The sequence below is a fragment of the Microbacterium sp. sgz311019 genome, assembly GCF_056135325.1.
In genome coordinates this window covers 115,344-158,819 of record NZ_JBWAXO010000010.1, presented here as the reverse complement: position 1 = coordinate 158,819, position 43,476 = coordinate 115,344, and the positions used below count along the sequence as shown (strand labels likewise).

The following is a 43,476-nucleotide window of genomic DNA, read 5'->3' as shown; positions in this document are numbered from 1 at the left end:
GTGTTATCAAGTCATCGGCTTATTAGTACCGGTCAGCTGCACGCATTGCTGCGCTTCCACATCCGGCCTATCAACCCAGTAGTCTGGCTGGGAGCCTCTCACCCGAAGGTATGGAAGTCTCATCTTGAGGCCGGCTTCCCGCTTAGATGCTTTCAGCGGTTATCCATCCCGAACGTAGCTAACCAGCGGTGCTCCTGGCGGAACAACTGGCACACCAGAGGTTCGTCCAACCCGGTCCTCTCGTACTAGGGTCAGATCCTCTCAAACTTCCTACGCGCGCAGCGGATAGGGACCGAACTGTCTCACGACGTTCTAAACCCAGCTCGCGTACCGCTTTAATGGGCGAACAGCCCAACCCTTGGGACCTACTCCAGCCCCAGGATGCGACGAGCCGACATCGAGGTGCCAAACCATGCCGTCGATATGGACTCTTGGGCAAGATCAGCCTGTTATCCCCGAGGTACCTTTTATCCGTTGAGCGACAGCGCTTCCACAAGCCACTGCCGGATCACTAGTCCCGACTTTCGTCCCTGCTCGACCTGTCAGTCTCACAGTCAAGCTCCCTTGTGCACTTACACTCGCCACCTGATTGCCAACCAGGTTGAGGGAACCTTTGGGCGCCTCCGTTACTTTTTGGGAGGCAACCGCCCCAGTTAAACTACCCACCAGGCACTGTCCCTGAACCGGATTACGGTTCGAAGTTAGATATCCAGAGTGACCAGAGTGGTATTTCAACAATGACTCCACGTGAACTGGCGTCCACGCTTCAAAGTCTCCCACCTATCCTACACAAGCCACACCGAACACCAATACCAAGCTGTAGTAAAGGTCACGGGGTCTTTCCGTCCTGCTGCGCGTAACGAGCATCTTTACTCGTAATGCAATTTCGCCGAGTTCGCGGTTGAGACAGTTGGGAAGTCGTTACGCCATTCGTGCAGGTCGGAACTTACCCGACAAGGAATTTCGCTACCTTAGGATGGTTATAGTTACCACCGCCGTTTACTGGGGCTTAAATTCGCAGCTTCGCCTTGCGGCTGACCGCTCCTCTTAACCTTCCAGCACCGGGCAGGCGTCAGTCCGTATACATCGTCTTGCGACTTGGCACGGACCTGTGTTTTTAGTAAACAGTCGCTACCCACTAGTCTCTGCGGCCCCCACACGCTTTCGGAGCAAGTCCTAGTACGCGGAGGGCCCCCCTTCTCCCGAGNATAGTTACCACCGCCGTTTACTGGGGCTTAAATTCGCAGCTTCGCCTTGCGGCTGACCGCTCCTCTTAACCTTCCAGCACCGGGCAGGCGTCAGTCCGTATACATCGTCTTGCGACTTGGCACGGACCTGTGTTTTTAGTAAACAGTCGCTACCCACTAGTCTCTGCGGCCCCCACACGCTTTCGGAGCAAGTCCTAGTACGCGGAGGGCCCCCCTTCTCCCGAGGTTACGGGGGCATTTTGCCGAGTTCCTTAACCACGATTCTCTCGATCTCCTTGGTATTCTCTACCTGACCACCTGAGTCGGTTTGGGGTACGGGCGGCTGGAACCTCGCGTCGATGCTTTTCTTGGCAGCATAGGATCACCCACTTTTTATCCGCATCGTGTCTCAGCCTGTATGACTCCCGGATTTGCCTAGGAGTCGGCCTACGCACTTGCACCAGGACTACCATCGCCTGGCTTGGGCTACCTTCCTGCGTCACACCTGTTAATACGCTAACCGCCTCAGCATAGGGTCGTGTGCTAGGCCCAACGCTTCACCCCGAAGGGATCCGTCACTGGGATTCAGACACTTAGCATTACTGGATTGGTTTGGGCGGTTCTTCGCCGGTACGGGAATATCAACCCGTTGTCCATCGACTACGCCTGTCGGCCTCGCCTTAGGTCCCGACTTACCCAGGGCAGATTAGCTTGACCCTGGAACCCTTGGTCTTTCGGAGGACGTGTTTCTCACACGTCTTTCGCTACTCATGCCTGCATTCTCACTCGTGTGCCGTCCACGGCTGGGTCACCCCGCCGCTTCACCCGGCACACGACGCTCTCCTACCCATCAACACGGCTGGACCACGAAGGCCTACCACTAATGTCAATGCCACAACTTCGGTGGCGTGCTTGAGCCCCGTTACATTGTCGGCGCGGAATCACTTGACCAGTGAGCTATTACGCACTCTTTCAAGGGTGGCTGCTTCTAAGCCAACCTCCTGGTTGTCAGAGCAACTCCACATCCTTTCCCACTTAGCACGCGCTTAGGGACCTTAGTTGGTGGTCTGGGTTGTTTCCCTCTCGACTATGAAGCTTATCCCCCACAGTCTCACTGCTGCGCTCTCACTTACCGGCATTCGGAGTTTGGCTGACGTCAGTAACCTTGTAGGGCCCATCGGCCATCCAGTAGCTCTACCTCCGGCAAGAAACACGCAACGCTGCACCTAAATGCATTTCGGAGAGAACCAGCTATCACGAAGTTTGATTGGCCTTTCACCCCTATCCACAGCTCATCCCCTCAGTTTTCAACCTAAGTGGGTTCGGCCCTCCACGACGTCTTACCGTCGCTTCAGCCTGGCCATGGATAGATCACTTCGCTTCGGGTCTAGGACACGCGACTGAATCGCCCTATTCAGACTCGCTTTCGCTACGGCTCCCCCACACGGGTTAACCTCGCCACGTATCGCTAACTCGCAGGCTCATTCTTCAAAAGGCACGCTGTCACACCTACCAGGGGTGCTCCAACGGTTTGTAAGCAAACGGTTTCAGGTACTATTTCACTCCCCTCCCGGGGTACTTTTCACCTTTCCCTCACGGTACTTGTCCGCTATCGGTCATCTGGGAGTATTTAGGCTTATCAGGTGGTCCTGACAGATTCACACGGGATTTCTCGGGCCCCGTGCTACTTGGGATACTCTCCACGCCGGTCACGCATTTCGGCTACGGGGCTGGCACCCGCTATGGCCGGCCTTTCAAGACCGTTCGCCTATACGCTCGCGTCACGTCGACCACTCGGCAGAATGATCAAGAAAGTCCCACAACCCCCACCATGCAACTCCTGCCGGATATCACACACAATAGGTTTAGCCTCTTCCGGTTTCGCTCGCCACTACTCACGGAATCACGGTTGTTTTCTCTTCCTGCGGGTACTGAGATGTTTCACTTCCCCGCGTTCCCTCTACCCGCCCTATATATTCAGGCGGGAGTCACCAGGTCGCATAAACGCCTGGCGGGGTTTCCCCATTCGGACATCCTCGGATCAAAGCTCGCTTATCAACTCCCCGAGGCTTATCGCAGATTGCTACGTCCTTCTTCGGCTCCAGATGCCAAGGCATCCACCGTTTGCTCTTAAAGACTTGAAATCACATGAGCTGATCTATTCGATCAAAAAAAATGATGACGAACCCCCGAAGGGATCCGCATCTTTAAGATGCTCGCGTCCACTGTGTAGTTCTCAAAGTACGAACAGCACCCCACCACCAGACCGCAACAGCAGCCAGCCAGCAGGGCCTGTACAAGGCACCGCAACCCCCACCCCGAAGAGCAGAAGCCGTCCGGTCCCTCAGGACCCAACAACGTGCACGCGCCCACCCCACCCCCCGAACCCGTTCCCACCGCCGAAGCAGTGTACTAAGACCCGAAGGACACGATGAGCGCCCTGTCATATGTTCCACCCATGAGCTCCCCGCAGAGACATCCGCTCTGATCGGGGGCCTGGACAGCCGAAGCTGCCAGATGCTCCTTAGAAAGGAGGTGATCCAGCCGCACCTTCCGGTACGGCTACCTTGTTACGACTTAGTCCTAATTACCGATCCCACCTTCGACGGCTCCCTCCACAAGGGTTGGGCCACCGGCTTCAGGTGTTACCGACTTTCATGACTTGACGGGCGGTGTGTACAAGACCCGGGAACGTATTCACCGCAGCGTTGCTGATCTGCGATTACTAGCGACTCCGACTTCATGAGGTCGAGTTGCAGACCTCAATCCGAACTGGGACCGGCTTTTTGGGATTCGCTCCACCTCGCGGTATCGCAGCCCTTTGTACCGGCCATTGTAGCATGCGTGAAGCCCAAGACATAAGGGGCATGATGATTTGACGTCATCCCCACCTTCCTCCGAGTTGACCCCGGCAGTATCCCATGAGTTCCCACCATTACGTGCTGGCAACATAGAACGAGGGTTGCGCTCGTTGCGGGACTTAACCCAACATCTCACGACACGAGCTGACGACAACCATGCACCACCTGTACACCGACCTTGCGGGGCGACCATCTCTGGCCGTTTCCGGTGTATGTCAAGCCTTGGTAAGGTTCTTCGCGTTGCATCGAATTAATCCGCATGCTCCGCCGCTTGTGCGGGTCCCCGTCAATTCCTTTGAGTTTTAGCCTTGCGGCCGTACTCCCCAGGCGGGGAACTTAATGCGTTAGCTGCGTCACGGAATCCGTGGAAAGGACCCCACAACTAGTTCCCAACGTTTACGGGGTGGACTACCAGGGTATCTAAGCCTGTTTGCTCCCCACCCTTTCGCTCCTCAGCGTCAGTTACGGCCCAGAGATCTGCCTTCGCCATCGGTGTTCCTCCTGATATCTGCGCATTCCACCGCTACACCAGGAATTCCAATCTCCCCTACCGCACTCTAGTCTGCCCGTACCCACTGCAGACCCGAGGTTGAGCCTCGGGATTTCACAGCAGACGCGACAAACCGCCTACGAGCTCTTTACGCCCAATAATTCCGGATAACGCTTGCGCCCTACGTATTACCGCGGCTGCTGGCACGTAGTTAGCCGGCGCTTTTTCTGCAGGTACCGTCACTCACGCTTCTTCCCTGCTAAAAGAGGTTTACAACCCGAAGGCCGTCATCCCCCACGCGGCGTTGCTGCATCAGGCTTCCGCCCATTGTGCAATATTCCCCACTGCTGCCTCCCGTAGGAGTCTGGGCCGTGTCTCAGTCCCAGTGTGGCCGGTCACCCTCTCAGGCCGGCTACCCGTCGACGCCTTGGTGAGCCATTACCTCACCAACAAGCTGATAGGCCGCGAGCCCATCCCGAACCAAAAAATCTTTCCAACCACAGACCATGCGGTCATGGCTCATATCCAGTATTAGACACCGTTTCCAGCGCTTATCCCAGAGTCCGGGGCAGGTTGCTCACGTGTTACTCACCCGTTCGCCACTAATCCAGGAAGCAAGCTCCCCTTCATCGTTCGACTTGCATGTGTTAAGCACGCCGCCAGCGTTCATCCTGAGCCAGGATCAAACTCTCCGTAAAAAACATGTGCAACCACCAACCGGAATAAGGCCAGCAGAAGCGAGTTTGACCTGACCAAAACGAATATCAAACTGACATTCAAAATTGATCCAAAGGAATTCTCAACCAACCCAAAAAGGATTGGACGAGGATAATTTGGCATATGACAAGTGCACGCTGTTGAGTTCTCAAGGATCGGACGCACCCACAAACCCGACCTCTCAGCCAGACCCGCAGGGCAACTTCTCTATCTTAGCCGATCCGCACCGGAAGTCAAATCGAGCACCGCGGCCGAAGCCGTGGCGATCAATCCGACATATGGACGAACCGACAGACCCGTTCGCCCTCCACAGACCTGCGTCTGTGGGGATGCGTTCGGGTTTGTGTTCACTGCTTGAGGGGAGCCAGGCCTTCCGGCCCTTCGCTCTACCCTTTGGGGCGAACAACAAGAACATTACGTGACCGTCGCGCACCCCACAAATCGCGGCCGCATCCCGGGCGTGTCACGCTCCGCGGCCCTCACGGGAGAGGAGCGACCGCCAGAGCGCGACGGCGCATCTGGACCGCGATGCACAGCCCGATCGACAACAGCGCCCACACCGCCACGGCCGGCGGCAGCACCCGATACGCCAGGTGGTGCGCGGTGAATGTCGCGGTCAGGGGTCCGAGCGCGGCGAGTCCGGCGCCCCATGCGACCGCGAGCAGCACGGGCAGCGACAGCCACCATGCGACCCGGACGACATCGGGCATGGTCCGTGCCAGATGAGACGGCACGCGCCGGCGGAGCCACACTCCGGCGGCGATCGCGAGGACGGCGAGTCCGACGACCGAGGATCCGTACTGCAGCCACTTGTAGGCGGGCAGCAGACCCCACTCCACATCGAGCCCCAGAGCCACGACTCCCGAGCGACCCTCATGAGTGAACCCGTCCCACACGATGTGGGTCGCCACGCCGATGGCGAGACCGAACACGGTGAACGGAAGCGCCACCAGCGGCCGCGTGAACCGGAAACTCCTGTCCCACTCCCCCGGCAGCCGTTCGGCGAGCGGTCTGGGCGACAGCTCGCGCACCGCCGGGCGAAGCACGATCCACCACAGTGCGAGCAGGGCGGCCGCCATCAGCGTCGTCAGCGGGATCCACGACCACGCGTGCGTCATCGCGTACGTCACGGGAAGCCCGCGGACGAACAGCGGAAGGTCCGGGGTCATCGCGCCGACCGCCACGGCGGTCGCGAGATGGGGCACCGAGCGCGCGAACGGAAGGGCCACCACGGCATGGCTGGGTGTGAACGGCATGCCCAGACGCTAACCGACACCCGACGCGAACCGGAGACGGAGATCACCACAGGCGCATCTTCATAACCCTCGGCGGCGACGCCCAGGGCAACGGGCCGCAGGTCGGTCTCCGCGCACTGCAGAACGTCGCCTATCGCGACGTCGCCGCTCACCCCCTCGACATCCTCGGCGCCGAGACGCGGGGCGTGATCGGCTTCGTCGTGCAGCAGGAGCTGTCAAGCGCGCTGGACGGCGAGCGCCAGCTCGCAGGCGTCGCCCGCGCGGGCGGCTGGGTGCGCATCGGACCGCTGGACCGACTCGACGAGCTCATGGCGCGCACGATCGGCGCGGAGATCCGTCCCGAGCTCGAGCAGGGCATCATCGACATGTGATGGCAGCCATGAAGAACTCCCTGCTCATTCGCGATGTGCGGCCGTGGGGCGGCGCGCGCTCGGATCTCGTGCTCGAGGGCGGGCTCATCGCATCCATCCGTCCGCACGATCCGACCGCCACGGGTGGAGTCGACGGGCGCGGCCGCCTCGCGCTGCCGTCGTTCAGCGATGTGCACGTGCACCTCGACTCCACGCGCATCGGCCTGCCGTTCCGACCGCACACAGGTGCGCCGGGCGTCTGGGCGATGATGATGAACGACCGCGAGAACTGGCGCGACACCGACGTGCCGCATGCAGAGATCGTCGCCGGGACGCTCGAGCGGATGATCGCCCGCGGCACGACCCGGGTGCGCTCGTTCGCGCAGGTGGACGTCGACTGCCGGCTGGAGAAGTTCGAATCGGTCGTCGCGGCGAAGGACAGGTTCCGCGATCACGCCGATGTGCAGATCATGGTGTTCCCGCAAGCCGGGATCCTGCTCGAGGAGGGCACGCCGGCTGTACTCGAGGACGCACTGCGCGAGGGCGCGGACGCGATGGGCGGCATCGATCCGTGCCAGCTCGACCGCGACCCGGTGCGGCACCTCGACGTCGTGTTCGGCCTCGCCGAGAGATACCACGTCGATGTCGACATCCACCTGCACGAACCGAGCCACCTGGCCGTGTTCAGCACCGAGCTGATCATGGAGCGGGTCCGCGCGCTCGGCATGCAGGGGCGGGTGAACCTGTCGCACGCGTACGAGCTGGGCGGAGTGTCGGATGCGGCGAGCCGCCGTCTGATCGATCAGCTCGCCGAGCTCGACATCTCGCTCACGACCGTCGCGCCGCCCGCGCCCCGCCAGCTGCCCCTCGCCGCGCTCACCGAGGCCGGCGTGCGCGTGGGGCTCGGCGAGGACGGCCAGCGCGACTACTGGAGCCCGTACGGCAACTGCGACCTGCTCGATCGCACGTGGCAGCTCGCGTTCACCGACGGCTACCGCCGCGACGACCTCATCGAACTCGCCCTGGCGGTCGCGACGATGGGCGGCGCCTCGATCATGGATCGCTCGGTGCCGCACGTCGCCGGCGTCGGCGACCGGCCCGGCGTGGGTGTGGGCGACCGCGCGGACCTCGTGCTCGTCGAGGGTGAGACGCCGACGAGCGCCGTGATGGACCGGAGCAGCGATCGCACGGTCATCCACGACGGCCGGATCGTCGCCGACGCCCTCCAGCTCGTCTGAGGGGCCTGAGGCCGTCTGAGGGGCACGACGAAGCGTGCGGGGACGAGGGGTTCCCGCCCACTTCGTCGTGCCGAGGGTGCAGTCGGCTCAGCGGCCGACGAACACTCCTGCGAGGGTCCTCTTGCCGCGACGCAGCACCGAGACACCGCCCGGGAGCGCGCCCGTGACGAAGGCGCCTTCGTCGGTCACGCGCTCGCCGTCCAGCGTCACGCCGCCCTGGGCGACCGCGCGGCGGCCTTCGCTGAGACTCGAGACGAGACCCGTCTCGACGAGGGCCTGCACGACCGACGTTTCGAGGGACACCTCCGCGTGCGGCAGCTCGCGCAGGGCGGAGCGCAGCACATCCGGATCGAGCGCGGTCAGGTCGCCCTGGCCGAACAGCGCCTCGGATGCGGCGATGACGGCCGCCGTGGCATCCATCCCGTGCACGAGCGTCGTGACTTCCAGAGCCAGGCGCTTCTGCGCGGCGCGCCGGAACGGCTCCACCTCGACGAGACGCTCGTACTCCTCGATCTCCTCGCGCGTGAGGAACGTGAAGATCTTCAGGCGATCGACGACGTCGGCGTCATCCGTGTTGAGCCAGAACTGGTAGAAGACGTACGGGCTGCACATCCCGGCATCCAGCCAGATCGCGTTGCCCTCGCTCTTGCCGAACTTGGTCCCGTCGCTGTTGGTGATCAGCGGCGTGCCGATCGCATGCACGTGCGTGCCCTCGACACGGTGGATGAGGTCTGTACCGCTCGTCAGGTTCCCCCACTGGTCGGACCCACCCGTCTGCAGCACGCAGTCGTACTGCCGGTACAGCTCGAGGTAGTCGAAGCCCTGCAGGATCTGGTAGCTGAACTCGGTGTAGCTGATACCCGCGTCAGAGTTCAGGCGGGCGGCGACCGCATCCTTCTTCAGCATCGTCCCGACCCGGTAGTGCTTGCCGATGTCGCGCAGGAAGTCGATGGCCGACAGCGGGGCCGTCCAGTCGAGGTTGTTGACGATCCGCGCGGCGTTGTCGCCGTCGAAGCTCAGGAACCGCTCGACCTGCACCCGCAGCTTGCCGATCCACTCGGCGACCGTCTCCTTGGTGTTGAGCGTGCGCTCCGCGCTCGGACGCGGGTCGCCGATGAGGCCGGTCGATCCGCCCACGAGGCCGAGCGGCCTGTGCCCGGCGAGCTGGATGCGGCGCAGCATCAGGAGCTGCACGAGGTTGCCCAGGTGCAGGCTCGGAGCGGTCGGGTCGAAGCCGCAGTAATACGTGATCGGGTCCCCGGCGAGCAGGGCGCGCAGCGCCTCCTGGTCGGTGTACACCTGCACGAGCCCACGCCACACCAGTTCGTCCCAGACGTTCTCGAACGTCGGGTCGTTGGCGGGAGCGGTCGCGCTCACGACGGTTTCGGACATCGGCCCAGATTATCAGCGACGGATGCCGCGCCCCGCCCGGGCGGCGACTTCCGGACACACGCCGGCCGCGGCGGGGAAGGGTCGGGGACCGGTGGAAGACTGAGCCGCATGCCGGCCTTCCCACCCCAGCTCATCGCGGCGATCCTTTCGATCTTCCTGTTCCTCGTCCTGTGCGCGGCGCTGGTGCTGATCGTCGTGAGTCTGCGGCGGCCGACGACCCTCCCCCTCGTCATCGCGGGGATCATGGTCGTGTTCGGCCTCGTGGTCGTCGCGATCTCGCCGGTGAAGATCCCGGTGCTCTTCGGCATGATTCTGGGACTCCTCGGGATCGCGGTCGCCGTGCTCGGCGGCAACCCGGTGACACGGCGTGTGCTGGAGGTCGCCACGGGCGGCCGGGTGCGCGAGACGGAGGACGGCGGCATCGTCGTGTCGGTCGACGCATCCGGGACCACGGTCGGCGACGAGGAGTCCGTGCGGACCCTCATGCGCGGAGGAACGGTCATCGGCTACCTCGAGCGCGTCGCGGTGGTCGTGTCGATCATCGCCGGCTTCCCGGAGGCCATCGCCGTGGTCGTGGCGGTCAAGGGCATCGGCCGGTTCCCGGAGTTCGCAGCCTCCGAGGCGCGCGAGCGGTTCATCATCGGCACCCTCGCGAGCCTGCTGTGGGCCGCCGCCGTCGGCGGGCTTGTCCGCCTCTCGATCTGGTGAGATCTACGGCTCGAGCAGCCGGAAGCCCTCGACGATGGATGCGGCGCCCGCCGCGGCGAGCAGCTGCGACACGGCCGACTGCGTGATGCCCTCCTGCTCCGCGAGGCTCCGCTGCGTCGCGCCGAAGCAGCGGCCGTAGGTGAGCCGGCGGGCGCGCTCCGACATGGCGCCGACGAGCTCGTCGCGCACCAGCAGATACGCATTGGCGGAGCGGGCCGCGCTGCGCATGGCATCGGGTTCGCTCTCGTCGGCCGCCACCCAGGTGCGCGCGCGCGGGACCGCCCGCTGCTCCAGCGCATGGACCCGGTCGATGGCGGCACGCGCCGCCCACCAGCCGGGGCCGTCCGGGATGTCGCCGGATGCCGAGGGGACGAGGCCGATGGCGCCGACCCCGAGTCCGAACCGGCATTCGACGATGTCGGGCAGGGCGAGCTGCAGAAGCAGCGTGGTCGCGAGGGCCGCGTCGAGCGTCGGATAGACGCCCTGCAGCTCATCGCCGACGGTGGGATGCAGCGCCACCTCCGCCACGGGGAGGTCGTCGGCGACGCGCGCGATGACGTCGTCGAGAGCTCGTTGCGCCGCATCCCGATCGAGGATGCGGCGCGAGCCGACGATGTCGACGGTCACAGCGACAGTCATGCGATAAGCATAACACTGATTTCACACGAGAATCAGTGAAATGCTTATTGTTCCGAATCGATAAGACCGGAGATCAGAGGCCGAGCGCGTGCGCCGCACCCTGCGAGCGCGCGATCAGCTCGGCGCGCTGCTCCTCGACACGGGCGGGTGCGGTTCCTCCGACGCCGGACCGGGAGGCGACCGACCCCTCGATGGTGAGCACCTCGCGCACCGAGGGGTGGAGCAGCGGGGAGACCTCCGCCAAGAGGGAGTCCGAGGCATCCTCGAGCCCGATCCCCCGCTCCTCGCACGCGCGCACCAGTGCGCCCGAGATCTCGTGCGCGTCGCGGAACGGCACGCCTCGGCGAACGAGCCAATCGGCGACATCGGTCGCGAGAGAGAAGCCCTCCGGCGCGAGGGACGCCATCCGTTCGGTGTCGAAGCGCAGTGTCGCGACCATCCCGGCGAACGCGGGAAGCAGCACCTCGAGCGTCGCGACGGCGTCGAAGACGGGCTCCTTGTCCTCCTGCAGGTCGCGGTTGTACGCGAGCGGCAGGCCCTTGAGCGTGGCGAGCAGCCCGGACAGATCGCCGATGAGACGCCCCGCCTTGCCGCGCGCGAGCTCGGCGATGTCGGGGTTCTTCTTCTGCGGCATGATGCTCGACCCGGTCGAGTACCCGTCGTCGAGGGTGACGAAGCCGAACTCGCGCGTGTTCCACAGGATGACGTCCCCGGCGAAGCGGGAGACATCCACCCCGATCATCGCGGAGATGAACGCGAACTCGGCGACGACGTCGCGCGCCGCCGTGCCGTCGATCGAGTTCTCCGCGGGTCGCGAGAGTCCAAGCTCCCGGGCGACGAGCGCCGGGTCGAGGCCGAGGCTGGATCCGGCGAGCGCTCCTCCGCCGTAAGGGGAGACGGATGCTCGGGCCGACCAGTCGCGCAGTCGCTCGAGGTCGCGCACGAGCGGCCACGCGTGCGCCTGCAGGTGATGGGACAGCAGGATGGGCTGCGCGTGCTGCAGGTGGGTGCGGCCCGGCATGATCGCCTGGGGATGCGCCTCGGCCTGCGCGACGATCGCATCGATCAGACGCAGGATGTCGCGCGCGATCGTCCGTGAGTGATCCAGCAGGTACATGCGGGTCAGGGTCGCGATCTGGTCGTTGCGGCTGCGGCCGGCGCGCAGCTTGCCGCCGAGCTCGGTGCCGACCTCGGCGATGAGGGCCTGCTCGAGGGCGCCGTGCACGTCCTCGTCGGACGGCTGCGCGACGAGGGTGCCGTCGACGACGGCCTCCGCCAGCCGATCGAGACCCGCGTGCATCGCCTCAGCCTCGTCAGCGCTCAGATAGCCGGCCGCCTCGAGCGCCTTGGCATGCGCGTGGGAGCCGGCGATGTCGTACAGCGCGAGCGTCCAGTCGAAGTGCGTGGAGCGACTGAGCTCCTGCAGCTCGGGCGACGGCCCCGACGCGAACCGTCCGCCCCAGAGCGACCCTTCGTTCGTGCCGTGCTGCCCGCCGTGGGTGCCGTGGCCCGCGCTCACGCGGCGGCCCCCGCCCCCGACGAGGCCTCCGCGGCGCTCGCGCGCAGCAGCCAGACGAGCAGCGCCTTCTGCGCGTGCAGGCGGTTCTCGGCCTCGTCCCACACGACGGACTGCGGCCCGTCGATGACCTCCGCGTCGACCTCGTAGCCGCGGTCGGCGGGCAGGCAGTGGATGAAGATCGCGTCGTCGTGGGCGAGGACCATGAGCTCGCTCGTGACCTTGTACCCCCCGAGGTCGCGCAGGCGCGCGAGCTTCTCCTCCTCCTTGCCCATCGACACCCACGTGTCCGTGACGACGACGTCGGCACCGGCCGCGGCCTCGTTGGGATCGGTGTAGAGGGTCACCGAGCCTCCGGTCTCCGCCGCGCGCCGATCCGCATCCGCGATGACGTCCTCCCGCGGCGCGTAGTCGACCGGCGAGGCCACGCGGACGTGCATCCCCGCGGTCACGCAGGCCAGCACGTACGAGTGCGCCATGTTCGAGCGGCCGTCCCCGAAGAACGCCAGGGTCAGGCCCTTCAACTCCCCCTTGTGCTCGCGAATCGTCAGGAGGTCGGCGAGCAGCTGGCACGGGTGGAAATCGTCGCTCAGGGCGTTGATCACCGGCACGCGGGTCCCGCGCGCCATCTCTTCGATCCCGGCCTGCGCATACGTGCGCCACACGATGGCGGCCACCTGGCGTTCGAGCACGCGCGCCGTGTCGGCGGGCGTCTCCTTGCCGCCGAGCTGGCTGTTGGCGGTGGAGATCACGAGGGGGGACCCGCCGAGGTCGGCGATGCCGACCGCGAAGGAGACGCGCGTGCGGGTCGACGACTTGTCGAAGATGACCGCGACCGTCTGGGGGCCGGCGAGCTCCTTGTTGGCCCAGCGATCCTTCTTCAGCTCGACGGCGAGATCGAGGATCTCGGCCTGCTCGGCCGCCGTCAGGTCGTCGTCGCGGAGCAGATGGCGGGTCATGCGGGGACCTCCAGAGAAGAGACGGATGCGAGGGCATCGGCGAACAGGCGCGTGAACTCGTCGATCTCGACGTCGCCGATGATGAGCGGCGGTGCGATGCGGACCGTCTCGTCGTTGGCGGCGTTGACGATGAGCCCGCGCTCCTGGGCGGCGGCGACGACCTTGCCCGCGACGGGAGCCGCAAGGCGCACGCCGATGAGGAGGCCGCGGCCGCTGCATCCCGTGACGAGCGGCGAGCCGATCGCGGCCACCGCATCGCGGATCTGCTGCCCGCGCTCGGTCGCGTTCTCGAGCAGCCCGGCGCGCTCGATCTCGCCCAGCACGGCGACCGCCACGGCCGCACCGAGCGCATTGCCGCCGAACGTCGAGCCGTGGGTGCCCGGGTAGAAGAGGTCGCTGGCGTCGCCGAAGGTGACGAGTGCGCCGATCGGGAAGCCGCCGCCGATGCCCTTGGCCACCGTGATGGCGTCCGGGACGATGCCCGCGTGCTGGAACCCGAACCAGTCGCCGGTGCGACCGGCGCCGGTCTGGATCTCGTCGACGATGAGGAGGGCTCCGTGCCGCGACGTGAGCTCGCGTGCCGCCTTCAGGTAGCCGTCGGGCAGGTCGATGACTCCGGCCTCGCCCTTGATCGGCTCGACGAAGAACGCGGCCACCCTGTCGTCCATGGCCGCCTCGAGGGCCTCGATCGTCGAGTCGATGTGCTCGACCCCCGGCGTCATCGGTGCGAACGGCTCCTGCATGGCCGGCTTGCCGGTGAGCGCCAGAGTGCCCATCGTGCGTCCATGGAAGGCACCGGCGAGGGCGAGGATGCGGGGCCGCACCACCGCGCCGCCGGCACCGAGCCCGTGCAGACGGGCGAGCTTGAACGCCGCCTCGTTGGCCTCGGCGCCCGAGTTGCCGAAGTACACCCTGCCGTGCTCGCCGGTGCCGGCGAGGCGCTTGAGGGTGGCGGCGAGCTCGAGCTGGGGCGGAGTCGCGAAGTAGTTCGACACGTGCGACAGGGTCGCCGCCTGGCGCGAGATCGCCTCGACGAACACCGGATGCGCGTGTCCCAGCGACACGACCGCGATGCCTGCGAGGAAATCGAGGTAACGGCGGCCGTCACCGTCCCACAGGTACGCGCCCTCCCCGCGCACGAACAGCTCCATGCGCGGACCGCTGTTCCTGATGAGATCCCGTTCGACGTCTTCACGCCACGTCATGCCACCACCTCCGTGCCGATTCCCTTCTCGGTGAACATCTCGACGAGCACCGAATGCGGGACGCGCCCGTCGATGATCGCCGCGGTCTCGACGCCGCCCTCCACGGCGTCGAGGCAGGCCTGCATCTTCGGGATCATCCCCGATTCGAGGCCCGGCAGCAGCTCGCGCAGCTCGGCTGTCGTCAGATGCGACACGAGCGAATCGCGGTTCGGCCAGTCGGCGTACAGCCCCGGCACATCCGTCAGGATGACGAGCTTCGACGCGCCCAGCGCCGCCGCGAGGGCACCGGCCGCCGCATCCGCATTCACGTTCAGCGAGTGACCGGGATTGTCGCGGTCCGGCGCGATGCTCGAGACGACGGGGATGCGTCCGGCCGAGAGCTGGTCGAGCACCGGCTGCGGATCGACCTCGACGACGTCGCCGACACGGCCGAGGTCGTGCTCGACGCCGTCGATGACGACGCCGCGCCGGCGGCCGGTGAACAGCCCCGCATCCTCGCCGGAGAGACCCGCTGCGAGCGGGCCGTGCGCGTTGATCCTGGCGACCAGCTGCGGGTTGATCTGGCCGGTCAGCACCATGCGGACCACGGTGATCGCCTCGGTGCTCGTGACCCGGTACCCGCCCTTGAACTCGCTCGGGATGGCGAGTCGATCGAGCATGTGGGAGATCTGCGGACCCCCGCCGTGCACGACGACCGGCTTGACGCCGACGTAGCGGAGGTAGGCGATGTCCTCGGCGAACGCGTCCTGCAGCTCGTCGGAGATCATGGCGTTGCCGCCGTACTTGATGACGACGATCTGGTCGCGGTAGCGGCGCAGCCACGGCAGCGACTCGATGAGGGTCGCGGCCTTGGCGGATGCCTCGGCGGGATTCGTCTGCTGCAGCTCGGTCATGAGGCGTACGCGCTGTTCTCGTGGACGTAGTCGTGGGTGAGGTCGTTGGTGAGGATCGTCGCCGCCGCAGCGCCCGACTTGAGGTCGATCAGGAGGTCGGTGGCGCGCGGCGTCAGGTCGACCTCCTCGCGTGGCCGGTCGGGGCCGCCGGCCGTGCAGACACGGACGCCGTTCATCCATACGTCCACGTCGTAGGGATCGAACTCCGCGGTCGTCGTCCCGATGGCGGCGAGCACGCGCCCCCAGTTGGGATCGTTGCCGAAGATCGCTGCTTTGAAGAGGTTGTTGCGGGCGACCGAGCGTCCCACCTCGACCGCGTCGGACTCGGACGCCGCATGCTCGACGCGGATGGTGATGTCGTGGCTCGCCCCCTCGGCATCGCCCTGGAGCTTCGCCGCAAGCTCCTGGCAGAGATCGGCGAGCGCGGCGCCGAACTCAGCCTCGTCGGGCGTCACGCGGCTCGCCCCGCTCACGAGCAGCGACACCTGGTCGTTGGTCGACATGCAGCCGTCGGAGTCCAGTCGATCGAACGTCGTCCGCGTCGCGGCCCGCAAGTGCGCGTCGGCCTGCGCCGCATCCAGCACCGCGTCGGTCGTGATGACGACGAGCATCGTCGCAAGTCCGGGCGCCAGCATCCCGGCGCCCTTCGCCATCGCGCCGATCGTCCAGCCGTCGCCCTGCCGCACCGCGGTCTTGGCGACGGTGTCCGTCGTCATGATCGCGTGCGCCGCGGACTCCCCCCCGTCGGCGGAGAGCTCTGCGATGCCACGGGTCGTGCCGTCGAGGACCTTCGCCCGGAACACCTCGTCGCCCGTGCCGATGAGGCCGGTGGAGCAGACGAGGACGTCACCGGCGCTCGCGCCGAGGAGCTCGGCCGCCTTCTCGGCGGTCTGATGCGACGTCTGGAAGCCGAACGGGCCGGTGAAGCAGTTCGCCCCGCCGGAGTTCAGCACGATGGCCTCCACGACGCCGTCCGCGATCGCCTGCTTCGACCAGATGATCGGGTTCGCCTGCGCGCGATTGCCCGTGAAGACGGCGGCACCGACCTTCAGCGGACCGCGGTTCACGACGACGGCGACGTCCGGCTTGCCGGTGGATTTGAGGCCGGCGACGACACCGGCCGCCTCGAATCCTGCGGGGGCGGTGACGGTCACGAGGCGACGCTCCTTGGGCTCTGGGTGAGGGCGGCGCTCACGGCGCCACTCCGTTGACGGTGAGGGCCCGGCCCTCCGGGAGGCCGAGCGCGATGTTCATGGACTGCACAGCGGCACCCGCGGTGCCCTTGACGAGGTTGTCGACCGCCGTGACGACCGTCACCCGGTTCGCCTCCCGATCGATGTGGAGGCCCATGAGCGCCGTGTTGGCGCCCAGGACGTCCGCCGTACGCGGGTAGCTCCCCGCGGGGAGCACGTGCACGAAGGTCTCGCCGCCGTACGCCTGCTCCCACGCATCCCGGATCTGCTCGTCGGTCACGCCCGGTGCGATCGGCGCGGAGCTCGTGGCGAGGATGCCGCGCGCCATCGGCACGATGACCGGGGTGAACGAGATCCGCACAGCGCCGGCAGCGCCGGCGGCGACGAGCGCCTGCCGGATCTCGGGGATGTGCCGGTGCACGCCGCCAACCGCGTAGGGGTTCGCCGTGCCGAGAATCTCGCTGCCGAGCAGATGCGTCTTCAGACTCCTGCCCGCGCCGCTGGGGCCGACCGCCAGGACGCTGACGATGTCGCCCGGGTCGATGACCCCCGCCGCGACGCCCGGCGCGAGGCTGAGGCTCACGGTCGAGGCGTTGCATCCGGGCGCGGCGATGCGCGACGCCGACACCAGCTGCGCGCGCTGCGTTCCCCCGCCGACCGGCAGCTCGGGGACGCCGTACGCCCAGGGCTCGTGGAAGTCGCCGCCGTAGAACCGGTCCCAGGCCGCCGACGAGGTCAGTCGGTGGTCGGCACCCGCGTCGATGACGAGCGGGGTGTCGCCGAGCGCATCCGTGTACTGGCCGGACTGGCCGTGCGGCAGCGCGAGGAAGACGATGTCGTGACCGGCGAGGATCTCCGGCGTCGTCTGCTGCAGCGTGAGGTGCGCGAGCGAGCGCAGGTGCGGCTGGTGGTCGATGAGCTGCTGGCCCGCATTGGAATGCGCGGTGACGGTGCTGATCTCGACATCGGGGTGAGCGGCCAGGATGCGGAGGATCTCGCCGCCCGCGTAGCCGGAGGCGCCGGAGACGGCAACCGAGTAGGGCATGAATCAACCTTAGAGTCTGGGTACGGGCCCTTCGACGGGCTCAGGAGGCGACGGCGACGCCCACCCATGACCCCGACGGGCCGCGCGCAGGGTCGCCTAGAGTCGGCGCCCGCCCAGACGTCGGCGCGCGGGAGCGACGCTCGTGACGAGCGTCGAGAGTCCCTGGGTTGCCGAGGCCATGCCGCGACCATACCGGCAGGTCTGCGGCATCCGCAAATCCGGTGTCACACGGTGTCGGACTCGAGCCGATCCGCCAGGAAGACGAGCGTGCGCTGCCATGCGTCGGCGGCTTCGCCCGCACGGTAGCGGGATCCGGTGTCGTTGAAGAACGCGTGCCCGGCCTCCGGATAGACGACCGTCTCGAAGTCGACGCCGGCCGCCGTCATCCGCTCCCGCACGTCGGGCAGGGCGTCGATGAGCGCCGGATCGTGCTGCCCGTACAGCGCGAGGACGGCGGCGGAGATGTCGGGGATGCGGTTCGGGCTCGGCGCGGTCCCATAGAACGGGACGGCGGCGCCGATGCGGTCGTCCGACGCCGCGAGCAGATACGCATACGTGCCGCCGAAGCAGAAGCCGACGGCGCCGATGCGCCCGGTCACTCCGGGCTGGGTCTCGAGCCAGTCGACCACCGCGCGCAGGGCGCCGACGGCCCAACCCGCGTAGTCGGGTGAGCGCATCTCGCTCATCGCCTCGCGCATGCGCGGCTGCGCCTCCAGGCGCACGTTCTCATCCGGGTCGTTCATGAGAGCGAACAGCTCGGCGCCGAGCGCGGGCCCGACACCGGCGTGGCTGAGGATGTCGGGAGCTGCGACGAGGTAGCCCTGGGCGGCGAAACGATCGGCGACATCCCGGATGTGATCGACCAGTCCCCAGATCTCGTGGATGAGCACGAGGCCCGCCCTCGGGACGCCCTCGGGGCGGGCGACGTACACGTCGAACTCACTGCCGTCGGGCGCGCGCAGCGCCATCGTCTCGCTCATGTCATCACGCTACGCCCGCCGGAGGGCGTCGACACCCGTCGTCAGTCGCGGAGCTTCGCGTGGAAGCGACTCTCGGCCTCGGCCACACCGGAGAGCTTCGCATCCGTCGCCTCGGCCGCCGTGAGAGTGCGGTCGGCGGCGCGGAAGCGGAGCGCGAACGTCAGGCTCTTGGCGTCGTCGGGGATGCCGGCGCCGCGGTAGTCGTCGACGACATGAAGCGACTCGAGCAGCGCACCGGCACCCTTGACGAGTGCGGCGGCGACATCCGCCGCGGGCACGTCGGCCGGCACGACGAGCGACACGTCCTGCGTCGCCGCGGGGAAGCCCGACAGGGAGGCTGCGACGACCCGCTCGCCCGCGAGCGACAGCACGAGGTCGAGGTTCAGCTCGGCGACGACCACGCGTCCGTGGAGATCGGCGGCCTCGGAGACGGCAGGCAGCAGCTCCCCGACGTAGCCGACCTCAGTGGCGCCGACGCTCAGCACGCCGGTGCGACCCGGGTGCAGGGCGGCACGCCGGGACTGGGCGACCTCGATCGTGACGCCCGCCGCCGACGCGATCGTGCGCACGGCGTCGAGGGCATCGGAGAGGTCGGCGGCGATCGGCGCCTGTCCGGGCTGCTTGGCGACGCGGTTGCCCGCGAACAGGACGGCGACGTGCCGCGGCTGCGGCGGCAGCGAGGCGTCGAGCTGCGCGAGGGTCTCGTCATCCGGCCGCACCGCGAGAGGCGGGACGGTCTCGGTGCCGTACTCGACGCCCGGCTCCGGCAGGAAGACGGTGCCGGTCTCGAACAGGGCGACGTCGGTGAAGCCGCGCGACACATTGCGGTGGGCGACCTGGAGGAGACCGGGCAGGAGGGAGCGGCGGAGGTACGGGGCCTGGGCGTCCAGCGCGTTCGCGAGCTTGACGCTCGGCACGTGCTCGCCGGAGGCGGAGCCGTGCAGGTCGTTCTGCTCCTGGGTCGTGAACGGGAACGAGGGCGTCTCGACCAGCCCCGCTGCCGCGAGGGCGTTGGCGACACGACGGCGGCCCTTCTGCGCCGCCGTGAGGCCGCGGCCCGAGGGCGGGGTCGGCAGGATCGACGGGATGCGGTCGTACCCCTCGATGCGGCCGACCTCCTCGGCGAGGGTCCACTTGTCGGTGAGGTCGGGGCGCCACGTGGGCGGGATGACGTGCCAGCCCTGCGCGTCGGCGGCGGCGACTTCGCATCCGATCAGCCGCAGCGCGGCCTCGATCTCGCCGGCGGTGTAGTCGACGCCGATGAGCCCCTGGACGAAGTCCGGAGGCAGCACGATGCCCGGGACGAGCACCTCGGCGAACAACGCCCCGCCGAACTCCTCGTCGCTCGTGCCGCCGGCGTACTCGACCATGAGGTCGGCCACGCGGCGCGCGGCGACGAACGGCATGAGCGGGTCGACGCCGCGCTCGAACCGGCGGGACGCCTCGCTGGGCAGCTTGTGCCGGCGCGCGGTCCGGGCGATCGAGACGGTGTCGAAGGCCGCGGCCTCCACGAGCACGTTGCGCGTCGTGTCGCTCATCTCGGTGGTGCCGCCGCCCATGACACCGGCGAGTCCGATCGGGCCGGAGTCATCGGTGATGAGGAGGTCCTCGGGATCGAGGGTGCGGACCTTCCCGTCGAGCGTCTCGATCGTCTCCCCGGGCGCAGCGCGGCGGACCGTGATGCCACCCTGCAGCTTGTCGAGGTCGTAGCCGTGGATCGGCTGGCCGAGCTCGATCATCACGTAGTTGGTGATGTCGATCAGGATGCCGAGCGAGCGGATTCCGGCGAGCGTCAGGCGCGCCACCATCCACGCCGGCGTGGGCTTGGCGGGGTCGACGTCGCGCACCACACGCGCCACGAACTCGGATGCGCCGACCCGGCCGCGGATGGGCGCGTCGTCGACGACGGCGATCGGGAAGCCGGCGCCCGGGACGAGCTCCTCCCACAGGCGCTCGGCCGGATCGCGGAAGGCCGCGCCGGTGGAGTGCGAGTACTCGCGGGCGACGCCGCGGATCGACAGCGCGTAGCCCCGGTCGGGCGTCACGTTGATGTCGACGGCGACGTCGTCGAGGCCGAGGAGGGCGATCGCGTCGGTGCCGACGGGTGCGTCGATGCCGAGCTGCGCGAGCCGCAGGATGCCGTCGTGCTCCTCGCCGAGGCCGAGCTCGCGCGCCGAGGCGATCATGCCGTCGGACACGTGGCCGTACGTCTTGCGTGCGGCGATGGGGAACGGCCCGGGCAGCACGGCGCCCGGGAGCGACACCACGACCTTGTCGCCCTCGAAGAAGTTGCGCGCACCGCACACGATGCCGCGGGGCTCCGACTCCCCGACGTCCACCTGGCACCAGCGGATGGTCTTGCCGTTGGACTGCGGCTCCTCAACGAACTCGAGCACCTGTCCGACGACGATCGGACCGGACAGCTCGAAGCGGTGGACGTCCTCCTCCTCGAATCCGACGCGCACGAGCGCCGCGAGGACGTCCTCGGGGGTCGTCTCCGCCGGGACCTCGACGAACTCACGCAGCCACGAAAGCGGGACGCGCATCACACCACCATCCCGAACTGCTCGCTGAATCGGACATCGCCCTCGGCCATGTCGCGCATGTCCTGCACATCCGAGCGGAACATGACCGCCCGCTCGACGCCCATCCCGAACGCGAACCCGGAGTACACTTCGGGGTCGATCCCCGCGGCGCGCAGCACGTTGGGGTTGATCATCCCGCAGCCGCCCCACTCGATCCAGCGCGCGCCGCCCTTGAAGGTCGGGTGCCACAGATCGAGCTCGGCGGAGGGCTCGGTGAAGGGGAAGAAGTTCGTGCGGAAGCGCGTCTTCGCCTCCGCGCCGAAAAGCTGGCGGGCGACGTGGTCGAGCGTCCCCTTGAGGTTCGCCATCGTGATCCCCTTGTCCACGACGAGACCCTCGAACTGGGTGAAGACGGGCAGGTGCGTGGCGTCGAACTCGTCGGTGCGGTACACGCGACCGGGGCACAGGACGTACACCGGCAGCTCGCGCTCGAGCATCGAGCGCACCTGCACGGGGCTCGTGTGCGTGCGCAGCACGAGGTGGCGCGTGACGGGGTCGACGTAGAACGTGTCCTGCTCCTGGCGAGCGGGGTGGTCGGCGTCGAAGTTCAGGGCGTCGAAGTTGAACCACTCGTGCTCGAGCTCGGGTCCTTCGGCGATCTCCCATCCCATGCCGACGAAGATGTCGGAGATCTCCTCCTGGAGGAGCGACACGGGATGCCGCGCCCCGACCCGCGCGTGCTGGGCCAGCGCCGTGATGTCCACGCGCTCGGCCTCGAGCCGCGCGGCCGTCTCGGCCTCGGCGAGCTCGACCTCGCGAGCCGCGAGCGCCTGGCTCACCCGGCCGCGGGCCTGGCCGACGAGCTTGCCGAACTCGGCCTTGTGCTCGGGGGCGACGTCGCGCAGGCTCGCGTTCAGTCGCGCGAGCGGCGAGCCCTCCGCGGAGTGCGCGCTGCGGGCGGCCTTCAGCTCGGCGGTGTCGGATGCCGCGGCGATCGCCGCGAGCGCGGCATCGACGGCTTCGGCGACCGTTTCTGGGGTGATCTGAGGTGCGTCGGACACGAGAACCGAGTCTACCGGGGGCGGTGCGACTGCCTCGGCGGGCCCCACTCCTGAGGAAGGCCACAGGAGCCCCTCAGGAGCGGCCCTCAGGAGCGCAGCGAGTAGCGGTGCTCCGGGCGTCCGGTCGACCCGTAGCGGAGGTCCAGTCGGACGAGCCCGGACTGCTCCAGCTGGGCGAGATACCGCTGGGCGGTGGCCCGGCTGATACCGACGGCCGAGGCGACTTCGACCGCCGACATCGGCCCGGTCGTGGCGACGACTTCGTAGACGAGGCGCAGGGTGGGCGCGAGACGGGAGGTGTCGACCGAGACGGGCGCAGGAGTGGATGCGCCGCCCCTCAGCAGCCCGAAGATCCGGTTCACGTCGGCCTGCGTCGCCTCGTCCGGCATCCGGCCCCACTGGGCGTGCGCCTCACGGAACCCGTTCAGTCGCTCGGCGAGGTCGGCGAAGCCGAACGGCTTCATGAGGTAGTGGACGGCCCCGAGCTGCACCGCGGTGCGGAGGGACGCCGCATCCCTCGCCGCCGACACGACGATCACGGCCGGCGCATCCGCGCGCGCGAGCAGGGTGCGCGTGACGTCGAGGCCGTCCCCGTCGGGCAGATAGATGTCCATGAGGACGAGATCCGGATGCAGTCGCGCCGACTCGGCGAGCGCCTCGGCGGCGGTGTGCGCCTCGCCGACCACACGGAAGCCCGGGACCCGCCCGACGAACCCAGCGTGGACGCTCGCGACGTGGTAGTCGTCGTCGACGACGAGGACCGTGATGTCGTCGCTCACGTCGTCACCGCAGCCGACTCGTCCGCGCGCGGGATGACCACGCGGAAGACGGCGCCCTCGTCGTTGTCGACGCTGACGGTGCCCCCCGCCTTGACCACGGCGTCGTGGACGAGCGCGAGCCCGAGACCGCTGTGCCGCACGAGCGAGCCCCGCTTGGTCGTGTAGCCGTTGCGGAAGATATGCGCGATCTCTCCCGGCGGAACTCCCGGGCCGTTGTCCGAGACGGTCACGACGACGTCCTCCGCCGTCTCCACGGCCGACACCGTCACGCGCCTCGGCGCGGGAGCCCCGGCGAGGGCGTCGAAGGCGTTGTCGACGAGGTTGCCGATGACGGTGGTGAGCAGCCGCAGGCGCTCGGGCGCCTCGCTGATCGAGGTCTCCGGCGCGATCACGAGCTCGATCCCCCGCTCGCTCGCCTCCGCGGCCTTGCCCAGGAGGAGTCCCACGATGTGCGGGGCGCGGATGCGGGTGCGCAGCGTCTGGTCGAGGTCGGCCGAGAGCCCGCGCAGCTCGGTGAGGTACTCGAGCGCCTCGTCCGGGCGATCGAGCTCGAGCAGCCCCGCGAGCGCGTGCATGCGGTTGGAGAACTCGTGCTGCTGCGCCCGGAGGGAGTCGGTGAGGCTGCGCTCTCCGTCGAGCTCGCGCGTGAGGCCCTCGATGTCGGTACGGTCGCGCAGGGTCACCACGACCCCGTGCGAGGCGCCGGCAAGGGTGACCGGCATCCGGTTCACGACCAGCCAGCGGTCGTCCGTCAGCACGATCTCGTCCTTCCCGCTGCGCTGATCGGTGAGCGCGTCCCGGAGCGGACCGGGAGGGATGACCTCCTCCAGCCGTTTTCCGGTGCCCGGCGCGACGCCGAGCAGTCGCTGGGCCTCGTCGTTCATGACGGTGATGCGCCCGTCCGGCCCGATGCCGACGACGCCCTCGCGGATGCCGTGCAGCGTCGCCTCGCGCTCCTGCAGCAGCTGCGCGATCTCGTCGAGCTCGAGGCCGAACGTCCGGCGCTTCATCCGACGTGCCAGCAGCCACGACGCGAGGGCGCCTATACCCAGCGCCAGGAGGAACCAGGCCGCGTAGGACGGCAACTCGGCGAGCAGTTCGCTGGACACCGTGTCTTCGAGAATCCCGACCGACACCTCGCCGGCCATCGTCGTGCCGTCCGGCGCGTACAGCGGAACACGCGCGTTCGCGGTGTCGCCCGTCGAGCCGTGGTCGACACGCAGATGCACCAGGCCGTCCGTCGTGACGATCGGCTCACTCACCTTGTGTCCGATCAGGGCGGGGTTGGGGTGGGAATGCCGGACGCGATCCATGTCGATCACGACGACATAGCGGGCGCCGGTGGACCTCGTCGTCGCGGTGGCGAAGTCCTGGATCGCGCGATCGCAGCCGGGTGCGGGATGTGCCATGCATGCCTGGATCTCGGGAACCACGGCGACCGTCTGCCCGATGACGGCGGCGCGTGCTTGGAAGTCCTCGTCGATCTGCGCCCGGGCAGTCGCCGTGAACAGCACGAATCCGAGCGCGAGCGACGCGGTCAGGATGACCAGCTGGGCCAGGAAGATCTGCGTCGAGATCTTCCGCATGCTTCGTCGCATGGACACCGATTCTCCCACCCGTCGCCGACCGGACCGAACCCCGGAGCCATCTCAACGCTGAGCAGAACGCGCAGAAGGCATGCAAAAGGGCACAACGCACGGATGGCGCACAAGCGCGACACCCAGGGGGCGGCCCGCGCACGATGAGATCGCTCCACCACACGGACAGAGAGGTCTGAACATCATGGGCGACGCGCTCACCGCCGACGCGCCCCCGTCTCCCGCCGCGGACACCTCCGCGCGGATCGAGATCGTGGGACTCACCAAACGCTTCCTCACGCCGAACGGCGAGCCGTTCACGGCCATTAAGGACGTGACGCTGACTGTCGAACCCGGGCAGTTCTGCGCGATCGTCGGCCCGACCGGCTGCGGCAAGTCGACGACGCTGGGGCAGGTCTCCGGCTTGGAGCGGCCGAGCGCCGGCACCGTGCGTGTCGGCGGGCAGACGGTGGAGGGGATCACCGCGGGCGTCAGCTACATGTTCCAGGCCGACTCGCTCTTCCCCTGGAAGACCGTGCTCGCCAACGTGATGATGGGCCCGCTGCTCACCGGAACCCCCAAGCGCGAGGCGATCGACCTCGCCCGGGACTGGCTGCGCCGGGTCGGCCTCAACGGATTCGAGGACCGCTACCCCCACCAGCTCTCGGGCGGCATGCGCAAGCGCGTCGCGATGGCGGCCGCACTCATCAACAACCCGCGCATCCTGCTCATGGACGAGCCGTTCGGCGCCCTCGACGTGCAGACGAAGTCGATCATGCAGGGCGAGCTGCTGCAGCTGTGGGAGCAGCTGCGCCCCTCGGTGCTGTTCATCACGCACGACCTCGACGAGGCCGTCGCGCTCTCCGACCGGGTGGCCGTCATGACCTCCAGCCCCGGTTCGATCAAGAAGGTCTTCGACATCGACCTGCCGCGGCCGCGCGGCAACGTGCAGGACATCCGTCACGAGCGGCGTTTCCTCGAACTGCAGGGCGAGATCTGGCAGTCGCTGCGTGACGAAGTCACGCGCGCCTACGAAAGGACGGTCGCGGCATGACCAGCTATCTCTCGACCACGCCACAGGCGGATGTCTACGGCGGGCAGCTCTACAGCTCCAGCGAGGCGCAGGCGGTCCTGCCGCCCGAGTCCGAGCACGAACTCCAGGCGAAGGGGCGGCGTCAGCGTGCGCGACACATCGCGCTGGTCTGGGTCGGACGCATCATGCTCCTGGTCGTCGTCCTCGGCGGCTGGCAGCTGCTGACCTCGCTCCCCGACAAGAAGCACGCGATCGTCGACTCGTTCTTCTTCGGACAGCCGACGGCCATCTGGGACAGCCTGGTGCACCTGTTCACGGTCGGCACCGCGTTCGGATCCATCTGGGAGAACCTGTGGGTCACCATCCAGGAGGCTCTCCTCGGATTCGCGCTGGGAACCGCCCTGGGCGTGGTCTTCGGCATCCTCCTGGGGAGCAACCGCTACCTCGCGGAGGTCGGCGGACCGTACATCAAGATCCTCAACGCGATCCCGCGCATCGTCCTCGGCTCGATCTTCATCGTGGCGTTCGGCCTCGGGATGCCGGCGAAGATCTACCTCGCCGCCGTGCTGGTCTTCTTCGCGGTCTTCTTCAACGCCTTCCAGGGCGTGCGGGAGGTCGACCCGAACCTCGTCGCCAACGTGCGGGTGCTCGGCGCCTCGCCGCTGCAGATCGCGCGGCACGTCACCATCCCGTCCGCGATGACCTGGATCGTGGCGAGCCTGCACACCGCGTTCGGCTTCGCGATCATCGGCGCCCTCGTCGCCGAGGTCCTCGGCGCCCAGAAAGGCATCGGACTGATCATCAGCCAGGCGCAGGGCAGCTTCGACCCCAACACGGTCTTCGCGTGCATGGTCATCATCGCCGTGTTCACCCTCGTGGCCGAGTACCTCATCTCGCTGTTCGAAGGCGCGGTGCTCAAGTGGCGGCCGCCGAACCGCAGCGAAGCCGCATCCATCTGACCCTCCCCTCACCCGAGCAACGTCTCACCCCCAAGAAACGCCGAGTGTCCTCGGCACAGCGAAAGGAAACCCATGAACAAGCGCATCGCGAGCGTCGCGGTGGTCGGAGCACTGGCGCTCGGCCTCGCCGCCTGCAGCAGCGGCACCACGACCGGCGCAGCCGCCGGCGGATCGTCGACGCCGATGCCGACCGTGAGGATCATGGTCGGCGGCATCGACAAGCAGATCTACCTGCCGTACAAGCTGGCCGACCAGCTCGGCTTCTACAAGAAGTACGGCGTCAACGTCGAGCTCTCGACCGAACAGAACGGCGGCGTCGGAGCCGAGGACGCCATGGTCTCCGGCACCGTCGATTTCGCCGGCGCGTGGTACAACCACACGATCGACCTCCAGTCGAAGGGCAAGGACATCACCAACGTCGTCCAGCTCTCCGGCGCCCCCGGCGAGCGGCTGATGTGCACGCCGAGCAGCGGCGTGAAGACCGCGGCCGACATCAAGGGCAAGAAGATGGGCGTCACGGATCTCGGCTCGGGCACCGACACCCTCACCCAGTTCGTCGCGCACCAGGCCGGGCTCACCCAGAAGGACTACACGACAGTCGCCGTGCACGCCGGTGCGACCGCGATCGCTGCGATCAAGCAGGGGGCCGTCGACTGCGTCATGACGACCCAGCCCACCGTCACGGCTCTGACCAGCCAGAACCTGGCGACAACGGCGTTCGACTTCGCGTCGACCGCAGGCGCGCAGAAGGCCGTCGGCGGCGCGTGGCCCGCAGCGGGCCTCATCGGCCACGCCGAGTGGATCAATGCCCACAAGGACGCGACACAGCGGGTCGTCGACGCGCTCGTGGCGACGATGCACTGGATCCACGACCACTCGGCCGCGGAGATCGCCGACAAGCTGCCCAGCGAGTACGTCCAGAACGCGACGATCTCGAAGGCCGACTACATCTCCGGCCTGACGACCGACAAGGGCCAGTTCCTCCCCGACGGCATCATGCCGGCCGGTGGCCCCGCCACCATCGCGGCCATGTACAAGGCGCTCGGCAAGGACGTGTCGATGGTGAAGCTGTCCGACACCTTCTCGCAGAAGTGGGCTGAGAACGCCAACAAGCTCGAGGGCACGTCGATCACGACGAAGGAAGCGGGAGCGAACGGCTGACCCGAACAGCCGTCCGAGGGCCGCGCATCTTCGGATGCGCGGCCTTTCCGTGCGTCACGAACGCTGCGCGAAAGCCGACTCGTACAGGCAGACGCTGGCCGCCGTGGCGAGATTGAGCGACTCGGCGCGGCCGAAGATCGGCAGCCGCAGCGCGGTGTCGGCGAGAGCCAGAGCCTCGTCGGTCAGGCCCCGCGCCTCATTGCCGAACAGCCACGCGGTGGGCTCGGCCAGCAGGCCCTTCGCCCGTGCCTCGAGCAGGTCGTCGCCCTTCACGTCCGCCGCGATCACCCGCAGCCCGGCGCCGCGGGCGCGGCCGGCGATATCGGCGAGGTCGCCGCCCACCGTGATGGGGATGTGGAACAGCGAGCCCGTGGTCGAGCGGACCACCTTCGGGTTGTACGGGTCGACCGTGCGGCCGGTCAGCACGACGGCGTCGGCGCCCGCCGCATCCGCAGCACGGATGATGGTGCCGAGATTGCCCGGGTCGCGCACCTCCTCGCAGATGGCGATGAGGCGCGGGCGTTCGGCGAAGACATCACGGACAGATGCCGGGAACTGCCGCGCGACCGCGACGACGCCCTGGGGTGTGACCGTATCGGCCATCGCGTCGAGCACCGCCTCAGTGGCGTAGACGACCTCGTGTCCGACTCCGGCGGCGCCGCTGCGCAGATCGGGATGCCGCTCCATCGCGGTCGGCGTCGCGAACAGGTCGACGATCGCCTCGGGCCTGGTTGCGAGCGCCTCACGGACCGCCTGCGGACCCTCGAGGAGGAACATCCCGGTCTCGTCGCGCGCACTGCGCTTCGTCAGCTTGGCGACGGCGCGCACACGCGGCGACCGCGGATTCTCCAGCACGCCTCAAGTCTAGGGTCGCGGCATCCTCCGACGTGCTCTGCGCGTTCCTGCGGCAACCGGGACCGGGATCAGCCGGCGAGGCCGTGCTCGTACGCGTAGATGACGGCCTGCACGCGGTCGCGCAGACCCAGCTTCGTGAGCACGCGCCCGACGTGCGTCTTCACGGTGGTCTCCGAGACCACCAGCTCGTCGGCGATCTCCGCGTTCGTCAAGCCCCGGGCGAGGAGCGGGAGGATATCGCGCTCGCGGTTGGTGAGGAGGCTGTAGCCGGCGTCACCAGGACCGCTTTCGGCGCGCGGACGCCGCAGGAAGGAGGTGATCATCCGTCGTGTGACGCTCGGCGCGAGAAGCGATTCGCCGGCGTGGACCGACCGGATCCCCGCCACGAGCACCTCGGGCTGCACATCCTTGAGGAGGAATCCGCTGGCGCCGGCCTGCAGCGCGTCGAACACGTACTCGTCCATGTCGAACGTCGTCAGCATGAGAACCTTGGTGCTCTCCCCCACCGCCGGATCGGCGACGATGTCCCGAGTGGCGTCGATCCCGTCCATCCCCGGCATCCGCACGTCCATGAGCACGATGTCCGGCCGGAGTTCACGTGCGACCGCGACGGCTTCGCGACCGTCGGCAGCCTCGCCGACCACCTCCAGATCCGGCTCGATCTCGAGGATCATTCGGAAGCCGCGGCGCACCAGCGTCTGGTCATCCGCGATCAGGACGCCGATCGTCATGTCGCTCCGTCCACGGGTGTCAGGCCTGCACGCGGCGGGAAGCGCGCGACGAGTTCGAAGCCGCCACCCTCCGCGGCCCCGGCGAAGAGTCGTCCGCCATACAGCGTGACGCGCTCGCGCATCCCCAGAAGTCCGTGCCCCGGCTCGGCGTCGCCCTCGACGGCCTGCCCGTCGTCGCGGACCGTGATGGCGAGGCCGTCGGCATCCGAGACCTCGACGCGCACATGGTGCGGGTCCACCGAATGCCGCAGAGCGTTCGTCAGCCCCTCCTGGATCACCCGGTACGCGGTGAGGTCGAGGCCCGCCGGCAGCTCCCCGTTCAGACCGGTCGTGCGGTACTCGACCGGGAGCCCGGCATCGCGGAACTTGGCGATCAGCGTGTCGACCTGCTCGAGGCCGGGCGTCGGCTGGCGCCCGACGTGGTCATCGTCCTGACGCAGCATGCCCACCATGCGCCGCATCTCGCCGAGCGCCTCGCGGCCGACAGCCTCGACTGTCTCGAGCGCCTGCCGCTCGGCCTCCTGGTCGACGCGAAGGCGGCGACGCACGGCCGACGCCTGCACGGTCATGACGCTGACGCTGTGCCCGATGACGTCGTGAAGCTCGCGCGCAATGCGGTTGCGCTCCTCGGCGACAGCCCGCGCCTCCGATTCGCTGCGCGCCGCACGTCGCTGCGCCGCGGCCAGCACCTGGCTGCGTACAAGCGCTCCCACGAGCCACGCGACGACCCAGGGCGACGCCCACACGAGGTGCGCAAGCCGCATCAGAGGTGTCGTGACCACCGGATCGAACAGATCCCACGCCAACCAGATCACCCCGACCATGACAAGTCCCCACCACGACCGGCGGCGGTCGACGTAGCGCGCCGCGGAGTACGCGGCGATGGCGGTCGGGGCCGCGATGCCGAGCCCTTCGGGCGCGCCGTAGATCGCGAACTCCAGGGCGCTGACACCGGCGATCACCGCCATGCAGGTGATCGGGGCGATGCGACGGATGACGAGGACGAGGCCCGTGACGACGTACAGCGCCGCCTCGGCCCACGCGGGTCCCTGACGATGGGTCGCGTTCACGCCCCAGACGGCCTCGGCGACGCCCAGCGCCGCGACGCCGACCGCGATCGCGATGTCGAAGATCCAGCTGCGGCGTGTCACGGCCCCCACAGTAGATCCGGCCGAGGCGCCCGCGCATCCTCCGTGGGGAGGACTCGCGATCGTCTCCCGGGACGACGCCCATAGCGCGTCCGGATGCCGCCGGACGTTCCGTGGTGATACAGGAGGGGAGAAGAAGATCGTTCCCCGTCACGACGACTGGGATGGGGCGTCGCTCCTAGCGTTCCGATGAGAGGCCCACAGGGGGCTGGGAACGAAGGAGAAGTCATGTCGAACACATCCATCTCGCACGCCGCGCCGGCGGCGCGCGCCGCATCCATCCCCCGATATGCGGGGGTGGGCGTCCTCGTCTACGCCGTCACCACCGCCGCCGGACTCATGTTCACCGGATCGCCCGGGGGCGACTACCGGATCGGCGACGTCACGTCGTACGTCGCACCGGGCCATCAGGCGACGGCCCTCGTCCTCTGGTACATCGCCGGCCTCGGGGTCCTGGCGCTGGTCGTCTTCGGCGCCGCGCTGCGCAAGCTTCCTGGCCTGGGTAACCCGCTTTCGGCACTCGCGACGATCGGTGCAGCACTGGGCGTCACCGGCGCGTGGCTGGCAGGAGGAGTCGATGTCGCGATGGCCGAAGGGGGAAGCGCCATCCGGTCGGGCGTCCCTGCGCCGGTGGTCTACGTCCTCACCGAGATCGGGCACGCCCTTGCCATGTGCGGGCCGGCGATGTGCGTGGGGATCATCGGCATCGTCCTCGCCGTCCGCCGTCACGTGCCGATGTGGCTCGGCGTGTTCTCGGTGATCGGCGGGATCTGCGGCATCCTCGCGCCCTTCTACTTCACCTACTTCGTCTACCTGCTGTGGTCGCTCGTGTTCGGGGTCGCCCTCCTCGCAGCGCGGACCGGACGCCGCGAGGCCGGGGCCGTTCTGGGGAAGCCCGCGGCATCCATCGTGTGACGCCCCGGGAACGACGAAGGGGCGTCCTCCGCGGAAGAACCGCAGGAGGACGCCCCTTCGATGGATGCTTACGCCTTGGGGGCGTTGACGTCCGAGGGCAGCGCCTTCTTGGCGACCTCGACGAGCGAGGCGAAGGCCTTCGGCTCGTTCACGGCCAGCTCGGCGAGCATGCGACGGTCGACCTGCACGCCCGCAAGGCCCAGGCCCTGGATGAAGCGGTTGTACGTGATGCCGTTCGCGCGGCTCGCGGCGTTGATGCGCTGGATCCACAGGCGGCGGAAGTCGCCCTTGCGCTTGCGGCGGTCGCGGTACGCGTAGACGAGCGAGTGGGTGACCTGCTCCTTCGCCTTCCGGTACAGGCGCGAACGCTGGCCACGGTAACCCGAGGCGCGCTCGAGGATGACGCGACGCTTCTTGTGGGCGTTGACGGCCCGCTTGACTCTAGCCATTTCGTTTCGTTCCTAACCTTTGCGGGCCGCTCAGCGACCGAGAAGCTTCTTGGCGACCTTCGCGTCGCCCGGTGCCAGGACCTGCTCCTGCGAGAGGCGGCGGGTGCGGCGGCTGGGCTTGCCCTCGAAGTTGTGGCGAAGGTTCGCCTGCTGCTTCATGAGCTTCCCGGTGCCGGTGACCTTGAAGCGCTTCTTGGCGCCGGAGTGCGTCTTCTGCTTCGGCATTGTCGTTCCTTCGGTGGTGGGGCCCCAGAGGGCCTTCGTGGTGTTTCCCGCCGAGCGGGAGTCTCAACCCGCGGGTGCGGGAGTCTTGGGGAGTGCTACTCCGCCGCCGCCTCTGCAGCGGGGACGTGGGCCTCGGGGGCCTCGCCGGAGCCGGACTCGGGTGCTGCACCGGTTCGCGCCTGACGGGCCGCCTCCTTGTTGGCGGCGCGTGCGGCGTTCTGCTCGGTCTTCACCTCGGACTTGTTCTTGTGCGGGGCGATCACCATGACCATGTTGCGACCGTCGATCGTGGGGTTCGACTCGACGGTGCCGAACTCGGCCACATCCTCCGCGAACTTGCGGAGCAGGCGGACGCCCTGCTCGGGACGCGACTGCTCGCGGCCGCGGAACAGGATCATGGCCTTCACCTTGTCGCCGGACTGGAGGAAGCCCTCGGCGCGCTTGAGCTTGGTCGTGTAGTCGTGGGCCTCGATCTTCAGCCGGAAGCGGACCTCCTTGAGGACCGTGTTCGCCTGGTTGCGGCGGGCTTCCTTCGCCTTCTGCGCGGCCTCGTACTTGAACTTCCCGTAATCCATGATCTTGACGACGGGCGGCTTCGAGTTGGGTGCGACCTCGACGAGATCGAGGTCGGCCTCCTGAGCCAGGCGCTGCGCCACCTGGATGCTGACGACGCCGACCTGCTCGCCGTTCGGCCCGACGAGTCGGACCTCGGGCACACGGATGCGCTCATTGGTGCGGGGATCGCTGATGCGGAACTCCTCTTTCGTGCGGGTGGATGAGCCACCGCGGCACGGGGAGCGTCGCGGGCGGAAGAAGGAACACTCCACCCGAGGCACGGTGCGTTTCCGCACCGGCTCCTGCACCCTCGCTACCCCCCCGGAGGGGGCGGAGTGCTCGACCCGGTAGCCTGGAGCGGCAAGCGCGGGTGGGATGTGATCCTCTTTCGTCTCGGAGCAGAACGCTCCGGAGCCCGCAACAGTCTATCAGAGAGCAAGACGTGGACACGATTCAGGGTGACGACGGCCGCAGGACGCAGTGGGAAGACCAGGAGCGGGCCGCGGCATCCGCCACGCGCGACATCGCGGACGTGCCCGCCGTCGAGGTCATCACCACCGCCGCGGTCCATCTGATGAGCGCGGCCGCCGTGAAGGTCGGCCTCGCCGATGACCCCGAGACCCAGACCGACCTCGACGAGGCTCGCAAGCTCATCAACGCGCTCGCCGGTCTCATCACCGCCGGTGCGCCCGAGATCAGCGACGTGCACGCGCGCTCGCTGCGCGACGGCCTGCGCTCACTCCAGCTGGCCTTCCGCGAGGCCTCGGTCGTGCCCGACCCGATCGGGCAGGGGCCGGGCGAGAAGTGGACCGGCCCGGTCACCTGACCGTCACGATCGGGGCAGGGCGCGGGATGCGGCAGCCAGCGTGCGGGAGACCTCGGCGTCGTCGGTCGCCCAGTTGCTGACCGAGAAGCGCAGCACCGAACGCCCATGCCAGCGGGAGGACGACGCGAAGGCCTCCCCCGCCGCCCGGAGCGCGTCGGCCCACTCGTCGGTGCGCTCGTCCGTGTCGAGCGTCGCGCACACCTGGGTGAAGACGACGTCGTTGAGGATCTCGACGCCCGGGAGCCGCGACAGCCCGGTCGCGATGCGGGAGGCGCTGCCGGCGAGGCGATCGACGAGGGCGATCGTGCCGCTGCGGCCCATCGCGCGCAGCGCCGCCCACGTCGGCACGCCCCGCGCCCGACGCGACAGCTCGGGGACGCGGTCGTGCGGATCGGCGTGGTCGGCGCTCGCCACCGTAGCCAGATAGGCGGCCGACATCCCCATCGCGGCACGCAGCGCCCGGGGGTCGGCGACGATCGCCACCCCGCAGTCGTAGGGGACGCTGAGCGTCTTGTGGGCGTCGGTCGCCCACGAATCCGCGCCATCGAGCCCCGCGGTGAGGTGACGGGTGCGTGGCGATGCGGCCGCCCACAGTCCGAAGGCGCCGTCGACGTGGACCCATGCCCCCGCCGCGTGCGCGACCGCGATCGCCTCTTCCAGCGGGTCGAACGCGCCGGAGTGGAGATTGCCGGCCTGCAGCGCGACGATCGCGGGGCCTTCCCCATCCCCCAGCGCCCTCGCGAGCGCCGTCGGCACGAGGCGCCCCTGGTCGTCGGCATCCACCACCCGCGGTGCGCCGAGGCCCGCCATCCGCGCGGCGTGATCGACGGTGTCGTGGCGCTCGGCGCCGACCAGGAGACGGATGCGGGGTCCCCCCGCGAGCCCATCGACCGCGGCATTCCAGCCCGCGCGCCGCAGGACCTCGTCGCGGGCCGCGACCAGGCACGTGAAGTTCGCCATCGTCGCCCCGGTGACGAAACCGACGTCGGCGGTCGAGGGCAGGCCGAGCAGGTCGAGGATCCACTCCCCGGCGAGCTCCTCCGCCGCCACCACTCCAGGAGTCACCGCGCGCATCGCCGTGTTCTGATCCCACGTCGACACCAGCCAGTCCGCCCCGAGGGCCGCGGGCTGCGCGCCGCCGATCACCCAGCCGTAGAACCGCGGACTGCCCATCGCCATGATCCCCGGCTCGGCGGCGTCGGCGAGACGGGCGACGACGGACGCGGCATCCTCCCCCGTCTCGGGAAGCTCGCGACCGAGGGCGTCCTTCACCGCGTCCGCGCCGACGCGCGGTGAAATGGGGCGATCTTCGAGGCCGCGCCGCCACTCCAGGGCGCGGGCGTGCGCCAGCGCCAGCACGGCGCGATCGATGTCGGCCGACGCAGGATCCGCCATGTGTCACCTCCGCAGCATCCATCGGCACGCTACTCCGTGCGCCGATCCGGCGACACGGGGCGGCCGGCGCCGGTCAGTCGCCTCTGCGGAGCTTGACGGTCAGCGAATCGACGAGCACGGCGATACGGTCGTCGGCCGCCCAGCGGCGCGCGAGCCGCGCGAGCACGGCATCGAGCTCGGACTGGTCGAGCCCCGCCATGAGGTGCAGCTCCACGACGAGCTCGGGACCGCGCAGCCGCCCGGTCGGATCGCCGGGAGCGACCGCCAGGTCGATGACGGCGAGCTCGCCCGCCGTGCTCCGCTGAAGGCCCGCGTAGACCTCCGGTGAACGGTAGGACGGCTCCCACGCGAGTCCCTGGCCGATCGCCCAGACCGCGGGGCGACGCAGGACGAACTCGGTGTCCGAGGCCGGATCGATCACGATGAGGTCGGTCTCGTCGGCCGCGGCCGCCAACGCCGTGCGGACGCCCTCGGCAGGGATCGGCCGGGCTGCCGCGTCCCATCGCCCCAGAGTCTCGACGGACGTGAAGACGGGGAGGATGCGGCGGCCGTCGGGGGCGGCGACCGTCACGATCGACAGCTCCTGCGTCTTGTCGACGGGCAGCCCGTGCGCGCCGACACCCTCGTCGCCCTTCTCGGCGACGAGCGGGATGAGCAGGCGCGCCGTGCGATACGCCTCGACGATCGCGACCTCGTCGCACTCCCCGGCACGGAACCCCGTCAGCGCCGCGAGCAGCGCCGGGTCGGCGGAGCCGTCATCCGCGGCATGCGGATTCGGCTCGAACGAGCGGCCCTGCCACGGCTGCCCCGCCGAGTCGGCGCGGTGCGCCGCGTGGTCGTGCCCGCCGCCAGGGTGCGGGGCGTCAGCGTCCTGCGACATCCAGCGCCTCGGGCAGCGTGAAGGCGCCCGCGTACAGCGCCTTGCCGACGATGGCGCCCTCGACGCCGAGCGGCACGAGCTCACGCAGCGCCGCGATGTCGTCGAGGCTCGACACGCCGCCTGAGGCGACGACGGGCTTGTCGGTGCGATTTGCCAGCTCGCGCAGGAGCTCGAGGTTCGGACCGCGGAGCGTGCCGTCCTTGGTCACGTCCGTGACGACGTAGCGGGCGCATCCGGCTTCTTCCAGGCGGGCGAGCACCTCCCAGAGGTCGCCGCCCTCGCGCGTCCAGCCGCGGGCGGCGAGAGTCGTCCCGCGCACGTCGAGACCGACCGCGATCGCCTCGCCGTAGCGGCTGATCGCGTCGGCGGCCCACTCCGGGTTCTCGAGCGCGGCCGTGCCCAGGTTGACGCGCGTCGCGCCCGCCTCGAGAGCCGCTTCGAGGGAGGCGTCGTCGCGGATCCCGCCGGACAGCTCGATCTGCACGCCCCGCACCTGGTGGATCACGCGCCGGAGGATCGACGCGTTGCTGCCACGGCCGAAGGCGGCATCGAGGTCGACGAGGTGGATCCACTCGGCGCCCTGGTCGGCCCAGGCCCGGGCCGCATCCACCGGGTCTCCGTAGCTCGTCTCGCTGCCGGCCTCGCCTTGGGTCAGGCGCACGGCCTTGCCGTCGGCGACGTCGACGGCGGGCAGCAGGACCAGACGGGGGGTGTCGGAGAACAGGGTCATGGACTCTCTCGTGTTTCTTCGGGCGATGGATGCGACGGCACGCCGCCGCACGACGTCAGAGCGTCGCGATCCAGTTGGTCAGCAGACGGATGCCGGCATCCCCCGACTTCTCGGGGTGGAACTGCGTGGCCGACAGCGGGCCGTTCTCGACGGCCGCGAGGAAGGGAGCGGCGCCGTAGTCGCACCAGGTCAGCACCGGTTCGGGCAGCGGCGCCGTGTTCTGCAGGTGCCACTGCTGGGCGCCGAACGAGTGCACGAAGTAGAACCGCTCGTCCTCGATGCCGGCGAACAGCCGCGAACCCTGACCCGCGCGCACCGTGTCCCACCCCATGTGCGGGAGGACGGGCGCATCGAGCTCGGTCACGGCGCCCGGCCATTCGCCGAGCCCCTCGGTGTCGTCACCGCGTTCCACACCGCGCTCGAACATGACCTGCATGCCGACGCAGATGCCGAGCACGGCACGACCGCCCGCGAGACGACGATCGATGATCTCGTCGGCGCGGATGGCCCGCAGCGCATCCATCACCGCCCGGAAGGCTCCGACGCCCGGGACGACGAGCCCGTCCGCGTCTCGGATCAGCGCGCGATCCGCCGTGAGTCGTGCGTCGGCGCCCGCGGCGTCGAGCGCCTTCACCGCGGAGTGGACGTTGCCGCTGCCGTAGTCCAGGACGGCGACGAGCGGGCGAGAGCTCACAGCGCTCCCTTGGTGCTCGGGATGCCGATCACGTGCGGGTCGAGCGCCTTCGCCTGACGGAAGGCGCGCGCGAGCGCCTTGTACTCCGCCTCGGCGACGTGATGCGGGTCGCGGCCGCCGAGCACGCGGACGTGCACCGTCATGCCCCCGTGGAACGCGATCGCCTCGAACGAGTGGCGCACGAGCGAACCCGTGAAATGGCCGCCGATGAGGTGGTACTCGAAACCGGCAGGCTCCCCTTCGTGGACGAGGAACGGTCGCCCGCTGATGTCGACGACCGCCTGCGCGAGGGCCTCGTCGAGGGGCACGAGCGCGTCGCCGTAGCGCGAGATGCCCGACTTGTCGCCGAGGGCCTCGCGGATCGCCTGACCCAGGACGATGGACACGTCCTCGACCGTGTGGTGGGCGTCGATGTCGGTGTCGCCCGAGGCGCGCACGGTGAGGTCGGTCAGGGAGTGCTTCGCGAACGCGGTGAGCATGTGGTCGAAGAAGGGGACCGTGGTGTCGATGCGGCTCACGCCGGTGCCGTCGAGGTTGAGCTCGAGCTCGACCGTGGACTCGCTCGTCGCACGGCGGCGGGAGGCGGTGCGCGCGGACGTCATGAGCCCGATCCTAGCGAGGCCAGTGCGTCGAGGAACGCGGTCGTCTCCTCCTCGGTGCCCGCCGTGACGCGCAGGCTGTGCGGGATCCCGATGTCGCGGATGAGCACGCCGCGGTCGTACAGCTGCTGCCACGTCGCGTGCGGGTCGTCGACATCGCCGAACAGGACGAAGTTCGTCCACGATTCGTGGGCGGTGTAGCCGAGCGCCTCGACCGTCGCCGAGATGCGGTCGCGCTGCTCGACGATCTCGTCGACTGCGCGCATCATCTCCGGGGCGTGCCGGAGGGCCGCGCTCGCCGCGGCCTGCGTCAGCGCGCTGAGGTGATACGGGAGGCGCACGAGCCGCAGGGCGTCGATGACGTCGGGCGCTGCGGCGAGGTAGCCCACCCGGGCGCCCGCGAACGAGAACGCCTTGCTCATGGTGCGCGATACGACGAGCCGCTCCCGGTCGGGGAGCAGCGTCAACGACGACCGCTCGTCCTTCGGCGCGAACTCCCAGTACGCCTCGTCGACGATCACGATGCCGTCGGACGCTTCGTAGACCGCCTCGACGACCTCGAGCGACAGTGGCGTGCCCGTCGGGTTGTTCGGCGAGCAGAGGAAGACGACGTCCGGCCGGGCATCCGCGACCTGCCTCGCCGCGACATCCGGCGTCAGCGTGTAGTCGTGCTCGCGCTCGCCCGCGACCCACGATGCACCCGTGCCCCGTGTCAGGAGCGGATACATCGAGTAGGTCGGGCTGAAGCCGAAGGCGGTGCGCCCGGGACCCCCGAAGGCCTGCAGGATGTGCTGAAGCACCTCGTTGGACCCGTTCGCGGCCCAGATCTGGTCGCGCTCGAGGCCGTGGCCCAGGTACTCGGCGAATCCCTCGCGCAGAGCGGTGAACTCGCGGTCGGGGTACCGGTTCACATCGCGCAGCGCGATGGCGACGGAGTCGAGGATGTCGTCCGCGACATCCTGTGGCACGGGATGCGTGTTCTCGTTGACGTTCAAGGCGACCGGGAGCGGAACCTGCGGTGCGCCGTAGGGCTTCACGCCGCGCAGGTCGTCCCGGATGGGCAAGTCTTCGAGGGGGCTCACCCATCCCATCGTACGGGCCGCCACAGCGGGTGTTTCGTCGTGGGTCGAGGCCTCAGTGCCCGGCGGAGTACTGCGCCGGGATCGCGAGCTCCTGGCCGGAGTCCACCGTCACGCTGTCGAGCGCGTTCAGCCGAATGATGCTGTCGACGACATCACGCGGATCCGCCTGCGGCGCCACCTCTTCGGCGATCGTCCACAGCGACTGGCCGGGCTCGACCGTGACGGTGCGGAAGTGCACAGGGGCCCCCGCATCCTTCGCCGCGAACGCCGCTCCCCCGCCGACGACGAGCGCAGCGAGGATGCCGGCCACGGCCGGAAGGGCCGCCAGGCCGGCCACGACGCGACGACCACGACGCGTGAGCCGCAGGCGCGTGGGGTGCGCAGACGCTTCGGAGCGAGGCACGGCATGGATGCCGGTCACAGTCATCCCGATGGTGGTCATGTCGTCCTCCTGGTGGCGAGAGGTTCGCATCGGCTGCTCGGTTGGGAGCGCAGGGTGCGAACTTCTTTTCCGAAGTTACTTTCGATGTTCTAAACTGTCAAGCAGGACGTCGAATCGGATGCGGATCCCGAGCGACACGCGCCGGCTTCGGCCGCCTTGTCGTCGTCACCGGATACCGTTTCGACAGGAAGAGCACACCACCGACCTCCGACATTCGAAGACGACTGCCAGGCGGCAGAAGACAGGAGAGCCTCATGACCGACACTCCGAGCACTCAGCGCGAACGCGCCGAGCGTCCGCAGACGCGTCGTCGCAAGAGCCTCAGCGACAAGCAGATGGCGATCCTCGAGGTCATCCAGCGCTCCATCGCGCGCTACGGCTATCCGCCGAGCATGCGCGAGATCGGGGATGCGGTGGGCCTGAAGTCGCTGTCGAGCGTGACGCACCAGCTCAACCAGCTCGAGCTCAGCGGTTACCTCCGCCGCGATGCCGGCAAGACCCGGGCTATGGAGGTGCTCATCGACATCCCCGGCGTCGCGAGCGAGAACCCGGCCGACACGGCGCCCGCCGTCGGCGACGCCGCTCTCGTCCCGCTCGTCGGCCGCATCGCCGCGGGAGTGCCGATCACCGCCGAGCAGCAGGTCGAGGAGATCTTCCCCCTCCCCCGACAGCTCGTCGGCAAGGGCGACCTCTTCATGCTGAAGGTCGCGGGCGAGTCGATGATCGACGCCGCCATCTGCGACGGGGACTGGGTCGTCGTCCGCTCGCAGGCCACGGCCGAGAACGGCGACATCGTCGCAGCGATGCTCGAGGGAGAGGCGACGGTCAAGACGTTCCGCCAGCGCGACGGACACACGTGGCTGCTGCCGCGCAACTCCGCGTTCGAGCCGATCCTCGGCGACGACGCGACCGTGCTCGGCAAGGTCGTGGCGGTGCTGCGGGCGGTGTGAACCGCCTGAACGGTTTCATCTCGGTCTCATACTGATCGGGGGATGCCGCGGCGCTGCCTCGTCCGCCACAATGGTCGCAAACGCCCCTGGCTTCCATTCAGGCCGGGCGGCGCTCGGGGATAGGTGGGGACCGGCGCGATGAGCGCCGAGGAGAGGGGCACCCGATGACCGACACGACTGCAGCGCCGCCCGTGGCACCGCCGAGCACGGCGGAGCTCGAGCGGCGGATCGCCCAGCTGGAGGCCGAGAACGCGCGACTGGCTGCCGCGGGCGCGGGCGACGGCGCACGCGACGCCAAGAAGTCGAAACCGAGCGGGGGCGGCTGGCGCGCCTTCGTGTCGGCGCTGTGCATCGTCATCGCCGCGATCCTCGTGCCTGTGTCGATCGTGAGCGTGTGGGCGCGCACCCAACTCGTCGACGAGCAGACCTTCGTCGCGACGCTGGCGCCGCTGGCGAACGACGTGCACGTGCAGAACCTCGTCATCAGCGAGGCGATGGACGCGATCGATGCGAAGGTCGACTTCAATCAGATCACCGGCGACGTCATCGACGGCATCTCCGGTCTCGGCCTCGGGCCCCGCGCCACCGACGCCCTGAAGCTCCTTCAGAAGCCCGCGGCCGACGGCCTGCACAACCTCGTGCAGACGGGGATCACGAAGGTCGTCCAGTCGGATCAGTTCGCCGATGTGTGGGCGACCGCCGTCCGCGGGGCCCACCGCGCCCTCGTGACCACCGCGACCTCCGACGGCAACGGCGCCTTCGTCCTCACCGACCAGGGGCTCGGACTGAAGCTCGGACCCATCGTCGACCAGGTCAAGCAGAAGCTGGTGGCGTCCGGGGTGGGCGCAGCATCCCTCATCCCCTCCATCGACAAGACGATCATCATCGGCGACGGGTCGGCGGTCGGCACGATCCGCACCGTCTACGCCATCGCCGACTTCGCCGGTCTCTGGCTCCCGTTCGTGACTCTGGCGCTCTTCGCCGCCGGCATTCTGATCGCCCGTCGCCGCTCGACGGCGGTGCTCGGCGTCGGACTCTCGTTCCTGCTGAGCGGGGCGCTCCTGGCCGCGGTCTTCTCGGCCGGTGACATCGCGGTCAACGGTGCCGCCACCACTCTGAAGGTGTCGCCGTCGGCGCTCGACGTGATCTACACCGCGCTCATCGAAGACATGCAGCGCACGGCCCTCGTGATCGCCCTGCTCGGCGGTCTGGTCGCGATCCTCGGCTGGGTCACCGGGCGTTGGGCGCCGGCGCGCCACATCCGGGCGCTCTTCGGCGGTCTCAACGCCAGCGCCCGCACGTCGCTGGCCGCACGCGGCATGGATACCGGCCGATTCGGCCTCTGGATGGGCCGCCAGCGGGTCCTCGTGCGCACCGTCATCGTGGTGCTCGCAGTCATCTGGCTGATCCTGCTGCGTCCTCTCTCGGTGGGCGACATCTTCCTGGTGCTGATCGTCGCGCTGCTGGTCACGTGGGTGCTCGAGCTGCTGCAGAAGCGCCCCGATGACATCGAACGCGCCGCGGCGGCCCGTGTCGCCGAGGACGAGAGCCTCGGTGAGCAGGCGACAGCGCCCTCGCCCGCGATGGCCGGGGGCGCATCGCCGGATGCCGTCTTCGCCGCGACGATCGCGGAGACGGCGCCGGCGGCGACCCCCATGGCTATCGCGGAGACGGCGCCGGCCGCGACCCCCATGGCTATCGCGGAGACGGCGCCGGCGACCCCCACGCCAACCCCGACGGCAACCCCGGCCGAGGGGCCCGAGAGCGCCGCAGCAGCGGCAGCGGCCGATGCGGAGTCGGCCCCCGCCGCGAAGCCGCGACCCGCCCGCAAGCCTTCCGCGAAGTCTCGTGTGAGCGCGACGGCCGCGGGCGGCGCGGCCGCCGAGGACGAGACGGCGCCGAGCGACGCCGACACGGCCGTCATCCCGGACGCGGACGCGACAGACACGGCCGTCATCCCGGACACCCCGGATGGCGCGGACGGCCCGACGGCCAAGAAGTAGCGGACACAGCGGGAGGGCCGGCGCATCGCGCCGGCCCTCCTGCCCATCTCACGCGGTGATGCGCAGACTCTTCCGGACGGCATCCGTCGCCTCGACCAGGTTGCGCAGCGCCGCGACCGTCTCGTCGTAGCCACGGGTCTTCAGCCCGCAGTCCGGGTTGACCCACACCTGACGCGCGGGAATCCCCTCGACGGCGCGCTCGACCAGGCCCGAGATCTCCTCCACGCTCGGCACCCGCGGCGAGTGGATGTCCCAGACGCCCGGGCCGACGCCGTGCGAGAACCCGGACTCGGCGATGTCGCCGATGACCTCACCCCGGCTTCGCGCCGCCTCGATCGACGTCACGTCGGCGTCCAGAGCCGCGATCGCGTCGATGACCACGGCGAACTCCGAGTAGCAGAGATGGGTGTGCACCTGCGTGGCGTCGGCCGCGCCGGCCGTCGCCAGCCGGAAGGCACCCACCGACCAGTCGAGGTAGTCGGCCTGCGCGTCTGCCGCCAGCGGCAGCAGCTCGCGCAGCGCGGGCTCATCCACCTGGACGATGCCGATCCCGGCCTGCTCAAGGTCGGCGATCTCGTCGCGCAGAGCCAGAGCCACCTGCCGCGCGGTGTCGGCCAGCGGCTGGTCGTCGCGCACGAACGACCAGGCGAGGATCGTCACCGGACCGGTCAGCATCCCCTTCATCCGCTTGGCGGTGAGCGACTGCGCGTACCTCGCCCACTCCACGGTGATGGGCGCCGGACGCGACACGTCCCCCCACAGGATCGACGGGCGCGTCGCCCGTGAACCGTAGGACTGCACCCAGCCGTGCTGGGTCACCGCGAACCCGTCGAGGTTCTCCGCGAAGTACTGGACCATGTCGTTGCGCTCGGGTTCCCCGTGCACCAGCACGTCGAGTCCGAGGTCCTCCTGCAGGGCGACGACCCGCGCGATCTCCTGGCGCAGGAAGCCCTCGTACTCCTCGACCGTCGATTCGCCGCGCGCGAGACGGCCGCGGGCGCGCCGGATCTCTCCGGTCTGAGGGAACGATCCGATGGTCGTGGTCGGCAGAAGCGGGAGCTCGAGCGCCGCGTCCTGAGCCGCCACCCGCACCTCGTACTCGGCGCGTCGGAAGTCGTCCTGCGTCAGCGCCGCAGCACGCTCGCGCACGGACCCGTCGCGCACGCCCGGCGCCTCGCGACGATCGGCGAGGGCGAGGGATGCCGCGTCCAGGGCATCGGCGATCGCCTCCCGACCCTCGGCACGTCCCCGGGCCAGCGCGACGACCTGCTCG

38 protein-coding genes and 2 rRNA genes (1 of these 40 cut by a window edge) are annotated in these 43,476 nt (G+C 68.7%); 10 read left to right on the top strand and 30 right to left on the bottom strand.

What is annotated here, in order from left to right; translation table 11 throughout:
* Positions 1–2: 2 nt before the first annotated feature.
* The 3 genes from AC0NZN_RS16035 to AC0NZN_RS16025 all read right to left on the bottom strand — a co-directional run bounded on the left by AC0NZN_RS16035 (position 3) and on the right by AC0NZN_RS16025 (position 6,511).
* A 23S ribosomal RNA gene (locus tag AC0NZN_RS16035) occupies positions 3–3,331 on the bottom strand.
* Between the two features lie 384 nt (positions 3,332–3,715).
* Positions 3,716–5,236 (bottom strand): 16S ribosomal RNA (locus tag AC0NZN_RS16030).
* The 16S and 23S rRNA genes sit together here, the layout of an rRNA operon.
* Before the next feature lie 498 nt (positions 5,237–5,734).
* Positions 5,735–6,511: a DUF4184 family protein gene (locus AC0NZN_RS16025; protein WP_474593317.1), complete on the bottom strand. Its 777-nt coding sequence runs from the start codon at positions 6,509–6,511 to the stop codon at positions 5,735–5,737.
* 185 nt (positions 6,512–6,696) lie between these two features.
* Between AC0NZN_RS16025 and AC0NZN_RS16020 the strand changes: the two genes are divergently transcribed.
* Positions 6,697–6,882, top strand: coding sequence for a hypothetical protein (locus tag AC0NZN_RS16020; protein WP_474593316.1), 186 nt, complete (start codon positions 6,697–6,699; stop codon positions 6,880–6,882).
* 8 nt (positions 6,883–6,890) lie between these two features.
* On the top strand, positions 6,891–8,099 hold the full coding sequence (locus tag AC0NZN_RS16015) for an amidohydrolase family protein (protein WP_474593315.1): 1,209 nt from the start codon (positions 6,891–6,893) through the stop codon (positions 8,097–8,099).
* Between the two features lie 87 nt (positions 8,100–8,186).
* Here AC0NZN_RS16015 and tyrS read toward each other — a convergent pair whose 3' ends face one another.
* Entirely contained in the window at positions 8,187–9,491 is a 1,305-nt protein-coding gene (gene tyrS, locus AC0NZN_RS16010) for a tyrosine--tRNA ligase (RefSeq protein ID WP_474593314.1), read from the bottom strand.
* Positions 9,492–9,599: 108 nt separating this feature from the next.
* Between tyrS and AC0NZN_RS16005 the strand changes: the two genes are divergently transcribed.
* Entirely contained in the window at positions 9,600–10,199 is a 600-nt protein-coding gene (locus AC0NZN_RS16005) for a hypothetical protein (protein ID WP_474593313.1), read from the top strand.
* A 3-nt stretch (positions 10,200–10,202) separates the two neighbouring features.
* Here the strand turns inward: AC0NZN_RS16005 and AC0NZN_RS16000 are convergent, their stop codons facing one another.
* The 12 genes from AC0NZN_RS16000 to AC0NZN_RS15945 all read right to left on the bottom strand — a co-directional run bounded on the left by AC0NZN_RS16000 (position 10,203) and on the right by AC0NZN_RS15945 (position 24,592).
* A complete protein-coding gene (locus tag AC0NZN_RS16000) occupies positions 10,203–10,838 on the bottom strand; it encodes a SatD family protein (RefSeq protein ID WP_474593312.1) in 636 nt (211 codons plus the stop codon).
* Positions 10,839–10,911: 73 nt separating this feature from the next.
* Entirely contained in the window at positions 10,912–12,357 is a 1,446-nt protein-coding gene (gene argH, locus AC0NZN_RS15995; RefSeq protein WP_474593311.1) for an argininosuccinate lyase, read from the bottom strand.
* The gene (gene argF, locus AC0NZN_RS15990; protein WP_474593310.1) at positions 12,354–13,313 is read right to left on the bottom strand and encodes an ornithine carbamoyltransferase; all 960 of its coding nucleotides are present in this window, start codon (positions 13,311–13,313) and stop codon (positions 12,354–12,356) included. Before argF ends, argH begins: the two co-directional genes overlap by 4 nt.
* Positions 13,310–14,518 carry an acetylornithine transaminase gene (locus AC0NZN_RS15985; RefSeq protein WP_474593309.1) on the bottom strand — a complete coding sequence of 403 codons (1,209 nt, stop codon included), beginning with the start codon at positions 14,516–14,518 and terminating at the stop codon, positions 13,310–13,312. The genes argF and AC0NZN_RS15985 overlap by 4 nt, the downstream gene beginning before the upstream one ends.
* Entirely contained in the window at positions 14,515–15,411 is an 897-nt protein-coding gene (argB, locus tag AC0NZN_RS15980) for an acetylglutamate kinase (protein ID WP_474593308.1), read from the bottom strand. The genes AC0NZN_RS15985 and argB overlap by 4 nt, the downstream gene beginning before the upstream one ends.
* The gene (gene argJ / locus AC0NZN_RS15975) at positions 15,408–16,565 is read right to left on the bottom strand and encodes a bifunctional glutamate N-acetyltransferase/amino-acid acetyltransferase ArgJ (protein WP_474593307.1); all 1,158 of its coding nucleotides are present in this window, start codon (positions 16,563–16,565) and stop codon (positions 15,408–15,410) included. Before argJ ends, argB begins: the two co-directional genes overlap by 4 nt.
* Positions 16,566–16,602: 37 nt before the next feature.
* Positions 16,603–17,649 (bottom strand): N-acetyl-gamma-glutamyl-phosphate reductase, encoded by a 1,047-nt coding sequence (gene argC / locus AC0NZN_RS15970; RefSeq protein WP_474593306.1) that lies wholly within the window; start codon positions 17,647–17,649, stop codon positions 16,603–16,605.
* A 224-nt stretch (positions 17,650–17,873) separates the two neighbouring features.
* A complete protein-coding gene (locus tag AC0NZN_RS15965; RefSeq protein ID WP_474593305.1) occupies positions 17,874–18,629 on the bottom strand; it encodes a dienelactone hydrolase family protein in 756 nt (251 codons plus the stop codon).
* A 41-nt stretch (positions 18,630–18,670) separates the two neighbouring features.
* Positions 18,671–21,175, bottom strand: coding sequence for a phenylalanine--tRNA ligase subunit beta (gene pheT / locus AC0NZN_RS15960; RefSeq protein WP_474593304.1), 2,505 nt, complete (start codon positions 21,173–21,175; stop codon positions 18,671–18,673).
* Positions 21,175–22,215: a phenylalanine--tRNA ligase subunit alpha gene (gene pheS, locus AC0NZN_RS15955; RefSeq protein WP_474593303.1), complete on the bottom strand. Its 1,041-nt coding sequence runs from the start codon at positions 22,213–22,215 to the stop codon at positions 21,175–21,177. The genes pheT and pheS overlap by 1 nt, the downstream gene beginning before the upstream one ends.
* A gap of 86 nt (positions 22,216–22,301) precedes the next feature.
* On the bottom strand, positions 22,302–22,994 hold the full coding sequence (locus tag AC0NZN_RS15950) for a response regulator (protein ID WP_474593302.1): 693 nt from the start codon (positions 22,992–22,994) through the stop codon (positions 22,302–22,304).
* Positions 22,991–24,592 carry a sensor histidine kinase gene (locus tag AC0NZN_RS15945; protein WP_474593301.1) on the bottom strand — a complete coding sequence of 534 codons (1,602 nt, stop codon included), beginning with the start codon at positions 24,590–24,592 and terminating at the stop codon, positions 22,991–22,993. The genes AC0NZN_RS15950 and AC0NZN_RS15945 overlap by 4 nt, the downstream gene beginning before the upstream one ends.
* A 184-nt stretch (positions 24,593–24,776) precedes the next feature.
* Between AC0NZN_RS15945 and AC0NZN_RS15940 the strand changes: the two genes are divergently transcribed.
* The 3 genes from AC0NZN_RS15940 to AC0NZN_RS15930 all read left to right on the top strand — a co-directional run bounded on the left by AC0NZN_RS15940 (position 24,777) and on the right by AC0NZN_RS15930 (position 27,724).
* The gene (locus tag AC0NZN_RS15940) at positions 24,777–25,625 is read left to right on the top strand and encodes an ABC transporter ATP-binding protein (protein ID WP_474593300.1); all 849 of its coding nucleotides are present in this window, start codon (positions 24,777–24,779) and stop codon (positions 25,623–25,625) included.
* The gene (locus AC0NZN_RS15935; RefSeq protein ID WP_474593299.1) at positions 25,622–26,563 is read left to right on the top strand and encodes an ABC transporter permease; all 942 of its coding nucleotides are present in this window, start codon (positions 25,622–25,624) and stop codon (positions 26,561–26,563) included. Before AC0NZN_RS15940 ends, AC0NZN_RS15935 begins: the two co-directional genes overlap by 4 nt.
* 72 nt (positions 26,564–26,635) lie before the next feature.
* On the top strand, positions 26,636–27,724 hold the full coding sequence (locus tag AC0NZN_RS15930; RefSeq protein WP_474593298.1) for an ABC transporter substrate-binding protein: 1,089 nt from the start codon (positions 26,636–26,638) through the stop codon (positions 27,722–27,724).
* A gap of 54 nt (positions 27,725–27,778) precedes the next feature.
* On the opposite strand, the gene AC0NZN_RS15925 is transcribed toward AC0NZN_RS15930, so the two are convergent.
* The 3 genes from AC0NZN_RS15925 to AC0NZN_RS15915 form a co-directional block, all read right to left on the bottom strand.
* Positions 27,779–28,579 (bottom strand): TrmH family RNA methyltransferase, encoded by an 801-nt coding sequence (locus tag AC0NZN_RS15925; protein WP_474593297.1) that lies wholly within the window; start codon positions 28,577–28,579, stop codon positions 27,779–27,781.
* A gap of 68 nt (positions 28,580–28,647) precedes the next feature.
* Complete coding sequence (locus AC0NZN_RS15920) at positions 28,648–29,310, bottom strand: response regulator (RefSeq protein ID WP_474593296.1); 663 nt, start codon at positions 29,308–29,310, stop codon at positions 28,648–28,650.
* Complete coding sequence (locus AC0NZN_RS15915) at positions 29,307–30,461, bottom strand: sensor histidine kinase (protein WP_474593295.1); 1,155 nt, start codon at positions 30,459–30,461, stop codon at positions 29,307–29,309. Before AC0NZN_RS15915 ends, AC0NZN_RS15920 begins: the two co-directional genes overlap by 4 nt.
* Before the next feature lie 225 nt (positions 30,462–30,686).
* On the opposite strand from AC0NZN_RS15915, the gene AC0NZN_RS15910 reads away from it, so the two are divergent.
* Positions 30,687–31,373: a hypothetical protein gene (locus AC0NZN_RS15910; RefSeq protein ID WP_474593294.1), complete on the top strand. Its 687-nt coding sequence runs from the start codon at positions 30,687–30,689 to the stop codon at positions 31,371–31,373.
* Positions 31,374–31,441: 68 nt separating this feature from the next.
* Here AC0NZN_RS15910 and rplT read toward each other — a convergent pair whose 3' ends face one another.
* From rplT to infC, 3 genes are all read right to left on the bottom strand, one after another.
* Positions 31,442–31,822 carry a 50S ribosomal protein L20 gene (gene rplT, locus AC0NZN_RS15905; RefSeq protein ID WP_320943758.1) on the bottom strand — a complete coding sequence of 127 codons (381 nt, stop codon included), beginning with the start codon at positions 31,820–31,822 and terminating at the stop codon, positions 31,442–31,444.
* A 30-nt stretch (positions 31,823–31,852) separates the two neighbouring features.
* Entirely contained in the window at positions 31,853–32,047 is a 195-nt protein-coding gene (gene rpmI / locus AC0NZN_RS15900) for a 50S ribosomal protein L35 (protein WP_474593293.1), read from the bottom strand.
* Between the two features lie 95 nt (positions 32,048–32,142).
* Positions 32,143–32,763, bottom strand: coding sequence for a translation initiation factor IF-3 (gene infC, locus AC0NZN_RS15895; protein WP_474593292.1), 621 nt, complete (start codon positions 32,761–32,763; stop codon positions 32,143–32,145).
* A gap of 290 nt (positions 32,764–33,053) precedes the next feature.
* Here infC and AC0NZN_RS15890 point away from each other — a divergent pair, with 290 nt between their 5' ends.
* Entirely contained in the window at positions 33,054–33,428 is a 375-nt protein-coding gene (locus AC0NZN_RS15890; RefSeq protein WP_474593320.1) for a DUF1844 domain-containing protein, read from the top strand.
* Positions 33,429–33,431: 3 nt separating this feature from the next.
* Here the strand turns inward: AC0NZN_RS15890 and AC0NZN_RS15885 are convergent, their stop codons facing one another.
* The 7 genes from AC0NZN_RS15885 to AC0NZN_RS15855 all read right to left on the bottom strand — a co-directional run bounded on the left by AC0NZN_RS15885 (position 33,432) and on the right by AC0NZN_RS15855 (position 39,250).
* Positions 33,432–34,823 carry a pyridoxal phosphate-dependent decarboxylase family protein gene (locus AC0NZN_RS15885; RefSeq protein WP_474593291.1) on the bottom strand — a complete coding sequence of 464 codons (1,392 nt, stop codon included), beginning with the start codon at positions 34,821–34,823 and terminating at the stop codon, positions 33,432–33,434.
* A gap of 73 nt (positions 34,824–34,896) precedes the next feature.
* Complete coding sequence (locus AC0NZN_RS15880) at positions 34,897–35,703, bottom strand: SseB family protein (protein ID WP_474593290.1); 807 nt, start codon at positions 35,701–35,703, stop codon at positions 34,897–34,899.
* Positions 35,687–36,433 (bottom strand): bifunctional 1-(5-phosphoribosyl)-5-((5-phosphoribosylamino)methylideneamino)imidazole-4-carboxamide isomerase/phosphoribosylanthranilate isomerase PriA, encoded by a 747-nt coding sequence (gene priA / locus AC0NZN_RS15875; RefSeq protein ID WP_474593289.1) that lies wholly within the window; start codon positions 36,431–36,433, stop codon positions 35,687–35,689. The genes AC0NZN_RS15880 and priA overlap by 17 nt, the downstream gene beginning before the upstream one ends.
* Positions 36,434–36,488: 55 nt before the next feature.
* Positions 36,489–37,127 (bottom strand): imidazole glycerol phosphate synthase subunit HisH, encoded by a 639-nt coding sequence (gene hisH, locus AC0NZN_RS15870; protein WP_474593288.1) that lies wholly within the window; start codon positions 37,125–37,127, stop codon positions 36,489–36,491.
* A complete protein-coding gene (gene hisB, locus AC0NZN_RS15865) occupies positions 37,124–37,729 on the bottom strand; it encodes an imidazoleglycerol-phosphate dehydratase HisB (protein WP_474593287.1) in 606 nt (201 codons plus the stop codon). The genes hisH and hisB overlap by 4 nt, the downstream gene beginning before the upstream one ends.
* Positions 37,726–38,817: a histidinol-phosphate transaminase gene (locus AC0NZN_RS15860; RefSeq protein ID WP_474593319.1), complete on the bottom strand. Its 1,092-nt coding sequence runs from the start codon at positions 38,815–38,817 to the stop codon at positions 37,726–37,728. Before AC0NZN_RS15860 ends, hisB begins: the two co-directional genes overlap by 4 nt.
* 43 nt (positions 38,818–38,860) lie before the next feature.
* Positions 38,861–39,250, bottom strand: a complete 390-nt coding sequence (locus AC0NZN_RS15855; RefSeq protein ID WP_474593286.1) for a LysM peptidoglycan-binding domain-containing protein — start codon at positions 39,248–39,250, stop codon at positions 38,861–38,863.
* A 254-nt stretch (positions 39,251–39,504) separates the two neighbouring features.
* Between AC0NZN_RS15855 and lexA the strand changes: the two genes are divergently transcribed.
* Both lexA and AC0NZN_RS15845 read left to right on the top strand, forming a co-directional pair.
* Complete coding sequence (gene lexA / locus AC0NZN_RS15850; protein ID WP_474593285.1) at positions 39,505–40,200, top strand: transcriptional repressor LexA; 696 nt, start codon at positions 39,505–39,507, stop codon at positions 40,198–40,200.
* 164 nt (positions 40,201–40,364) lie between these two features.
* The gene (locus AC0NZN_RS15845; RefSeq protein WP_474593284.1) at positions 40,365–42,203 is read left to right on the top strand and encodes a hypothetical protein; all 1,839 of its coding nucleotides are present in this window, start codon (positions 40,365–40,367) and stop codon (positions 42,201–42,203) included.
* 48 nt (positions 42,204–42,251) lie between these two features.
* Here AC0NZN_RS15845 and metE read toward each other — a convergent pair whose 3' ends face one another.
* A protein-coding gene (metE, locus tag AC0NZN_RS15840; RefSeq protein ID WP_474593283.1) for a 5-methyltetrahydropteroyltriglutamate--homocysteine S-methyltransferase crosses the window boundary here: on the bottom strand, positions 42,252–43,476 show its 3' portion. The gene runs 1,097 nt beyond the window's last position; only the last 1,225 of its 2,322 coding nucleotides appear in the window; the start codon falls outside the window, past its right edge; the stop codon is at positions 42,252–42,254.

What these genes read in the sequence shown, in the direction of transcription:
- pheT (WP_474593304.1), bottom strand. Translation starts at nt 21,175, where the DNA reads ATGCGCGTCCCGCTTTCGTGGCTGCGTGAGTTCGTCGAGGTCCCGGCG.
- AC0NZN_RS15845 (WP_474593284.1), top strand. Translation starts at nt 40,365, where the DNA reads ATGACCGACACGACTGCAGCGCCGCCCGTGGCACCGCCGAGCACGGCG.
- AC0NZN_RS15920 (WP_474593296.1), bottom strand. Translation starts at nt 29,310, where the DNA reads ATGACGATCGGCGTCCTGATCGCGGATGACCAGACGCTGGTGCGCCGC.
- AC0NZN_RS16015 (WP_474593315.1), top strand. Translation starts at nt 6,891, where the DNA reads ATGAAGAACTCCCTGCTCATTCGCGATGTGCGGCCGTGGGGCGGCGCG.
- argF (WP_474593310.1), bottom strand. Translation starts at nt 13,313, where the DNA reads ATGACCCGCCATCTGCTCCGCGACGACGACCTGACGGCGGCCGAGCAG.
- AC0NZN_RS15885 (WP_474593291.1), bottom strand. Translation starts at nt 34,823, where the DNA reads ATGGCGGATCCTGCGTCGGCCGACATCGATCGCGCCGTGCTGGCGCTG.
- AC0NZN_RS15940 (WP_474593300.1), top strand. Translation starts at nt 24,777, where the DNA reads ATGGGCGACGCGCTCACCGCCGACGCGCCCCCGTCTCCCGCCGCGGAC.
- AC0NZN_RS16000 (WP_474593312.1), bottom strand. Translation starts at nt 10,838, where the DNA reads ATGACTGTCGCTGTGACCGTCGACATCGTCGGCTCGCGCCGCATCCTC.
- AC0NZN_RS15880 (WP_474593290.1), bottom strand. Translation starts at nt 35,703, where the DNA reads ATGTCGCAGGACGCTGACGCCCCGCACCCTGGCGGCGGGCACGACCAC.
- AC0NZN_RS15930 (WP_474593298.1), top strand. Translation starts at nt 26,636, where the DNA reads ATGAACAAGCGCATCGCGAGCGTCGCGGTGGTCGGAGCACTGGCGCTC.
- lexA (WP_474593285.1), top strand. Translation starts at nt 39,505, where the DNA reads ATGACCGACACTCCGAGCACTCAGCGCGAACGCGCCGAGCGTCCGCAG.
- AC0NZN_RS15945 (WP_474593301.1), bottom strand. Translation starts at nt 24,592, where the DNA reads ATGCGACGAAGCATGCGGAAGATCTCGACGCAGATCTTCCTGGCCCAG.
- AC0NZN_RS15935 (WP_474593299.1), top strand. Translation starts at nt 25,622, where the DNA reads ATGACCAGCTATCTCTCGACCACGCCACAGGCGGATGTCTACGGCGGG.
- AC0NZN_RS16005 (WP_474593313.1), top strand. Translation starts at nt 9,600, where the DNA reads ATGCCGGCCTTCCCACCCCAGCTCATCGCGGCGATCCTTTCGATCTTC.
- AC0NZN_RS15965 (WP_474593305.1), bottom strand. Translation starts at nt 18,629, where the DNA reads ATGAGCGAGACGATGGCGCTGCGCGCGCCCGACGGCAGTGAGTTCGAC.
- priA (WP_474593289.1), bottom strand. Translation starts at nt 36,433, where the DNA reads ATGACCCTGTTCTCCGACACCCCCCGTCTGGTCCTGCTGCCCGCCGTC.
- AC0NZN_RS15860 (WP_474593319.1), bottom strand. Translation starts at nt 38,817, where the DNA reads ATGGGATGGGTGAGCCCCCTCGAAGACTTGCCCATCCGGGACGACCTG.
- AC0NZN_RS15910 (WP_474593294.1), top strand. Translation starts at nt 30,687, where the DNA reads ATGTCGAACACATCCATCTCGCACGCCGCGCCGGCGGCGCGCGCCGCA.
- AC0NZN_RS16025 (WP_474593317.1), bottom strand. Translation starts at nt 6,511, where the DNA reads ATGCCGTTCACACCCAGCCATGCCGTGGTGGCCCTTCCGTTCGCGCGC.
- rplT (WP_320943758.1), bottom strand. Translation starts at nt 31,822, where the DNA reads ATGGCTAGAGTCAAGCGGGCCGTCAACGCCCACAAGAAGCGTCGCGTC.
- argC (WP_474593306.1), bottom strand. Translation starts at nt 17,649, where the DNA reads ATGCCCTACTCGGTTGCCGTCTCCGGCGCCTCCGGCTACGCGGGCGGC.
- argB (WP_474593308.1), bottom strand. Translation starts at nt 15,411, where the DNA reads ATGACCGAGCTGCAGCAGACGAATCCCGCCGAGGCATCCGCCAAGGCC.
- tyrS (WP_474593314.1), bottom strand. Translation starts at nt 9,491, where the DNA reads ATGTCCGAAACCGTCGTGAGCGCGACCGCTCCCGCCAACGACCCGACG.
- rpmI (WP_474593293.1), bottom strand. Translation starts at nt 32,047, where the DNA reads ATGCCGAAGCAGAAGACGCACTCCGGCGCCAAGAAGCGCTTCAAGGTC.
- AC0NZN_RS15985 (WP_474593309.1), bottom strand. Translation starts at nt 14,518, where the DNA reads ATGACGTGGCGTGAAGACGTCGAACGGGATCTCATCAGGAACAGCGGT.
- AC0NZN_RS15855 (WP_474593286.1), bottom strand. Translation starts at nt 39,250, where the DNA reads ATGACCACCATCGGGATGACTGTGACCGGCATCCATGCCGTGCCTCGC.
- hisB (WP_474593287.1), bottom strand. Translation starts at nt 37,729, where the DNA reads ATGACGTCCGCGCGCACCGCCTCCCGCCGCCGTGCGACGAGCGAGTCC.